Source organism: Candidatus Ozemobacteraceae bacterium, from assembly GCA_035373905.1.
In the GTDB taxonomy this organism is placed as follows: Bacteria; Muiribacteriota; Ozemobacteria; order Ozemobacterales; family Ozemobacteraceae; genus MWAR01.
Window position 1 is genome coordinate 57,672 of record DAOSOK010000009.1, and the last position, 57,671, is coordinate 115,342.

At 62.3% G+C, this 57,671-nt stretch carries 42 protein-coding genes and 1 riboswitch (2 of these 43 cut by a window edge); of the genes, 28 read left to right on the plus strand and 14 right to left on the minus strand.

The genetic code is table 11. The annotated features are described in order from the left end of the window. Positions 1–3,343: the 5' portion of a hypothetical protein gene (locus PLU72_06155; protein HOT27751.1), read on the minus strand. 1,172 nt of this gene lie to the left of the window's left edge; the window shows 3,343 of its 4,515 coding nt (coding positions 1–3,343); it begins with the start codon at positions 3,341–3,343; the stop codon falls past the left edge of the window. A 147-nt stretch (positions 3,344–3,490) separates the two neighbouring features. Between PLU72_06155 and PLU72_06160 the strand changes: the two genes are divergently transcribed. The 6 genes from PLU72_06160 (at position 3,491) to PLU72_06185 (ending at position 14,831) form a co-directional block, all read left to right on the plus strand. Next, positions 3,491–8,617 (plus strand): protein kinase, encoded by a 5,127-nt coding sequence (locus tag PLU72_06160; GenBank protein ID HOT27752.1) that lies wholly within the window; start codon positions 3,491–3,493, stop codon positions 8,615–8,617. 22 nt (positions 8,618–8,639) lie between these two features. Next, a complete protein-coding gene (locus PLU72_06165; protein ID HOT27753.1) occupies positions 8,640–9,974 on the plus strand; it encodes a tetratricopeptide repeat protein in 1,335 nt (444 codons plus the stop codon). Positions 9,975–10,069: 95 nt separating this feature from the next. Beyond that, positions 10,070–10,208, plus strand: a riboswitch (cyclic di-AMP (ydaO/yuaA leader). Positions 10,209–10,251: 43 nt separating this feature from the next. Further along, entirely contained in the window at positions 10,252–11,976 is a 1,725-nt protein-coding gene (locus PLU72_06170) for a TrkH family potassium uptake protein (GenBank protein HOT27754.1), read from the plus strand. A 15-nt stretch (positions 11,977–11,991) separates the two neighbouring features. Further along, the gene (locus PLU72_06175) at positions 11,992–12,696 is read left to right on the plus strand and encodes a TrkA family potassium uptake protein (GenBank protein ID HOT27755.1); all 705 of its coding nucleotides are present in this window, start codon (positions 11,992–11,994) and stop codon (positions 12,694–12,696) included. Next, on the plus strand, positions 12,693–13,967 hold the full coding sequence (locus PLU72_06180) for a hypothetical protein (GenBank protein HOT27756.1): 1,275 nt from the start codon (positions 12,693–12,695) through the stop codon (positions 13,965–13,967). The genes PLU72_06175 and PLU72_06180 overlap by 4 nt, the downstream gene beginning before the upstream one ends. A 6-nt stretch (positions 13,968–13,973) precedes the next feature. Beyond that, positions 13,974–14,831, plus strand: a complete 858-nt coding sequence (locus tag PLU72_06185; protein ID HOT27757.1) for an alpha/beta fold hydrolase — start codon at positions 13,974–13,976, stop codon at positions 14,829–14,831. Positions 14,832–14,857: 26 nt separating this feature from the next. Here PLU72_06185 and PLU72_06190 read toward each other — a convergent pair whose 3' ends face one another. Together PLU72_06190 and trkA are read right to left on the minus strand one after the other, a co-directional pair. Beyond that, positions 14,858–16,333 (minus strand): TrkH family potassium uptake protein, encoded by a 1,476-nt coding sequence (locus tag PLU72_06190; GenBank protein HOT27758.1) that lies wholly within the window; start codon positions 16,331–16,333, stop codon positions 14,858–14,860. Next, entirely contained in the window at positions 16,330–17,691 is a 1,362-nt protein-coding gene (trkA, locus tag PLU72_06195; GenBank protein ID HOT27759.1) for a Trk system potassium transporter TrkA, read from the minus strand. The genes PLU72_06190 and trkA overlap by 4 nt, the downstream gene beginning before the upstream one ends. 262 nt (positions 17,692–17,953) lie before the next feature. Here trkA and PLU72_06200 point away from each other — a divergent pair, with 262 nt between their 5' ends. The 9 genes from PLU72_06200 to PLU72_06240 all read left to right on the plus strand — a co-directional run bounded on the left by PLU72_06200 (position 17,954) and on the right by PLU72_06240 (position 29,157). Further along, complete coding sequence (locus tag PLU72_06200) at positions 17,954–19,132, plus strand: BMP family ABC transporter substrate-binding protein (GenBank protein ID HOT27760.1); 1,179 nt, start codon at positions 17,954–17,956, stop codon at positions 19,130–19,132. Then, complete coding sequence (locus tag PLU72_06205; protein ID HOT27761.1) at positions 19,129–20,661, plus strand: ABC transporter ATP-binding protein; 1,533 nt, start codon at positions 19,129–19,131, stop codon at positions 20,659–20,661. Before PLU72_06200 ends, PLU72_06205 begins: the two co-directional genes overlap by 4 nt. Before the next feature lie 2 nt (positions 20,662–20,663). Continuing rightward, the gene (locus PLU72_06210) at positions 20,664–21,752 is read left to right on the plus strand and encodes an ABC transporter permease (GenBank protein HOT27762.1); all 1,089 of its coding nucleotides are present in this window, start codon (positions 20,664–20,666) and stop codon (positions 21,750–21,752) included. Next, positions 21,749–22,672: an ABC transporter permease gene (locus PLU72_06215; GenBank protein HOT27763.1), complete on the plus strand. Its 924-nt coding sequence runs from the start codon at positions 21,749–21,751 to the stop codon at positions 22,670–22,672. Before PLU72_06210 ends, PLU72_06215 begins: the two co-directional genes overlap by 4 nt. Before the next feature lie 222 nt (positions 22,673–22,894). Continuing rightward, entirely contained in the window at positions 22,895–24,919 is a 2,025-nt protein-coding gene (locus PLU72_06220; GenBank protein ID HOT27764.1) for a sodium:calcium symporter, read from the plus strand. A gap of 20 nt (positions 24,920–24,939) precedes the next feature. Continuing rightward, positions 24,940–25,383: a hypothetical protein gene (locus tag PLU72_06225; protein HOT27765.1), complete on the plus strand. Its 444-nt coding sequence runs from the start codon at positions 24,940–24,942 to the stop codon at positions 25,381–25,383. Between the two features lie 200 nt (positions 25,384–25,583). Beyond that, positions 25,584–27,065 (plus strand): SpoIID/LytB domain-containing protein, encoded by a 1,482-nt coding sequence (locus PLU72_06230; protein ID HOT27766.1) that lies wholly within the window; start codon positions 25,584–25,586, stop codon positions 27,063–27,065. Continuing rightward, on the plus strand, positions 27,062–28,762 hold the full coding sequence (gene recN / locus PLU72_06235) for a DNA repair protein RecN (protein HOT27767.1): 1,701 nt from the start codon (positions 27,062–27,064) through the stop codon (positions 28,760–28,762). The genes PLU72_06230 and recN overlap by 4 nt, the downstream gene beginning before the upstream one ends. A gap of 113 nt (positions 28,763–28,875) precedes the next feature. After that, a complete protein-coding gene (locus PLU72_06240; protein HOT27768.1) occupies positions 28,876–29,157 on the plus strand; it encodes an HU family DNA-binding protein in 282 nt (93 codons plus the stop codon). Between the two features lie 55 nt (positions 29,158–29,212). Here the strand turns inward: PLU72_06240 and PLU72_06245 are convergent, their stop codons facing one another. The 7 genes from PLU72_06245 to PLU72_06275 all read right to left on the minus strand — a co-directional run bounded on the left by PLU72_06245 (position 29,213) and on the right by PLU72_06275 (position 36,457). Then, on the minus strand, positions 29,213–29,608 hold the full coding sequence (locus tag PLU72_06245; protein HOT27769.1) for a type II secretion system protein: 396 nt from the start codon (positions 29,606–29,608) through the stop codon (positions 29,213–29,215). Next, complete coding sequence (locus tag PLU72_06250) at positions 29,595–29,981, minus strand: prepilin-type N-terminal cleavage/methylation domain-containing protein (protein HOT27770.1); 387 nt, start codon at positions 29,979–29,981, stop codon at positions 29,595–29,597. Before PLU72_06250 ends, PLU72_06245 begins: the two co-directional genes overlap by 14 nt. Continuing rightward, a complete protein-coding gene (locus PLU72_06255; protein ID HOT27771.1) occupies positions 29,978–31,018 on the minus strand; it encodes an ATPase, T2SS/T4P/T4SS family in 1,041 nt (346 codons plus the stop codon). The genes PLU72_06250 and PLU72_06255 overlap by 4 nt, the downstream gene beginning before the upstream one ends. Positions 31,019–31,025: 7 nt before the next feature. Continuing rightward, on the minus strand, positions 31,026–32,087 hold the full coding sequence (locus PLU72_06260; GenBank protein HOT27772.1) for an ATPase, T2SS/T4P/T4SS family: 1,062 nt from the start codon (positions 32,085–32,087) through the stop codon (positions 31,026–31,028). Between the two features lie 84 nt (positions 32,088–32,171). Further along, a complete protein-coding gene (locus tag PLU72_06265) occupies positions 32,172–34,346 on the minus strand; it encodes a HEAT repeat domain-containing protein (protein ID HOT27773.1) in 2,175 nt (724 codons plus the stop codon). After that, positions 34,343–35,380 (minus strand): PilT/PilU family type 4a pilus ATPase, encoded by a 1,038-nt coding sequence (locus tag PLU72_06270; GenBank protein HOT27774.1) that lies wholly within the window; start codon positions 35,378–35,380, stop codon positions 34,343–34,345. The genes PLU72_06265 and PLU72_06270 overlap by 4 nt, the downstream gene beginning before the upstream one ends. Before the next feature lie 6 nt (positions 35,381–35,386). Further along, complete coding sequence (locus PLU72_06275; protein HOT27775.1) at positions 35,387–36,457, minus strand: PilT/PilU family type 4a pilus ATPase; 1,071 nt, start codon at positions 36,455–36,457, stop codon at positions 35,387–35,389. 103 nt (positions 36,458–36,560) lie between these two features. On the opposite strand from PLU72_06275, the gene PLU72_06280 reads away from it, so the two are divergent. Genes PLU72_06280 through rsmD form a run of 4 tightly spaced genes read left to right on the plus strand, consistent with a single transcriptional unit; the run spans position 36,561 to position 41,792 of the window. Further along, a complete protein-coding gene (locus PLU72_06280; protein ID HOT27776.1) occupies positions 36,561–38,888 on the plus strand; it encodes a HEAT repeat domain-containing protein in 2,328 nt (775 codons plus the stop codon). A 21-nt stretch (positions 38,889–38,909) separates the two neighbouring features. After that, positions 38,910–39,092, plus strand: coding sequence for a hypothetical protein (locus tag PLU72_06285; GenBank protein HOT27777.1), 183 nt, complete (start codon positions 38,910–38,912; stop codon positions 39,090–39,092). Positions 39,093–39,116: 24 nt separating this feature from the next. Further along, the gene (locus tag PLU72_06290) at positions 39,117–41,225 is read left to right on the plus strand and encodes an ATP-dependent DNA helicase RecG (protein ID HOT27778.1); all 2,109 of its coding nucleotides are present in this window, start codon (positions 39,117–39,119) and stop codon (positions 41,223–41,225) included. A 6-nt stretch (positions 41,226–41,231) separates the two neighbouring features. After that, positions 41,232–41,792: a 16S rRNA (guanine(966)-N(2))-methyltransferase RsmD gene (rsmD, locus tag PLU72_06295; GenBank protein HOT27779.1), complete on the plus strand. Its 561-nt coding sequence runs from the start codon at positions 41,232–41,234 to the stop codon at positions 41,790–41,792. Between the two features lie 211 nt (positions 41,793–42,003). Here the strand turns inward: rsmD and PLU72_06300 are convergent, their stop codons facing one another. Further along, entirely contained in the window at positions 42,004–42,867 is an 864-nt protein-coding gene (locus tag PLU72_06300; GenBank protein HOT27780.1) for a hypothetical protein, read from the minus strand. 395 nt (positions 42,868–43,262) lie between these two features. Here PLU72_06300 and PLU72_06305 point away from each other — a divergent pair, with 395 nt between their 5' ends. Beyond that, entirely contained in the window at positions 43,263–43,790 is a 528-nt protein-coding gene (locus PLU72_06305) for a hypothetical protein (protein ID HOT27781.1), read from the plus strand. On the opposite strand, the gene PLU72_06310 is transcribed toward PLU72_06305, so the two are convergent. Next, positions 43,743–46,049, minus strand: a complete 2,307-nt coding sequence (locus tag PLU72_06310) for an ATP-dependent RecD-like DNA helicase (protein ID HOT27782.1) — start codon at positions 46,047–46,049, stop codon at positions 43,743–43,745. The genes PLU72_06305 and PLU72_06310 overlap by 48 nt on opposite strands. 197 nt (positions 46,050–46,246) lie before the next feature. On the opposite strand from PLU72_06310, the gene PLU72_06315 reads away from it, so the two are divergent. The 6 genes from PLU72_06315 (at position 46,247) to PLU72_06340 (ending at position 54,294) form a co-directional block, all read left to right on the plus strand. Continuing rightward, the gene (locus PLU72_06315; GenBank protein HOT27783.1) at positions 46,247–49,021 is read left to right on the plus strand and encodes a hypothetical protein; all 2,775 of its coding nucleotides are present in this window, start codon (positions 46,247–46,249) and stop codon (positions 49,019–49,021) included. A 37-nt stretch (positions 49,022–49,058) separates the two neighbouring features. Next, entirely contained in the window at positions 49,059–50,276 is a 1,218-nt protein-coding gene (locus tag PLU72_06320; protein HOT27784.1) for a molybdopterin molybdotransferase MoeA, read from the plus strand. 11 nt (positions 50,277–50,287) lie between these two features. After that, entirely contained in the window at positions 50,288–51,373 is a 1,086-nt protein-coding gene (locus PLU72_06325; GenBank protein ID HOT27785.1) for a DUF1786 family protein, read from the plus strand. A gap of 101 nt (positions 51,374–51,474) precedes the next feature. Next, entirely contained in the window at positions 51,475–52,191 is a 717-nt protein-coding gene (locus tag PLU72_06330) for a hypothetical protein (protein HOT27786.1), read from the plus strand. Positions 52,192–52,230: 39 nt separating this feature from the next. Next, a complete protein-coding gene (locus tag PLU72_06335) occupies positions 52,231–53,385 on the plus strand; it encodes a permease (GenBank protein HOT27787.1) in 1,155 nt (384 codons plus the stop codon). 183 nt (positions 53,386–53,568) lie between these two features. Next, the gene (locus PLU72_06340; protein ID HOT27788.1) at positions 53,569–54,294 is read left to right on the plus strand and encodes a tetratricopeptide repeat protein; all 726 of its coding nucleotides are present in this window, start codon (positions 53,569–53,571) and stop codon (positions 54,292–54,294) included. 199 nt (positions 54,295–54,493) lie between these two features. Here the strand turns inward: PLU72_06340 and PLU72_06345 are convergent, their stop codons facing one another. Together PLU72_06345 and PLU72_06350 are read right to left on the minus strand one after the other, a co-directional pair. Beyond that, positions 54,494–54,775 (minus strand): hypothetical protein, encoded by a 282-nt coding sequence (locus PLU72_06345; protein ID HOT27789.1) that lies wholly within the window; start codon positions 54,773–54,775, stop codon positions 54,494–54,496. A gap of 81 nt (positions 54,776–54,856) precedes the next feature. Beyond that, positions 54,857–55,426, minus strand: coding sequence for a hypothetical protein (locus PLU72_06350; protein HOT27790.1), 570 nt, complete (start codon positions 55,424–55,426; stop codon positions 54,857–54,859). Between the two features lie 282 nt (positions 55,427–55,708). Between PLU72_06350 and PLU72_06355 the strand changes: the two genes are divergently transcribed. Beyond that, positions 55,709–57,028 (plus strand): tetratricopeptide repeat protein, encoded by a 1,320-nt coding sequence (locus PLU72_06355; protein HOT27791.1) that lies wholly within the window; start codon positions 55,709–55,711, stop codon positions 57,026–57,028. Positions 57,029–57,226: 198 nt separating this feature from the next. After that, positions 57,227–57,671: the start of a sodium:alanine symporter family protein gene (locus PLU72_06360; protein HOT27792.1), read on the plus strand. It continues 1,238 nt past the right edge of the window; only the first 445 of its 1,683 coding nucleotides appear in the window; it begins with the start codon at positions 57,227–57,229; its stop codon lies off the right edge, out of view.

Consider the following 57,671-nt stretch of genomic DNA (forward strand, 5'->3'; position numbering starts at 1 on the left):
TCGCATCGAGCGCGCTGACCGGCTCGGGAATGCCGGTCCATCTGAAACCGCCTCCCTCGATCCTGACCTCGCCCTCGCCGCCGTACCGATTTCGCCCTCCGCTCAGGTTCAGCTTCCCGCCGATTTTTCCGGTCACGTTCGTCAGTTTTCCGGCGACGCCGGCCGGAAGGAAGCCGCCGTTCAGGATATCCATGAGCCGCGCGGCATCACCTTCTGTCAGAGAGGCCGTCAAATCGTCGATCATCGGCACGAGCCGCTTTCCATCGCGTTCCAGAGACGCCCTTCCGGACAATTCGAGCGCTCCGCCGACGGCCCGGGCCTTCCCGTTCGTGATCGCGCCGGCGAATCTTCCGGGCGCCGTCTGAGCGAACTCCAGATGAGCGGAAATGCCGCTCACGTCTACGGGCAAAATCTTGCCGGCCCCGATCTGCAGCGGGATCCGAAGATCGAGACCGTCGACGTCGGCGGCGGCTTTCGCCGTAAGCGCCTCGAACGTTCCCGACGCGACAAAATCGACGGTAACCGGGCCATCGACGGCAAACGGCAGGTTGAACTTTCCGATCCGGGCGACTTCGCCCATCAGCGTCTGCAGGCGCCTGCTCCCCCCCTTCATTCTGAGATTCCTGATGCGTCGCGAGGAAGGTTCTATCGCCGCCTCGAGGTCGAGGATCGTATCGAACACTCTGGTGTTCCCGTTCAATTTCAGCGTCTGGGCCCTGGCTCCCCTGGGTCGTCCCCAGGTCAGACGGCTGTGCAGGCCGTCCAGAACGAAATCGACGCCTCCGGTCGAGATTTTCGCATTTTTTGTGGAAACGTCGCCTCGATATTCCCCGTCCTCGCCCATGTTCAGCGCCAGGTCGAACGGCATGGCTGCTGAAACGCCGCCGGCTTTCACGTCCAGCCGCGGACAGGAGATCGACCCGGCAAGGGACGGGCGATTGAGCCGGCCATTGCCCTTGAGGTTCAGGGTGAACGCGCCCCCGATCACGATCCCGAGCTTTTTCACCGCCGCATCGACGTCGGGGTGTTCGCGCAAGGCAGTCAGGAGCGGGCCGAAGTCGTCGCCTCTCCATACGATCGCCAGATCGTCGATCTTCGGTTCGGCGAGATTCATCACGGCTCGCGCAGTCCCGGGGAAGCCGAACAGTTTCAGCGTCGCATCGGCCGCGAGTCGCGAGGGCCTGCCCCGCGATCGGTCGAGGGGTTCATCGGTCTCGAGCCTGAGTTCGACGTCGTCGAGCCACCAGGATTTCTTCGCGCGCCGAAGGCGGAACTTCTTTATATGCATAGATATATTCTGGGTGCCCGTCGCCGACGTGAGATGGGCCTCGAGGACCTTGTCGCCCTCGACGTCGAGGGAATCGAACCGTGGAGTTCCCTTCAGGCCGAGACTGTTCCAGAATTTACCGCCAGAGATGACGAACGGCTTCCCTCCGTCGAGCCGTGAAACGACGGCGATTGTATACGAATCGATTTTTTTCCCCCCCGCCTGAACGGCGATGCGCCCGGACGACTCGGTAACGAGCGAGTCAATGCTCGCGGAAACGCTGGCAAGGTCGATCGTCCCTCTCGAGAGCATCAGGACACCACCAAGGCGGAGCCTGTCTTCGGGATGTTCCCGGCTGACGAGGCAGGCACCGCTGAGATCGACGACAGCGCGCCCCTGGTCGATACGCTCGGGGGCGGGCAGTTCGGCCTCGATCCGAAGAGGGCCCACCAGATCGACGCGGGAAAAGTATTCCGACAGTTTTCCGGCAGCGGTCCGGGGAAGCAGCTTGAGAGGGACGATATCCCACAGGCTTCCGCCCTCTCTGATGCCAGCATCGAGCCTCACATCGCCGTAGGCGATCATGCCGCGCTCGCGAAGCCGCTCGAGGCGAATGCCAGCATGGCCAGCGTTCCGACTGACACGCGCCTGGAGGGTGGTCCGCATCTCGCTCTCGGATTTCCATCGTCCCTCGATCGTCATCCGCTCTCCGCCGAGATCCGAAGCAAAGCTGGCGACGGCGTTTCCGGGGGGGGTAAAGTCGATGCCGCCGACGTGCGATGTCGGCATGCTCGCGATGAAGCCGTCGCAGCGCGTGATGAGCGCCTGACGGTTTTGAAGACGCGCATTGACGTTCAACCGCTCGAGGGGAACAATCCCTGGAAGCAGGAGATCGAAGCTCGCGACGCCGATTTCAATGCAGGACTCGACGAGCGGCGCGCCTTCCGTCGACGACGCCATCATCGTCACCGCGCCGCCGATCTTCGCCCCTTCCGGCAGGAGGGCTTGAAGCGGGGACAGGTCACCGAAATCGAGGACGCCGGAAAGACCCCGCACGCGCTCAATGAAAGTTTCCCCAGCCTTCGCGACGATGAATCGCACATTCATCCGCTCTTTCTTTCTCCGATCGAACAAACTTACGAAGCGCCCCCGCTCTCCGATGTTTCTGATCAGGAGATCGACTCCCTGCTTCAGGACATCCATGGATGCGGTGACATCGCCGGAGGCGCGCGTGCGGCTGACCTGCATCGTCAGCCAGGCGGGGTCATCGGCGGTCGACAGCCGAAGCACGTGGGAAATGAAGTCGGGATGGGGATATTTTCGCAGCAGGAGATTCACGCCCGCGATCTGGAGATTCCCGGGCGGTATCCGCAGAAGCTTCACCAGCGTCTGGTCCGGGAACAGGTCGCGCGGCTTGGGGATCAGGAGGCTGACGTTTTTCAGCTCGATATGTTGAAGATACCTGTCGGCAATCTGCTCCGTGAGATCCTCTTCACTCGCCGTTTCTGATCCGGTTGCCGTACCGGGCTCCGGCGGAAGGGCGGCCGCAGTCGCCACGACCGGCGGTTCTTTCTGGGGGCGGGGAGCTGAAAAGTCCCAGTTGGCCCTCCCCTCGCCGTCACGGGCAAGGACGATGGACGGATCTGTCACGATGAGCCTCTCGAGAACGATGCGCCCGAGGAAGACATCCCAAAGCGAGTACCGGAGAGTGATCCGCGGGATCGTGAGGAGCAGGCCCCCGGCTTTGACATGAGGATTCTGAACGACGAGATCCTGGATCTCGATGCCAGAAATGAGGTCGCCGGAAATTCTCCTGACGGTGAACGGCGCCTTGTCCCGGGCGAGCTCCATCAGGCCCTGTTTGACATGCCCCTCGATCACGTTGCTGTTGAGGCGGAAGAAGTTGAAGATGAAAATGCCGGCCAGCGTCGCCAGCACGAAAGCGCAGAACATCAGGAGCCGTCGCAGGATAACGCGGCGACGTCTGACCTGAATATGCCCGGCCAACCGCTCGGCGCGCCGGCGTTCGAGCTCTTGCGCGATGTCGTCAAGTTGCGTTCGTTTCGGGTCTTCCATGGAGGGAATCCGTGGTTCGTCCTCTCGGGGCTGCAATCATCTGCCGACCACAAGCCCGCTTCTCCACGTTAGCACAAACGCCCCGTTTTTTCCCCGTCTTCTCTCCGGGCTTGACTCGGCCCTCTTCTGTCGGTACATTACCTACGCATGATCAAGCCCGACCAGATAATCGGAAGACACTACAGAATCATCGCTCAACTGGGCGTCGGCGGCATGGGGCAGGTGTACAAGGCCCTAGACGTCAATCTCGGTCGGGAAGTCGCCATCAAGTTTCTTCTCGAGGCTGACTCGAACGAGGAGATTCGCCAGCGGTTCATCAACGAAGGCCGCGTTCTCGCTACGATCAACCACCGCGCCGTCATCTCGGTATACGCCTCGGATATTGACGAAGGCCTGAACGTACCCTTCCTGGTCATGGAGTTCGTCGACGGAAAGCCGATCGACCGGTTTCGCGACCAGTATCTCGAGAACCAGACGCTCCTGTTCGAACATTTCGTCGAGCTTCTCGACGGCATATCCGCCTGCCATCAGAAGGGTATTATACATAGAGATATAAAACCAGCAAATATCCTTGCGAACCGCGAAGGTCAGCTGAAGATCCTCGACTTCGGCATCGCCAAGACGGCGAAAAAGCAGACCAAGACGGGGGTCGCACTCGGCACGCCGCACTACATGGCACCCGAACAGTGTCTCGGAAAGGCCGACGTCACCCACAAGGTCGATATCTACGCCATCGGCGTCATGCTCTGGGAATTCCTCACCGGCAAGCTTCCTTTCGACGCGGGTGATTCAGCCGCTGACCCGGCCCTCGCCATCGCGCTGATGCACCTGAACGAGCCTCCGCCCCTAGAAGTCTTCACGTCGAATCCCGCCATCAGCAGGTTCGCCGATCTTCTGGGCCGCATGCTTGCAAAAAAGCCGGATGACCGGCCCGAAGTGAGCGAGGTCATGGAGACGCTCCGCAAGGAGCTCGTCTGCACGATTCCGTCCGCTGCAACCGGGCCGATCCCCGCCGTCTCTTCCGCCGTCTCCGGCCGGAGAGGCGCGATCAGGCTCATCGGTGATATTTACCAGATCCAGCGCGAACTGGGAAGCGGGGGCATGGGAACGGTTTATCTCGCCCTCGACACGTCCCTGAACCGCCAGGTCGCAATCAAGCTCATGAACGAGTCGAACGCCCGGGACACCGCCCTGGTCGAACGGTTCATTCGCGAAGGTCAGTTGCTCGCCACGGTCGGCCATCCGAATATCATGAACATCTACGCGTCGGCGATCGACCCCGAATCGGGCCGGCCGTTCCTCGTGATGGAGTATATCGACGGCGTTTCTCTTGCATCGCTGAAGCGCAACCTTCTCAAGGACCGCCGGAACGTTCCCGCCCTCATGCTCCAGTTGTTCGAGGGAATCGCGGCCTGCCACGCCCACGGCATCATCCACCGCGATCTGAAGCCGTCGAACATCATGGTTACGCGATCCGGCATACTGAAAGTGCTCGATTTCGGCATCGCCAAGACCTCGTCGAATATCACGCAAATGGGCATCACGATGGGAACGCCCGAATACATGTCTCCCGAGCAATGCATGGGCGTCAGGGACCTCACGCCTGCATCCGACGTCTACACGATGGGCGTCATTTTCTGGGAACTCATCTACGGCGACACGCCCTTCAAACCCGACACCGCCGAGAACCCCGAGTTGTCGATCGCGATGAAGCACGTTCATGCGACTCTGCCGGCCGGCGTGCTGATTCCCGACGAGTCGTTTGCCCCCCTTCTCCCCCTCGTCAGGAAGATGCTCGACAAATCCCCCGCCGCACGGCCACGGCTCGACGAACTCATCCAGGCGCTCGATGCTTATGTCGAGGCGCATCTCAGCACGGGCCAGGCCCTGCCGGCGACGCGACGGAAATCCCGCAGCATGCGCGCAAGCGGCCTGCAGGAGCTCCTTTCGGGTGAGGCGGAGGCGTCGGCCGGCCCCTTCCTGAAACGCCGGTCCACCTGGCTTGGCGCCGGCGCGATCGCCGTCGCAGCCGCCCTCACCTACGCATTTTTCCTCGGCAAGCCCGACAACACAAAACTGCTGACCCTGCTCAAAGCCCAGCTCGAACAGCAACTCACCGCGGGCCAACTCCAGGAGGCAGTTCGAACTCTCGCCGATCTCGAGTCCGAACCCGGGGGCTCCGAAGCCGCCGCCCCCTTCCGGGGAAGATTGGCCGAACTGCTCTCCGCGAAAGCCCGGTCAAGCGCCTCGGCTGGCGATGCTTCACCCGCTCTGAGCCTCTACGATCTCGCTCGGCAGATCGACCCCGGAAATGCGACCGCGACCAGCGGTTTCGAAAGCGTCAAGGCGTCGATCGACGCATTGATCGCGGCCGAAGCGAACCGCGCGCGGCTCCTGAATCGGTCGCGGGAACTGTTGCCTCTCATCCTCCCGGGATCGGGAACGGAGGAACTGGCGGGAATCATCGGCGGGCTTCGTCAGGTGGGGCTGGCAACCGAAGCGGCATCGATCGAGTCCGTTTGGATCGACACGTTCCTCGCCTCGGGCGATGCCGCCCTGGCAAGCGATCCGACCAGGGCCCTGGAGTATTTCGACGAGATACGGAAGCGGTTCTCCGAAACGAAAGGCATCGACGACCGGATCGCCGCGGCCCGCAGGCGGCAGGAGGAGGAACAGGCGCGTCTTCGCAAGTCCCGTGAAACGGCCGATCTGATCGCCCAACTCGACGATGCGTCCAGGTCATTCACCCCCGAATCAGATCCCGCGGCCTTCATTGCGCTCTGCGACACGCTCGCGCAGATGGGCGAACGCGCAACCGCCGACACATACCGCCGCACGGCCGCGGCCCGGTTGTTCGAAACCGCGGAAACCCTCCTCGCCTCCGGGAAGAAAACCGAGGCCGTCCAGGCGATGAAACGCGCTTCGGACATTTTTTCCGGCCTTCCCGGCCTCGGCGACCGCCTCAAGCAGACGGAGGATCTCATTGCGGCCGAGCGCGCAGCAGCCGAGCGGGCCGCGGCTCTCGGAAAACGTCTCTCCGATATATCGACAGAGATACAATCGCTCCGGCCTCCGGCTCCGGTCGATGAACTTCTGTCGAAGATCGGCGAAGTCGAAACGGCGTTCGCCGCAGCTTCCGCAGCCGCCGATCTCAGACGCGCAATTTTCGACAGGTATCTTTCCGCCGCTCGAAGCGTCCGGGACACCGACCCCGGTACAGCGATGGCCGTTCTTGCGGAATGCGGGAAAATCGGGCTGAGCGCCGATCTCGTCGCCTCCGAAACGAGGTTCGCCAAACAGCTCATCGCCGCCCGCGACGCCGCGGATGCGGAACGCAAGCGCGCCGCCGAACTCGAAAGACAGGTCGGCATCCTGGCTGCCGAGATCCGGTCGGTCGCCCCTCCTGCCCCCGTCGCCCCCCTGATGATGCGGATCGGTGATGTGGAAACGGCGTTTGCCGCTGCCTCCGCCGCCGCGGAGCTGCGACAGGCCCTCTTCGACCGGTATCTGACTGCGGCAAGAAGCCGGAAAGACACCGATCCCGAGTCCGCCCTGGCGATCCTGGCGGAGTGCAGGAACATCGGTATCCAGCCCGATACCGTCGCGTCCGAAGCGTCGGCGCTTTCGCAGACGGTCGCGACACGCGCGGCCCAGGCGGCGAAGCAGAAGCGCGTCTCGGATTTGTCAGCCGAACTTTCGAAGCTCGTGCAGGCCCCTTTCGCAAAGGGAGGAACGGCAATCCGAGCCCTTCTCGATGAACTGTCGGCACTTGGGGAAACCGAAAAAGCCGCAACGTTCCGTTCTGAAGCCCTCGAAACCGTCAGAACGCAGGCCGGCAAGGTCCGGACCGACGAGGACGCCCAGGAGATCCGGCGCGCCATGAAAGGGCTGATCGAGACCGGCAGTCCCGAAGAACTGGCTATATCTTCCGCTATAGAGACTTCCTTGAAGGCATGGCGGGACAAGCGGACGAAGGAAATCGAGACGGCCCTCGGGAAGGCGAAACCGGCCGAGAACACGAAACAGGTGGTCGAACTTCTTCGGGAACTGGCAGCGTTCGACGACCCTGAGCGTGTGAAATCCGCGGCCCAGGCTCTCAAGAAAAAATATCTCGAAGCGGCTTCCCGCCTGAAACAGCCTGCCCAGGCAAAAAAACTCCTCTCCGCAGCCGCCGACATCCCCCAGCTCAAGGGCGACCCCGATCTCCGGTCGGCCATCACGGCCGCCGACGAAGCCATCGCCGAAGAGGCCAGGCTCGCGCATGCCGCCGAACTCGCCAGCCAGGCGGCCAAACCGCCCGTCGTCGTCAAACCGCCGCCGGTCGAGATCGCTCCCCCCGTTGCGACGGTCGCGATACAACCTCCCGTTCAACCCCCACCGGTCGTCACTCCGCCGCCGGCGCCTGCCGAGCCGGTCGTCGGCCCCGGCGGATTCAAGACACTCGCGGAAGCCGTTGCAGCCGCAGAACCCGGTCAGAAGATCCGCGTCAAGCCTGGCACATACAAAGGATCCTGCATCGTCGACAAGAACGTCACGATCCTGGGCGAAGGCAATCGCGCGTCCGTCGTTCTCGAGTCCGGCTCAGGCCCGGTTCTCACGTTGTCCGGCAACGCCACCGTCTCCGGCCTCACGATCGGGTTTACCGGCTCTTCGCAGACGGATGCGGTCAAAATCACGGGCGGATCACCCACGGTGAAGAATTGCACCGTCACCAGCACTGCCGCCGCTGCAGCGCCCTCCTGGTCGGCGTGCATCGCCGTCGATGGCGGCTCGCCGACGATCGTCGGGAACGTGACGAACGGCAGCAGGGGGATGGGCATCCTCGCCCGCGGAGGCCGGCCGCACATCTCGGGCAACACCTGTTCCGGCTGCGCGATTTACGGCGCCTGGTTCACCGACGGGGCCGGCGGAACCTTCGAAAACAACACGGTCACGCGGTCGGGCAAATCCGGCGTCGGCATCAAGAGCGGAGCATCCCCCGCCGTCCGGAACAATATAATATCGAACAATACAGAAAACGGCATCTTCGTATATCAAGGCGGGGCCGGCACCATTCAGGGGAACACCCTTTCCGACAACGGCTGGTCAGGCGTCCAGGTCGGCATGGCGGGAAAAGCCGAGCTCATCGCCGACAACCGTATCAGCGGCAATCGCAGGCACGGCATCCATGTAACGGGCAATGGCAGCACGGCAGTGATCGGAAGCAACACCCTTTCAGGCAACGGGAAAGACGGCGAAAAAGCCGATGAAGGCGGGCAGATCTCCCGCCGGTAAGATACGTTCGAGGAGGATTTTCATGTCACCCACATCGTCGAGAGGTCGGTTCCTCACATGCGTCATCCTGGCATTCCTGCTGGGCTTCACCGTCCTATCTGTGTCACATGCCGCAGGAGATGCCGGAAAGAGCGCCACCCTTGCAACCGTGACGCGCATGCTCGGGTTCGAGCCCCATCCCTCGACCATCGACGTGCCCGGCCCGCTCATGCTCCAGGGCAAGCCGTTCACCGCCGCGATCGAACTGCTCGAAACGTGGGATGCCGATCGGGCCGTTCCTGTCATCCGAAAGCTCGGATTCAAGCTCAAGCTGTTCTCGAACGGCAGCGAGGCGGAGGTTGTCGAACTTCCGGCTCAGCCGATCGAGGCGAAGAGCCTCAAAAAAGGCACCGTATTCGCCTCCGGGACCGGCAAGGCCGTCGGCCTGAAGGTCACGACCCTCGAATCGACCGGAAAAGGCAAGAACATTTCCGCCATCACCCTCGATTTCGCCGTCACCTCGACCGGCGAGGAATCGCAACAGGCCTCCGCACCTTCCGCTTTGCCGGCAACGGATGCCGCAGCCGTCCCGATCGAGACACCGGTTCCCACGGGCGATGACGCGACCGTCGTCCGCATGGCCAGAACCTTCGTCGCCCGCGCCGATGCCATGCCCGCAGCCGCCGTCTCCGGAAAGGCGCTGCTGTATCGCAAAGCTCTTTCCACGCTTCCGACCGAGTTGGACTCGACGGATGTCGCCCTTCTGAGGGCCGAAATCAACGGGAAACTCGAAGCCCTTCGGCCCGCCGGGGCCCCGGCGACAGCCCCCTCTCTTTCTGCGGCAACAGAGACCGACGCGACGGTTTCGGCGCCGAGCCTGTCCTCTCCGATCACCCGGGAGCGGCATGAACCGTCCGCCGAGGCGAAGAGCCTGTTCGAGCAGGCGCAGAAAGCCTTCGACCGACAGGAGGAGCCGGCGGCCCGCGATTTTCTGCGACGGGCGACCGAGAAAGACCCCGCCTACTTCGAAGCCTGGCTGCTGCTCGGCAAAAACGCCGTCGGCAACTCGAAATACGCCCGCGCGAAGGAGGCCCTCGAAAAGGCGCTTTCCCTGCGGCCGGACGATGCTGAGGCTGGCGCCCTGCACTTCAAGGCCTGCTACTATCTCGGCGAAGGGGAAACGGGCATCGAAAAACTCTTCGGCATGGTCGGCCGAAAACCCGACCTCCTCGCCCCCCGCATGGCCCTCGCCGATGCCTATTACCAGATGGGCGATCTTCCCCTCTGCGAAGAGCAGTGCCTCGCCATTCTCGACCGTTTCCCCGGCAACGATCGAGCCCGCGATCTGCTCGCCAAAGCGCGCGCGCGAATGAAATAGGCTCCCATATCATCTGTTTCCGCATGTTTCAGGCGCGGAGGATTCATCCGCGCCTGAAACGGGAACGGCTTGACAGGGAATATCCGCGGGTGTATACACGTCTCATGCTGAGTCCCGGCAATAGCCGGGAGCGGGGGACCCAATTCATCCGGGGTGAATCTCCTGACCGACAGGAGTAGGCGACCTCCCAACGCCGAACCCGACAGCTAACCTCGCAAGCAGATGGAAGGAGCAGTGCGGTTCGCCCGGTCTTCCGCCGGGCGGCCCGCGAGTGTTTATGCTTGAGGTGCATCACCCCTCGCCGGCGACGGAAACCCGTCTCGACGAGTATTTCAGGGCCGCGCGAAGGACGATGAACGCCTTCGCCGTTCTCGGCCTCCTGTTTCTCGCCCTAGACCCAAGCTTCGGCCGAGCCACGTGGTATGCCGCTCTGAAAGCGTTCCTGGTTCTGCCGATCGACGCCCTTTTCGTCCTTCATCTCGGACTGGGTTATCTCCGATCGAAGTCGAGCCTCGCATTCATCAGGGATTTTCCCCTCGACATCATCTTCTTCCTTCCCCTATTCACCCTGACATTCGGCGGAGTCCACCCGTCCCATATCATCGCCGTGCGCCAGTTCGTGCATTATTTCAATCGCTATCTCGAACGCAGCATGCTCCAGAATCTGGCTCAGAATATCTCCGAACGCCCCGCGCGACTCATCGCGATGAGTTTTGCAGGAGTCATCCTGATCGGGACTTTTCTTCTGATTCTTCCCGTTTCCGTTTCGCCCGGATCCAAACCGTCGTTCCTGACGGCCTTGTTCACGGCGACGTCGGCCGTGTGCGTGACCGGCCTGAATGTCATCGACCCTTCGCACTACTTCACCCTGTTCGGCCAGATCGTGATCGTCTTCCTCATCCAGATCGGCGGTCTCGGCATCATGACCATGTCTGCCGGCGTCTCGCTTCTCATCGGCAAGCGGTTCGGAATGAGCCAGCGGTCGCTCATGCAGAACGTTCTCGACCAATCGGATCTCGCCGGTCTTCGAAATATACTGATTGACATATTGAGACTGACATTCATCGCCGAAGCCATGGGAGCGTTGATCCTGGGAGCCCGTTTTTACGTCGCAACCGACTGCTCGTTCAGGCGCGCGGCCTATCTCGGGGTCTTTCACGCGATATCGGCGTTCTGCAACGCTGGCTTTTCCCTGTTTTCCGACAGCCTCTGCGGCTTCGCCTGGGATCCGATCATCTGCTTCACCGTGATGGGGCTCATCGTTTCGGGCGGCCTCGGATTCGCCGTTCTCGGGGTCATCAACGGCTGGATTCTCGGAAGCCGGCGGGGCCCGGCCGACGTCCATACGCGCCTCGTCGTCCTGACGACTCTCGTCCTCATCCTCGTCGGCGCCGTTTTCATCTACGTTCTCGAGTTCAACGGTCCAGCCATGCTGCATCTGAACGGGCCCGAGAAACTGATGGCCGCCCTCTTCCAAAGCGTCACCACGAGAACCGCCGGTTTCAACACGATCGATATCGCCCAGATGCGATCATCGAGCCTGTTCCTGATGATACTCTTCATGTTCATCGGCGCCTCCCCTTCGTCCACGGGCGGCGGCATCAAGACGACGACGCTCGCCGTCATGCTGCTCGCCCTCGACGCCCATATGCAGGGGAAGAACGAGGTGACGGCCTACGAGCGCGTGATTCCTGGCGACGTCGTGCTCAGGTCGTTCCTGATCACCGCGATCTCCGCGACCCTGGTTGCCTCGTACACGTTCCTGCTGACCCTGACGGAAAACCAGGACCTGATTCGGCTCATGTTCGAAACGGCTTCGGCCTTCGGAACGGTCGGCCTGTCGGCAAACCTGACGCCAGACCTTTCCCCGCTCGGGCAGTTCCTCATCATATCCCTGATGTTCATCGGCCGCATCGGCCCGCTGACGCTCGCGCTCTCCGTGAGAGCCCCCGTCAAGCGTGGCGACGTGCGGTATCCAACGACCCGCGTTCTGGTCGGATAGCTCCCGGAGGATCACATGCAGTATGCCGTCTTAGGACTCGGACGATTCGGTTCGAAGCTTGCCACGTCGCTGTTCTCTCGGGGAGGCGAAGTGCTCGCCATCGACAGCGACCCAGACGCCGTCGAGCGGATCAAGGACCACGTCTCCCACGTCGCGATCGCCGACGTCACGGACGAGCTGTCCCTGCGCAGCCTCGGCCTGCCGGACATGGACGTGGCCGTGGTCGCCATCGGCGAAATGATCGAGACGAGCATTCTGGCGACGGCGCTCCTGAAGCGGCTCGGTGTGCGCCGTATCCTTTCGCGCGCCGTCAACAAGTCCCAGGCTCAGATTCTCACCGAGGTCGGCGCAACCGAGGTCTTCTCTCTCGAAGATCAGATGGGCGACCAGATTGCCAGCCGGCTCATCGCGCCGCACATTCTCGAAAGCATCACCCTCAGTTCCGGACACTCGCTCGTCGAAATCCTTCCGTTGAAGTCGTTCATCGGAAAAACCCTGAAAGACCTGAATCTCCGCGCGAAAGCCGGCATCAACGTGATCGCGATCAAGCGCAAGGTGCCTTCGATCAACGAACGGGGGGAAAACACCATCAAGGTGGTCCTCAACGATCTTCCCTCGCCGGATGAAAAAATCACCGACGACGACATCCTGGTCGTCGTCGGACAGGACGAACGCATCTCGGCCCTTTCGCGTTCGTTCGAAGAGGAGGAGCAGGTATGATCCGCATGTCCATGGCGTCTCGATTCAGGCTGGGCGCCGGATTTTCAATAGCAATCGTTATATTTCTTGGTCTTTTTTCGATATACCACTTGCACTATCTGAACGAGGAGATCCAGACGCAGCTGACCGACGACTTCGCCCTGATCCGATTCGCCGAGGCCGCGGGCTCGCTGTGCAACGACGTTCAGTTCCGTATCACGACGGCGTTTCAGGCGTCTTCGCCGCATCGCCTCGGCGAGATTGCCGCCACGCTGGAAAAGGCGCGGCGGCATCTCGAAACGGGTTTTCTCATGTCCCCGGCCCGGCAGGCGAGCGCGGCAACGCTTCTCGCCGACCTCGACGAGTACGCCGGAAAAATTCTGGAAACGTCTTCGCGCACGGTGTCTCCCCTTCCCGATTCGATCGTCGTCCTTCACACCCTGCACCAGCGGTTCCTGGAAAAACTCAACACGTTCGTTTCGGCAAATCTCGACGTCCTGACCTCGAGACAAAGCAATCTCGCCGCCATCAGCAAATCGTTCCAGACACGTATGGGGGTCATTGCCATTCTGACCGTCACCCTCGCGGTCTTCATGTCCGTCTTTTTCTCCCAGCAGATATCCCTGCCCATTCGACGCCTGCGCGACATCATCCATACGATCCGCGACGGGAATTACGGGATCATCGTCGGTGCACGCAGTGCCGGAGACGACGTCAGCCAGGTTTTCACGTCCCTCTCACACATGGCAGAGCACATCGCGATCCGCGACCGGCTCAAACTCGAAAAAATCGATCTCGAAAAGCGCCGGTTCGCGATGCTTGCGAACTATATCGGGCATCCCCTGCTCCTGATCAATGCCGAGAACAAGATCGCCTATGCCAACAACGAGTTTCTGGGTATGTTCAAACTCGCCTGGGACGACGTGTATGAAGTCGATCTCTCCGTTGCCCCTCTTCACCCCCAATTGAAGGAGAAGATCCATCACGCCCTGTCCCGCCGTGAATGGCCCAACAACGTGCCGCTCCGTTTGTCATGCGAAACGTATTCCTACCGTACACGACTAACGCTGCTTCCCGTGAAAACGTCGAACAACGAAATGGCGTCCGTGATCTGCCTGCTCAAAAAACGTCGACACGCTTCGGAGAAAGCGAATCTGAAGCTTCGCCACAAACACGAAACCCCTCTTCCGGCGCCCACAGAAGAGGGAACTCAGGCGACCGGAGAGGCTTCCCCCGCCCCGTCCGATGTGACGCCCCAGGTTCCCGATCCGACCTCGCAGGAGAAAAAGTGACCGGTCATGCAATCGACGCTTCTCTTCCTCATGAAACTTCTTCTGTTCGTCTTCATCGCCAGCTCCCTCCTTCAGAATTATCTCATCTTCTTTCCGGTCAGGTTGATCGCCCCACCGGGTCTGCCGAAGATCCCCGGAAGAACGTTCGTCCACGTATCGTTTTCAGCCGACGACGGGACGGTCCTCACGGGCGTCTGGATGGGAACGTCATCGCCCGCCTCGGAACTGAACGCCGGTCCCGCTTCCCGCCCGGTTCTCCTCTTTTCACACGGCAACGCGGGGCACCTGGGTTACCGTCTGGCGCGACTCGAAGCTTTCGCGAACCTGCCGGTCGACGTGTTCCTCTATGATTATCGGGGCTTCGGCCGGAGCGACGGCCGACCGAGCGTTTCCGGCGTCAAGAAAGACGCCCAGGCAGCCTTGGCATACCTGCTGAACGAGCGAAAGATTCCTATCGAACGAGTGATTCTGTACGGCGAATCGATCGGCGGAGGAGTCGCGACATGGCTTGCGGGCGATCACCTCGCCGACATCGGCGGCGTCGTCGTGGAGTCCGGCTTCCGCTCGCTGAAATTCCGTGCCGCCAGCCGGTTCCCGATCATCGGCCCGCTCGTTCTATCGGACGATCTTCCCAGCGAGACGATCCTCGCGAAATACACTGGCCCCCTGCTCGTGATTCACTCGCGCGACGACCGTATCATCCCGTTCGAAGACGGCAAGACTCTTTTCGACGTCTGCCCATCGAAAAAGAAACGCCTGTGCGAACTTACGGGAGCCGGTCACAACGACCCCGTGTGGGCAAGGCAGGATTACATGACCGTCTGGCGTGACTTCCTGGCAGAGACGTTTCCGGAAGCACGCTGATCGCACGGCACCTCCCGGTCAGGAGGTCAGGACGTTCTCGACGGCAGCGCGTTCCGCCAGAGGCGGCTATCGAACAGGACGAGCAGGGTGATGACCTCCAGCCGACCCGCCCACATGAGGAAAAAATAGATCGCCTTGGTCGCCGTCGTCAGGCCGGCGAACGAGCCCATCGGGCCGATCGCCCCGAATCCGGGCCCGATGTTTCCGAGGGTGACGATGGCGCCGAAAAATCCGATGTTGAGATCGTTTTCGAAGATGGAAGCAAGGACTCCCCCGATCAGGAACAGGGTGAAATAGGTCGCGATAAAGCCGATGATCGGCTGGAACTCCGCCTCCGAAAAGACCCTGCGGCCGAGCCGGATCGGCACCACGGCCTTGAGATGGATGGCACGGGTGAACTGCCGCAGAAGGAAACGCCCCAGGAAGAGAGCGCGGATGACCTTGATTCCGCCGCCCGCCGACCCGGAACAGCCGCCGACGAGCATGAGGAAGACCAGCACGACTTTCGACCGGTCAGCCCAGAGGCTGAAGTCGGCTGAGGCGAACCCGGTCGTGGTCATGATGCTGAGGTTCTGGAAGAGAGCGGTCCGGAGGGAAACCAGCGACCATTCCCCGACGGCGGGGTCGAAGCCGAGAAAGACAAACAGGACGAGCGTCGTTGCCGCCGTGATCGCCACGTATCCGCGGAGTTCGACGTCCTCCCAGAGGGCTCGGACATTTCCGCGCAGCGCGCGCACCTGCAGGGTGAAGTTGGCGCCCGCGAGAAACATGAACACGATGATGATCCACTCGGCCGGCGGGCTTTTGTATCCCATGATGCTCTGCGCATGGGGAGAAAAGCCGCCTGCGGCGAGCGTCGCCATCGAGTTGCAGAAGGCATCGTTGGCGGGCATCCCATAATATATCAAAAGAATTGTTTCGAGGAGGGTCAGAAACACGTACCACCCCCAGAGGTGCCTGGCGGTGTCCCGAACGCGAGGGGTGAGCTTTTCCTTCGATGCAGCCGAGGTTTCGGCGAAAAACAACTGGCGGCCGGCAACCGAAAAATGCGGCAGGACGGCCACGAACAGGACCAGAATTCCCATGCCGCCGACCCAGTGGGTGAATCCGCGGAAGAAAAACAGCGACTGGCTGAAGCCGGAAAAATCGGTGAAAATCGTGGCCCCCGTCGTCGTGAAGCCGCTCATCGACTCGAAGAGGCTGTCGATCAGGGACAGGCGGCAGCACAGGTAGGGAATGGCGCCGCAGACGGCGACGGCGAACCATCCCAGTCCCACCACGGCCATGCCCTCGAGACGATCCAGATCGTCGAAACTCCGGCTGGAAACCAGCCTGCCGCACCGGTCGCCGGCCCACCACGACAGGGCGGAGGTGAGGGTGAAGTGGGCCACCGACGCCCATTCCCGGTAGATCAGAGCCATCCCCAGGGGGAGAATCATCAGAATGCCGAACGCCCGGACGATGAGCCCGATCATGGCGAAGACAAGGCGCCAGCGGATCATGCGGTCGCGGTTTTCGCGGCAGATGCCGGCGCATCGCTCAGCAACTGCCGCAATTCGTTGTCGTGTCCGGCTTTACAGAAGGCCCTCAGAAAGTCTCCGGCCTTGACCTCGTCGTCGCCGTGCGGAACGACGACATGTGCGCCACGTCTGATGGCGCCGATAATGACGCCCTCCGGCAGTTTCATGTCCTTGAGGAGGCAAGTCGTGAACCCGGGGGGCACCTGGATTTCGAGAACCTCGGCCTTTCCGCCCTCGATCACGTTGAGGACGTTCATCCCCTGGCTGTTGATCATCAGCACGATGATGCGGATCGCGGCCAGTCGCGACGTGAGGGCGACATCCACCCCGACCCGCTCGAACAGAGGTTGGTTCCGCGGGCTGGCGACGCGGGTGATGATCTTACGGGCCTTGAGTTGCCTTGCCATGAGGGAGAGCAGGAGATTGCGCTCGTCCCCGGTCGCCAGGGAAATCAGGCAGTCGCACTCATGCAACTGCTGTGTTGCAAGAAAATCGAGATCCGTCGCATCGGCGTTCAACACCATGGTCTTGGAAAGGCGGGCTGCGAGATTTTGAGCCCGTTCGGGAGAAACTTCGATCAGCCGAACTTCGACATTGTCCATGTCTTCCAGGTTTTCCGCAAGAAGCGTCCCGACGTTTCCTCCTCCGACGATGATCACTTCCTGTTTACCCCGGCGGGGCGGGTCGTATCGGTTGACAAGCTGGCGCATGCCGTTCTCGGTTCCGAAGAAAACCACTTTATCCCAGGCGGCCAGTTGTGTTGCCCCGCTCGGGATAAAGACTTCATGTTCACGAACGAGAGCGACCATCAGGGTGCCTTTCGGGAGATCGAGCTCGCGAAGAGGTTTTCCCACGTCTGGATGGTTGTCGCCGAGCTTGAACTCGATCAACTTCAGCATATCCTTCTCGACAACTTCGACGTCTACGGCACCGGGGACGGTGATGATGCGCGCGATGTCTTCGGCGAGAAGTTTCTCGGGCCAGAGAATGCAATCGATGGTGAGGTTGGCGCCCAGGCCGCCCTTGAAGGTCTCGAAATAATGTTCTTTGTTCACGAAACAGACCGTGCGGGCTTTCCCGAGCTGTTTCGCCGCAAGGCAGCTGATGATGTTGACCTCGTCGGAATGGGCGCACCCGATGAAGAAGTCGGCTTTCGCCACCTCGGCCTGCTGCAGGATATCGAGGTTGGTGGCGACTCCCCGGACGACCTGGACGTCCAGTTCCTGGAACCGCTCGCACAGCAGGGGATCAGGCTCGATCACGAACAGGTCGTGCTGCGCGGAAAGCTCGCGGGTGAGGAGAAAACTGATTTCCCCGCCGCCGGAAAGGACGATTCTCATTGCCGGTGACTCCTCGGGCGCCTCATGCCAGCGCGTTCTGCCGACTGCAACCGCACGCCCGTATCGAACTTCGGGGGGGCATTATACCCTATCCGGTGGCCGGAGAGAACAACAATAATCAAGCCCGCCACCACCCTGGGCGCATCGCGATGCGCCCCCACACACCGTTTCACCGGTCACATTTCGCAGATGCGGGGTTGCATTTTGTCTTTTCGTGCGTGAGAATACCTGCGCAAACAGATATTGCACGGAGGATACCCACATGCGTCCCATACTTCGCTTCGTTGCTGCACTGGCCCTGTTCTGTCTCGTCGTCCCCGCGGCCATGGCCCAGGATTCCCAGGCTCCGCAGGCCGCCGGGAAGAAGATCAAGGCCGGCTTCGTCTACGTCGGGCCGGTCGGCGATTTCGGCTGGACGAACGCCCATGATATCGCCCGACAGCAGATGCTGAAGATCTTCCCCTGGCTCGAGACGACGTTCGTCGAATCCGTCGCCGAAGCCGACTCGGCGCGCGTGATCGACCGTCTCGTCAACGAGGAGAAGTGCGACGTCATCTTCACCACCAGTTTCGGCTACATGAACGACACCGCCGCGGCCGCCGCGCGGTATCCGGACCGCACGTTCATGCACTGCTCGGGCTACAAGCGCGGCCCGAACCTCGGAACGTATTTTGCTGAATTATATCAGGCGTATTATTTGAACGGTCTCATGGCCGGCGCTCTCACGAAGAGCGGCAAGCTCGGCTACGTCGCGGCGCACCCCATTCCCGAGGTCGTCCGGCACATCAACGCCTTCGCTCTCGGCGCGCGCGAGGCGAATCCCAACGCCCGCGTCCAGGTGAAGTGGCTGTTTTCCTGGTATGATCCGGCCAAGGCCCGCGAGGCGGCGGAAGCTCTCGTGGCGGAAGGCTGCGACGCGCTCGCCTTTTCCGAAGACTCGCCGGCGGTCATCCAGGTGGGCGAAGAGCACACCCAGAAGGGAAAGCCCGTCTTCACGTTCTCCCATTACAGCCCGATGCAGAAGTTCGGCGAGCATTCGGTCGTCTCCGGCCAGCTCGTCGACTGGAGCGTGATGTACGAGACGATTCTCAGCTCGATGTATACCGGCACCTGGAAGCCGAACGATCTCTGGTGGCTTCTGAAAGAAGGCGCCTGCAAGATCGGCGGCGCGGAAGGCGTGCAGGTGAACCCCGCGTTCGTCGAACCGCTCAAGGCGGTCGCGATCACCGACCCGGTGATCGGCGCCACAAATATATATGACCTTGTATTGAAAAGAATCGCCCAGATGAGCGAGCCGACGGTGCTGTTCGACCCCTTCACCGGCCCGATCAAGGACCAGGCCGGAACCCTCCGGATCAAAGCCGGCGAGCGGGCGTCGCACGACACCCTCTGGGCCATCGACTGGTTCGTCGAAGGCGTCGACGCGACCCTGCCGAAGTGAGCGCCTCCCACCAGCGCCTCGAGATGCTCGGCATCTCGAAGCGCTTCGGTTCGACCCAGGCGAATTATCTCGTCAACCTCTCCGTCTCGGCGGGCGAGGTCGTCGGTCTGCTCGGCGAGAACGGCGCCGGCAAGAGCACCCTGATGAACATCCTGTATGGCCTTCACCGGCCTGACGCGGGGGCCATCTTCCTCGACGGGGTCCAGATCGACGTCTCCTCTCCGGCCGCCGCGCGGGCGTTCGGCATCGGCATGGTCCATCAGCATTTCATGCTCGTCCAGAACCATACCGTCGCGGAAAACATCGCGCTCGCCCTCTCCGAAGCCCCCGCCTGGAACCCCGTTCCCTACGCCCGCGCGAAGATCGAGGAGTTCGGCGGCCGGTACGGCCTGAAGATCGATCCCGGCGCGAGGGTCAGCGACCTTTCCGCCGGCGAGCAGCAGCGCGTCGAACTGCTCAAGGCGCTGATGAGCGGAGCGAAATGGCTCGTTCTCGACGAACCGACCTCGGTCCTCACCCCCCGCGAAGCAGACGAGCTGTTCGTGCTCCTGAAGCGGATGACGGGCGAAGGCCACGGGATCATCTTCATCAGCCACAAGCTCGACGAGGTGCTCGCGATCACCGACCGGGTCGTCGTCCTGCGCCACGGCCGGCCGGCCGGCGAGTGCCGGACGAAAGACGCCGACCAGGCATCCCTCGCCCGGCTGATGATCGGCCGCCAGATCGACAAACCGTCGATCTCGAACCTGACGGTACCAGGAGAAGCGGTTCTCGACGTCAGGAGGCTGAGCGCGGCTGGCAGTCGCGGCCCCCTCACGGTAAACGATGCGAGCTTTGTCGTGCGCGGCGGCGAGATCATCGGCATCGCGGGGATATCAGGAAACGGCCAGCGCGAACTTCTCGAGACGATCGCCGGGATGAGGCCCGCGACCGCGGGAACGGTCAGCCTCTGCGGCGTCGATATCACCGACCACGATGTCCGCACCAGGACGGCCGCGGGCCTTGCGTTCGTTCCCGAAGACCGGCTTCACACCGGGACGGTTCCCTCATTCAGTCTCACCGACAATGCGATTCTCCGGGACGCTCACCGGGATCTGTTTTCCCGGAACGGCTTCCTCGATACCGCCAAAGCTCGCGAGCGTTCGGAGAGGCTCATCTCCGAATACGAGGTGGCGGCTCCCGGCCCCGACACGCCGTTGCGAAACCTTTCGGGCGGCAATATCCAGAAGTTCCTTCTCGGCCGCGAGTTGGACGCATCGCCCAAGCTCCTGCTGGCGGCACATCCGACGTACGGCGTGGATATCGCTGCGGCGGCCGTCATCCATCGCGTCATACTCGAGCGAAAAGCCGCCGGCGCCGCGATCCTCCTCGTGTCCGAAGATCTCGACGAACTCCTGGCCCTCTCCGACAAAATCGGCGTGATGTTCCGCGGTGAGCTTCGCGCCATGTTCCCCCGCGAGAAGGCAACGCGCGAGCGTATCGGCCTTCTCATGGGCGGCGCGCCTGCCACACCGGAGGAAGTGCCGTGATCATGTGGAAATGGCGCCTCGAGTCGGTTTCCACCCCGTCGTCGGTGCGCGTCGGGGCGACGATGGTCCTCTCCATCCTCGCCGGCCTGTCGCTGGGCTGTCTGCTGTTCCTGGTAATGGGCGTCTCACCGCTTGCCGCCATGGTAAAAATGGCTTCCGGCTCCTTCGGAAGCTGGTATGGGTTCAAGGAAACCGTGACGAAGGCCGTCCCGCTCACCCTGATCGGCGCCGGGCTCGCGATCTGTTTCCGAGCCCGTATCTGGAACATCGGCGCCGAAGGCCAGCTTCTGTTCGGCGCGATCGCGGCCACATGGGTCGGTCTGGGGCTCGGGCATCACCTTCCCGGCTGGCTCGGCATCGCGGCGATGTTCGCGGCCGGAGCGCTCGCCGGGGGAATCTGGGCGGCGGTTCCCGCGTTCATGCGCGTCAGGTGGGGAGTGAACGAGGCGGTCAGCTCGCTGTTGCTCAATTACGTCGCCGCCGAGTTCGTCCAGTTCCTCATCTACGGGCCCTGGAAAGGCAAGACCCAGTTCGGGTTCCCCTACTCCGACGACCTGCCGAACGCGCTCTGGCTGCCGACGTTTTACGGTTCCCGCCTGTCGTGGCTCCCGCTCGTTCTCGCCGGGGCGGTCGTGGTCCTTCTCACCGTTCTCTCGGCGAAGACCCGATTCGGATACGACGTTCGCGTCGTCGGCGAAAATCCGGAAGCGGCCGCCTATGCCGGGATTCCCTTCGGGCGGACGGTGTTTGCGATCATGGTCCTGAGCGGCGCGCTCGCCGGCATCGCCGGTGCGACCGAGATCGCCGGCGTCCATCACCATCTGACGTACCCATGGTCCATTTCCTCCGGCTACGGCTTCACGGCTATCCTGACGGCGTTCCTCGCCCGCCTGAATCCAGCATGGACCTGGCTTTCCGCCATTCTCTTCGGCGGTCTGCTCGTGGGCGGCGACGTCATCCAGACGTCTCTCGGCCTCCCTTTCGCCACCGTGAACATTTTCAACGGCCTCGTCCTGATCGCCATCCTGGCCGGAGAGTTCATGATCGGCCACCGATTCGTCCGCATCCAGCACACCGGAGACTCCCGATGACGGAACTCATCGCATCGATCGTCAGTCGCAGCATCGCCGCGAGCACCCCTCTGCTGATCGGCACCCTGGGCGAGATCCTCGCCGAGCGCGCCGGCGTCATGAATCTCGGCGTCGAAGGAATGATGGCCTTCGGCGCCGTCGCGGGCTTCGCCGTCGCCCTCCATACGAAAAGCGCCTGGCTCGGCCTGCTCGCCGCCATTCTTGCGGGAGCTCTTCTGGCACTCATCCACGCGATCCTCACGGTGAAACTGCGGGCGAACCAGGTCGTTTCCGGCCTCGCGCTGACGACGCTCGGTCTCGGCCTCAGCGGCCTGATCGGCCGAAAACTCATCGGGAAACCGCTTCAAGCCAAGTTTTCCGCTCTCGACATTCCGTTGCTCAGCGACCTTCCCGTCGTCGGGAAGGCGTTGTTCGGCCACGACATCCTCGTCTACGCCACGCTCCTCGCGACGATTCTTCTCTGGTTTTTCCTTTATCGCACGAAATACGGTCTCGCCGTCCGCTCGGCGGGCGAAAATCCCCTTGCAACCGAAACGATGAGCATCGACGTCGTTCTGCTTCGCATCCTGTTCGTCGTCATCGGCGGGGCGTTCGCCGGAGCGGCGGGCGGGTATCTCTCGCTCGCCTACATCCCGGCCTGGATCGAAGGGATGACGGCCGGCCGCGGCTGGATCGTCATCGCCCTGACGATGTTCTCCCTGTGGGACCCGATCCGGGCGCTCGCCGGTTCGCTGCTGTTCGGCGGCCTTTTCGTCGGCCAGTATTTCCTGCAGCCGTACGGCATCTCGCCGAACCTCCTGATGATGCTTCCTTACCTGGCGACCCTCGCGGCTCTCGTCCAGGGCGCGACCGCGTCGAAAACCCGGGGCCGCTCTGCCCCGGCCTCGCTCGGCGTTCCCTACGAGCGGGGGGAACGGTAAAAACGGCCGGGAGGGTTGCGCGTCGCCGGGAAGTTGTGTAGGATTCCTGCGCGCAGGGTTCACGTACACCAGAAGCGGATGGTTCCGGTTTGAGAGGACGCGCTCGCGCGGCTCGTTGTCGGACATCCCTCGTATGAGGACTCACCCGAACGCGGTCGGTACACCGAGCGGTTCGGTCTGTGCGCCCAGAGATTTTCATCCGACGACAGGAGCCTCAGGACAATGCCGCAGAGAGAAAAATCGAAACAACCGCCTGCCGACCATCTCAGAACCGAGGGCGGAGAAAAACAACCCCATCGCGAACACTGGGGGTCGAGAGTCGGTCTGATTCTCGCGATGGCGGGAAACGCCGTCGGTCTCGGCAACTTCCTCCGGTTCCCCGCCAAGGCGGCGGCAAACGGCGGCGGCGCGTTCATGATTCCCTACTTCATCGCGTTCCTGATTCTCGGCATTCCCCTGATGTGGGTCGAGTGGGGCATCGGCCGCTACGGCGGCTCGATCGGCCACGGCACGATGCCCGGCGTCATGCATCGCATCGTGAAAAAGCCTCTCGCCAAGTATCTCGGCGTGCTCAGCATCATTCTCGGCCTTCTGACGGCCGTCTATTACTGCTATATCGAGTCTTGGACGCTGTCGTTCAGCTACTTTTCCGTGGCAGGCCGGTATAACGACATCCCAGGCGCCGACATGTCGGAAAAACGCGTCGAAATGGGTCGCTTTTTCAAGGAGTATCTCGGCATCCAGGAAAAGGTGAAGTTGTCGACGACCGCCACGTCCCGCGACATCGCCGCGGTGACGGAGTGCATGAACGCCTCCGAGGTAACGTCGGAGCTGAAATACGATCCCAAGCGGGACGGCGAGTGGAACGCCTTCGACCCGACCCTCGATCGTTCGAAACGGCCCTTCGTCGAGGCGACGCTCAAAAACAAGTATTTCACGAATGGTAGTACAGCATATATATTTTTCATCATAACGATCCTGATTAATTTCTATTTCCTGTATCGAGGGCTGTCCGGTGGTATCGAGCGGCTCGGAAAGATCGGCATGCCGATCCTGTTCGTCTTCGCGATCATTCTCGCCATGCGCGTTCTGACGATGGGGCGGCCGGAGGGATGCAACTGGAGCGTCCTCGACGGGATGAACTTTCTCTGGGTGCCGAAGTTCGACCAACTCGGCCAGGCATCCGTCTGGCTCGCCGCCGCCGGGCAGATCTTCTTCACGCTGTCGCTCGGCCAGGGCGCGATCCAGGCCTACGCCAGCTACCTGTCGAACAAAGACGACGTCGTCCTGACCGGCCTTTCGACGGCCTCGCTCAACGAGTTCGCCGAGGTCGTCCTGGGCGGTTCGATCGCGATTCCGGCCGCCGTCGCGTTCTTCGGCCCCGCCGTCACGACCGACATCGCCCGTTCCGGCGCGTTCGATCTCGGCTTCCAGTGCATGCCGCTGATCTTCACGAAGATCACGATGGGCTGGTTCTTCGGCGCCCTCTGGTTCGGGCTTCTCTTCATCGCCGGCATCACCTCCTCCGTCGCTCTGCTGACGCCGCCGATCACCTTCCTGAAGGACGAGATGAAATTTTCGCATCCGAAGGCCGTCGTCACGGTCACGGCCCTCACCGTCACCTTCGCGCACGCCTGCGTCTTCTTCTTCGACAGGGGCCTCGTCGACGAACTCGACTACTGGGTGGGCACGCTCGGCCTCGTCGTCTACGCACTGCTCGAGATCATCGTCTTCCTGTGGATCTTCGGCGGCGAGAACGCCTGGAAGGAAATCCACAAGGGCTGCGACATGAAGATCCCGCGGATATTCTATTATATCATGCGTTATATCACTCCGCTGTACATCGGCGCGCTCCTGTTCGTCTGGGGCATACAGGACGGATGGGGCATCCTGGTGATGCAGAACGTCCCTGTCGAGAACCGCCCGTATATCTGGGCCTGCCGGGTCGGCATGCTGGCCGTCACGGCGTTCTTCCTCCACCTGATCTGGAAGAGGTTCAGGGACGAGGACAACGACTCGTATTGGCTGCCCACAGCGATCTGGGGCTATCCGCTCCTCGTGCTGATCGCCACGTATCCCGGCCTGCTCGGCATCGACACGAACGGCCTCCTCCTGCTTGTCATTTCATGGACAGCCGTTCTGAGCCTCAGCGTCTACACCATCTACCGGATGTGCACCGTTCCGCCGAAGCGCAACGACGATTTTCCGGATGATGTCGATGCCGTGGCCGACAAGACCGCGGGCTGATCTCCCGAAGCGACGATTTCATGCCCTTCTCGAAAGCCGACCGGGAGAAACTGCTTGCCCTCTTCGAAAGCGAGGAGGGCCGGCAGGACACCCAGCTTCTCCTGCAGAACGCCGGGAAGATTCTCGGTGACGACGCATTCGTGACCGAACTCCTGCTCACGACCTGGCAGGAGCGACTCATGAGCGAGATCGCGAATGCCCAGGAGACCTGGTTCTCCGCTCTGGGCTGGTGGCTCGCGCGCGTCCTCATCTGGACGTCGCTCGCCGCCGCCCTGATCGGCGTCTACATCGGTGGCTCACGCGTCGCTGACCCGCTCACGTGGGCGCTGCTCGGGGCGGCCGGGTATTACGCCGCCGTCCAGCTCCTCGCCCCCTTCCGCCTCCGCAAGGAGCGGCGGCATCTCGAAGCGGCTCTCGCAGCCCGCCGCGAAGCCCTCGCTGAGATCATTCAGAAATATCGGTGACGACGCCGGGACGGGGTTCGGATTCTTCTGCCTTTTCTGGCCGGTATTTCCGCGGCGGTCGCCCTCGCAGCTGAGCGCGCCTGATCCGGTATCCAACGTTCGACGTGCAGAGGCGGTTGAAAACCTGAAAACCGGCGAGCTTGCCCTGCTGCACGGAATGGGGTATTGACCCCGGGAATGCGCTGCGGTACACTGGATTCATGCGTGTTTTCCGTTTCGCCTCTTTTCTCCTGGCGGTCATTCTCTTCGCCTCCCTTGCACATCCCGTCGAGGCGGCCACGCCGTGGAAGCGCCAGATGCGGATCGGCCTGTATCACCTGGGCGTGCCGCGCCAGTTCCAGGTGACCTCGGCCGACGGCCCGCTCGAGGTCTACGACCCGTTCAGCCGGACCGTTCTTCTCGCTGGTCCCGCATCGTCGGCGACCGTCATCTGCCTGAACGGCCACATGCAGGTCTCGATGCCCATGCACGGCAGCGTCGCCGCCCCGTATCCCCTCGTGTTTTCCTCCCTCGGCCGCCGGAAGCCGGCCCTTCATATCTCCACGCCGCCGTATCGCGGAGAAACCTACCGGGGTTCGCTCGCCGTGGCCCCCTGGCGCGACCGCCTGTTCGCCGTCAACCTCGTCGATCTCGAAGAGTATCTCCGCTCCGTCGTCCCGGCCGAAATCGGCGGAAAGGCCCCGACGTCAGCGCTCGAAGCCCAGGCCGTCGCGGCCCGCTCGTATGCCCTCCGGAACCACCGCCGGCACGCCCCCAACGGCTTCGACCTCTGCGACGAGGTCCACTGCCAGGTCTACCGCGGCCTGCGCACCGAATCCGTTCCGTCGGGCCAGGCCGTCCAGCGAACGGCCGGCTGGGTACTCACCCACGGAGCCTACCTCGCCAACACCGTGTATCACGCGAACTGCGGCGGCCACCTTGCCTCATCGCAGGACGTCTGGAAAGGCGCCCCCGTTCCCTATCTCACCGGACATCCCGACCGCATCGGCAGTCACGGGTTCTTCTGCGCTCCAGAGGAACAGAAGTCCGCCCCCGATTCGAAATCCCCCGCTGCAAAACCGGGCAAGACCGCCCCTGCAGCGGCTTCGAGCCACACCAGGAACCCGACGGAAAAGGCCGTTCGCCTCTCAACCGCAATGACCGGCCATCTCGCGCGCCACCCGAGCCGCGGTCACCGTGTCGGCCTTTGCCAGGACGGTGCGATCGGCATGGCAAAGGCCGGCTACAACGGCGCCGCCATCCTGAACTTTTACTACCCCGGGACGAACCTCTGCGTGATCTCGTCCAATCTCCAGCTCGCGCAGATGACGACAACCCCCTCTGCCCCATCCGCTCCTCCCGCCGCTCCCAGGTTCGGCTCGGGGGAAACACGGTCGACAACGGCTGTCCGCAGGGCCACGCCGGCCAGGCACCAGCCCACGGAGCGCATCGCCAGGACCCCGGCGGCATCTTCCGAACCGAACGCCTTTTCCCTGAATCTCCGGAAGTGGTTCTGGACAGCATTGTCGCCCCACGCTTCGCCCTCCGACACGAAGATCGCCTCTGCCCCTCTCCCGAAAGCCGACCGGAAGAAAATCTCCGGCGAACCGAAGAAAAAAATCCTCCTCTCCTCGGCCATCCGCACCCCGAAAGGCGGCGGCAGGAGCTCGAGCAAATCCACACGCAGGAACGCACGCCGATGATCTCCGAACTCCAACTCGAACACTTCCTCTTCATGCCGGACGCCCATATCGAGTTCACGCCCGGCCTCAACGTCATCACCGGCGAAACGGGCGCCGGCAAGAGCATCCTGCTCGAAGCCGTCAAGCTCATCCTCGGGAAAAAAGCCCGCAGCGGCCTTGTCCTTCCCGGCAGGCCGTCCGCCCGCCTTCAGGCCCGCTTCGACCTGTCCGGCGAGCCGGCCCTCAAGAGCCGGCTCGCCGACGCCGGGCTTCTGAACGACGACGATCCCGACACGCTGCTGATCTCACGCACCTTCAAGGCGGAGGGCAGCGACAAGCTCCTGATCAACGGCATCATGACGACGTCGGCGGCCCTGCGCGACCTGGGCGGTCTGTTGATGGAGATCCACGGCCAGAACGAGCACCAGACCCTGCTCGTCCCCGAGGTCCAGCGGCACCTGCTCGACCGGATGGGCGGCGACGCGCATCAGAAGCTGCTGACCGTCCTCTCCTCGGCATATACCGAGCACGAGCGCATCCGACGCGAGCTCGAGCATCTCGAGCAGCGTCTGGAATCTGGCGCCGCGAGGCTCGACCAGGTGAACGCCGCCCTCCAGGACCTCGAGGCTCTCCGGCTGACCGACCCGGCCGAAGAGGAGCAGCTCAAGGAGGAGTGTCACAAGCTCGCGCACGCCGAACAGCTGTCTGAATCTATAGCTGACGTTATCCATGCTCTCGAGGGCGACGACGAGGAGAGTGGCGCGCTCAGGAGCCTCCATCGGGCCCGGGAAGCCGCCGTGAAGGCGGGAGGAATCGATCCCCGGCTCATGCCCTTCGCCGAGAGGCTCGAAGCCCTGTATTATGAAGCAAGTGATATAGAAAGCAGTTTCCGTCGCGAAGCGGACGTCGAATACGATCCGAAGCGACTCTCCCTCGTTCAATCCCGCCTCTCCGCCTTCCAGCAGGCGTGCCGTCGTCACCGCACAGATTTCACAGGGCTATTCGGCCTGATCGAGAGCATGAAACGCGAAGTCGCCGAACTCACCGCGCCGGACTCGACCCGGAACAGGCTGAAGCATGCCCTCACAGAGGCCGCGACCCACTTGGCGAAAGCCGCCGGCGATGTGACGAAAGCCCGGAAAGCGATTGCCGCCCGTCTCGAAAAGCAGGTTTCAACGGTCATGGAGCAGCTCGGGTTCAATGCCGCCCGCTTTACCATCGAGATGAAGCCCGTTCAGATCGGGCCGGCCGGCCAGGAGAGCATCGAGTTTCTCGTCGCGCTCAATCCAGGCGCTCCAGGCGGCCCGCTCCGCAAGATCGCCTCTGGGGGCGAGTTGTCCCGCGTCGCGCTCGCGCTCAAGCAGGTCCTCGCCGAAGGCGACGACCTGCCGACCCTGTTGTTCGACGAGATCGACGCAGGGATCGGCGGCACAACGGCAGAAGCGGTCGCCGAAAGTCTCGAGCGGCTTTCGCGAAAGAAGCAGGTGGTGCTGGTGACGCACCTTCACCAGATCGCCAAGGAGGCGGACAGGCACTTCACGGTCACCAAGCAGGTGGTCGGAGGCGAGACCGTCGTCAGGATCGGGGAGGTTCGCAAATCCGAGCGCGAGGCAGAGATCGCCCGAATGCTCGGCCGCACGGGAGCCGAAGGCCTAGCCTTCGCGAAGGCCCTTTTGCGCCGAGAACAGGCTCCCAAAGCGGATGCGCGGGCCTCATAGCGGGGAAAAGGTGAATTTTCCTCATTTTTTTTTGCCGTACCCCTTGCGCATACCGTAAAAAATATGTTACAAGATTAGCACCATCACATCATTCTGATCGAGGAGGTTCCCCCGTGAACAAGCAGGATCTCTTGAAGACCGTCGCTAAGAAGGCCGCCATCACCAACGTCGAATCCGAAGCCGTCCTGAAGGCTTTTGTTGATTCCGTCAAAGACACCCTGAAGAAGGGTGACAAGGTTCAGCTGGTCGGCTTCGGTTCCTTCGTGACCGTGAAGCGCGCGGCTCGCAAGGGTGTCAACCCCAAGACCAAGAAGGCCATCAATATCCCGGCCAAGCCCGTTGCCAAGTTCGTCCCCGGCAAGGAGCTGAAGGACCAGGTCAACAAGGGTAAATAATCACCTTTATAAAAACAGGGCACCGTTCCGGTGCCCTGTTTTTATATTTCGCGAATTATTTGAATCGTTCGTATGGAATTCCGCCCACAGACGTGCCACGACTCGACGAGCGGACCTCGAATAGGCCGTCGCGACTCAGCACCGTCCAGTCGGCGTTTCCCGTCATGGGATCTCTGTAGATCCGCCGCAGAAACCGCCGCCCTTCCCCGTCGCGGCATAGTTCGTCGAGGGTAAGCGGTTGGCGGCCGTTCGCCGCCGCGAAGCGTTCCGCCGCACGGCGGAACTCCCCGAGGGCGAACCGCAGTTCATCCTCTTTTGCCCGCCGAGCCTCGTTGTTCGCCCGAGGCAAAATGAGCGACAGGGAAAAACCCAGGATGAGAAGGACGACGGTCAGCGACAGCAAGGCGACGCCCCGCCTTTCCCCCTTCCCGCGCAGGTCACCACGCGGCATAGGCGCTCCCGTCGCTCGATGCCCCGGTCGCGCCGGAGCGGATGTCGAACACGTCGGCAAGGCCGTCTTCGGAGGGGATCGTTTTCCACGTATCGGTCTTTCCCGTGATGGGATCGGCGGGGATCGAGCGAATGTATCCATCCCGGACGAGGGCGTCGAGACCTTCCGGCCAGGCGCCGCGGTCGCGATAATACTGGTCGAGCACCTTGCGCATGACGTGCAGATCCTCTTTCAGCGCGATCTCGCGGGTTTTCTGGATCGTCGAGCCGTACATGGGGGCAACGGTGAAATACAGAATGCCGATGATGGCGACGACCACGCTCATCTCGATGAGCGTGAAACCGCGCGCCCGCTTTCTCAGACAGCATCTCATGCGCTCTTCACCCCGCGGTACATCGCCATGAACGCTTCGATGACCTCCTTGGGCATGCCGTCCCGAACGAGACCCCCGGCGCTCTGCTCGAACGTGATGCTGCCTTCTCCGGCACTTCGCATGTTCGGTTCAATCTGATTGACGCGCCCCTTCTGGAGAATGCCGCTGATGGTGGAGTTCGACACGAGCAATTCGTGAATCGGCTTGAGTTGTTTCTGCCCTGGATGCAGAAGAAGCGCCTGGGAACAGACGCCGAGCAGCCCGTTGGCCAGAACGTTGCCGATATAGGAACGATCGCTTTCCGGGAAGGCAAACAGAATTTTTTCGAGCGTGTTCTGGACGCCGAGCGTCTGCATCGACAGAATGACCAGGTGCCCCCCCGCGAGATAGTCCAAAATGCCGCGGTACGGCAGTTCGCGCTTGAGATCGCCGATCACGAGGGCATCCACATCCATCCGCTTGGCGAAGGTGAGGCCGGATTCGATGGACTGGAGATCCTTTCCAAACTGTCGCTGGGTGATGCGGGCCTTCTTCGACTCGAACGAAAACTCGATGGGATCTTCGATCAGCAGGATATGCGCGGGTCGCGTCTGATTGATTCTTTCGACGAACGCCCCGAGCGAGGTCGAGATCCCGGATCGGCATGGCCCCGCGAAGATGAACAGTCCCGCTTTCGCCTGGGTCAACGGTTCGAGAGCCGCCGGAATGCCTATGTCGGCGAAACTCGGAACGGCTTTCCGGATGAGCTTGACGATCGCCATCGTTTCCGACTGCGCCTGGAAGAGAATCAAACGGTAGTTGCAGGGCGGGTTTCCGAAGAAGTTGCCTTCGAATGAGCGCTGCTGAGCGAACTTCGTCTGATCGGCGGGCGTCAGACATTCCTTCACGATGCCGTTGATGTCCGCGCTCTGAACGGCAGGCATCGAGAGTTTGCGGAGAAACTTGTTCTGTCTGAAGAGCGGAGGGGAGCCGACTTTCAGATGAATCTCGGTTCCGCCCTGTTCCATGACCGTTGTCATCAGCTGTTTCAGTTCCATGACACCCTCACTTCCGCGTGAACCGGCCCGTCATCTCGTGCGGATCGTCTGCGTAGGCGATCGCCGTCTGGGGCGTTATCAGGTTTTTCTGGACCATCGAGGCCAGGTGGCGGTCGAAGGTCTGCATGCCGGAAGCGTTGTCCTGTTCCTGGATCGTCCGGAGCATGACGAGATTTTCGTTTCTGATCAGGGTCTTGACCTGGGGAGTGTTCACGAGAATGTCGAAGGCGGCGGTTCGTCCGTGGTTATCGAACTTCGGCACCAGCTTTTGGCCGATGACCATGGAAACGTGCGTCGCCAGCTTTCCCTTGAGACCATCCCGCTCGGCCGCCTGCCGCGAATAGATGATCCGCTCGAGAATCTGCGAACAGCTCCCGCCGTCGGTCGCACCGATGACCATGCAGCCCGACTCGCACAGGAACAGGGCCTCGTCGAGCGCGTCGCTGTAGTTGAGCGAATCGGTGACCACCACGTCGGGATCGAGCCGGTATGCGGCGGACAGCCCGCTGTAAAAGTTCGGCACGTCGAGCGGGATCGCGCGCTGAATGAAGGTGGACCGGTCATCCTTGAACTTGATCTCGACCGGGTTCTCGACGGTGATGATGTTCTTTTCGAAGTGCGTGTTGATGAAATCGAGAAGCGAGGCGATCGTCGTCGTCTTTCCGTGCCCCGACGGACTTCCGACGATGACGAGACCGGACGTCTTTGCCAGCGATTTCTTGATCGGATCCGGCAGTCCGAGTTCGGCGAATTTCGGCGGCGTCATGGGGATGACGCGAATGGAGAGGGCGAACTTGCCGCGGTCGAAAAAGACGGAAAAACGGTATCTGCCTTCGGTGCCGCGCTCCCATGCGTAGTTCACCTGACGATGCTTCCCGAGGATCTCCCGGGCGCGCGGAGAACTGGTGGCGAGGATGATCTTCTTCACGTCGTCTTCGGAAAATTCCGTGCCGACCATCTTCTGCAGAACGCCGTTCACCCGGATAAAGGGATTTTCACCGGGGTAGATGTGGAGATCGGACGCCTTGCTCGCGGCGATCTCGTTCAGGATCCTGTATAACGTTTCCATTCCAGAGACCTCTCTCGGTCGAATGTCGGATCAGTCGTTCTCCCCTATCGGCAGGAAGCGACGAAACGTACACGGTCCTTCCGGTCAATCTTCGAGTTTCTGCAGAAGCTCTTCGACGTTGCGGAATACGCGGCTGTCGGGGGGAAGGCTTTTCTTCAGCTCCTTGAGGAGCCTGAGCGCAGAGGCGTGCTCCCTGACCGCGTAATACGAGAGGGCAAGGTGGTAGCAGGACGACAGGTCGCGGGCGTTCTCGCGGATCGCCAGGTTCAGCGACTCGATCGCCTTCTGGTATTTCTTGAGGTGGAAGTAGGCAAGGCCCAGCGCGCCGTGAACCTGGCCAAGGGTTTTCCGGTCCTCGGCGGGGATGTGCTTGCGGATGCGCTCGTAGAGTTCGAGCAGGGGCGTCCACTGCTTCTTCCGGAAATAAATCTGTCCGAGCATCAGGGCCCCGGCGACATGGGACGGCGTTTTCTCCATGAGCGTCGTCAGGCAGGGCAACGCCTTGTCGGGCTCGTTCCGCTTGAAATGCACCTGCGCCAGGTTGTAGAGGGCTTCAGGATGCTGAGGGAAGGCGGCGGCGAACCGCTCGAAGAACGCCAGCGCATCGCCAAGCCGGCCGCTTTCCATGAGGGCAACGCCCTGGGAAAGAGAATCTAAACTTATCGATATATTCTGAGGCGCGCCGGGGGGCATGCCGAGGCCGGCGACGCCTTCCATATCTTTCGCGACTTCGACGGCGAGCGACTCGCGCAGGCGCGTCGAGTATTCGTCGACGTTCTTGATGAACGCTCCGATGTCTCCCGAGACGCGGATGAGGGGAAGGAGCTCGTCATCTCTCGTCTTCTCGCCAAGAAGGGACGCCAGCTCGGCGAAGACGGACAGGTCGCCATGGAGCAGCAGGGCGATGTAGAATTCGCGCATGTTTTCTTCGCTCGCGGCGCCGACGAACCGCTTGGCTTCGGCGATGGCCTCGCGGGCGTCGAGGTGGCCGAGGGCGGAGATCAGGCGCGGCAGGCCTTCCTCCGGCTCGGATTTGATCTTCTGCAAGATCAGCGGGACGCACGCGTTCGCATGACGCTCGACGAAGAAGGCGAGCATGCTTTCCCAGACCGGGGGGGCGGATTCGTCCTTGAACGCATCGAGCACCTGCTGAACGGGAAAGCCGGGCACCTTGCGGGCACAGTCGACGGCCTCGCGCCGCACCCACTGGTTCGGATCGCGAAGCAGAGGAACGATGCGGCTCTGGCCGACTTCGGTCTCAAGCGCGAGTACCGCCTTCAGGGCCATCTTGCGAACGACGTAGGCTTCGTCGGCAAGCAGGCGGTCGATGAGAGCGTCGCGGCCCTTGATGTGGACCCGTGACAGCACGTAAGCCGCCGAACGCCTGGTCGGGATGTCGGTGCTCGCGAGCATCGCATCCACTTCCTCGATCACTTTCGTCTCGTCGGCCTTTGCGAGCGCGATGCAGACGTTGGCGCGGACGCGGTTGTTCGGATGGGAAAAGAACTTTTTCAGCTTGCGACGCATTTCGAGCGCGGGAATCTTCAGCATCGCGATGGCCTCAACCGCATTCGCCTGGATGCGCGGATCGAACGACTCGAGGCCCTTCTCGAAGATGTGGAGCAGTTGCGGCTCCGCGAACGTGGCGAGGGAGGAGATCATGATGGCTTTCAGCCGCGGATCTCGGGCGATCTCGAACTGGCCGACCAGGGCCGGGATCGCTTCGGCTTCCTTGAGTCGCGACAGGATCTCGAGGACGTTGATGACGATCCATTCGTCGGGGTCGGAAAGAAGCCTGCAGAGGCTCTGCGCCACGTCTCGGCCGCCGATGCGGTAGAGCGCCCAGGCGGCCTCGTAGCGAACCATGCGGTCCTCGTCGCGGAGAAGTTCCATGAGCTTCTTGCCGGCCATGGGATCGCCGATCACGCCGAGCACGCGGACGATCTCCTCTTTGAAGGGGTGTTCGGGATCGTCGAGAAGTTCGAGGAGGCGCTGAACCGGCGTGCTGTCGCGCAGGTGGCCGAGGGCCGTGATCGGCTCGATCCGTTCGGGCCAGCCGTCGAGGGCGTTGCACATGACGTCGAGAACGGCCGGGTCGCCGATCTTGCCGAGCGCAAGAAGCGCCTCGGTCTTCAGCTCTTCGGCGGCGCCGGGACTCAGTACGGTCGCCGAGAGCCGCTCGGTCACGGGGCGAAACAGTCGTCGGGCGGCCTTGATGAAGCGGAAGGGTTCGATCTCGTGAAGGTCGGCCCCGGTCATTCCACGATCTCCTTGAGAATGGTGTTGATGATTTTCCCATCGACCCGTTCGTCGCGCATCAACTCGGCCAGGTTGTCGCGAAGGGTGACGCAGCCCTCCTTGCGGGCAAGCATCAGGGCCGAACGGAGCTGATTCGTCTTTTTTTCGCGGATCAGGTTGCGCATCGCCGAGTTGAGGATCATCAGTTCGTAGGCCATAATGCGCTCGTTCTTCGACCGGCCCGGGATCAGGATCTGGGAGATCGTGCCGAGCAGGGACATCGAGAGCTGGGTCCTGATTTCCTCGTGCCGGTGGCCCGGGAAGACGTTGATGATGCGGTCGACCGTCTGGACGGCGCCGACGGTGTGCAGGGTCGCGAGAACGAGGTGGCCGGTTTCTGCGGCGGTCAGCACCATCTCGATCGTGTCGATGTCGCGCATCTCGCCGACGAGAATGACGTCGGGATCCTCGCGGAGCGCATGCATCAGGGCGACCTGGTATCCTGACGTCATCGAGCCGATTTCGCGCTGGGTGAAGATCGAGCGCTTCGGCGCATGGATGAACTCGATCGGGTCCTCGATCGTGATGATGTGCCGCGAGCTGGCCTTGTTGATCTCATGCACGATCGCGGCGAGGGTGTGGGTCTTTCCCGAGTTGGCCGGGCCGGTGACGATGAACAGGCCGCGGGGCCGCTGGGCGATTTCCTTGAGCCGCACCGGCAGTTTGAGTCCGTCGATGCTCGGAACGCGGGTCGGAATGAACCGGAACGCCGCCGAGAGACAGCCGCGTTGCCGGAAGACGCAGACGCGCACTCTGACGCGGTCGCGGTACGCGATCATGAAGTTGGCTTCCATCGTCTCGCGCAGAAACTCCTGTTGGCGCGTATCCATCAACGGGAGAACGAGGTTCGGCATTTCCTGGTGCGCGAGGGGTTCCTCCGAGAGCGGCACGAGCCGGCCGCCGATGCGCAGCACGGGGGGGCTGCCGGCCTTGAGGTGCAGGTCGGAGGCCTTGCGCGCGAGAGCCGTGTCGAAATATCGGTGAATACGCAACATCCGGCTCTACTCCTTTCCGCCAAGCAGTTTGCGCAGGGCGGCGGGGTTGGGCGCCGCGGCCAGCGCGTCCTCGGCACGGACCTTGTTTTGCCTGACGAGCGAGGCGAGCGACATTTCCAGCGTCGTCATGCCGAACTCCGAACCGGTTTCGAGGAACGACGGGATCAGGTGGATCTTGCCCTCGCCGATCAGCGACCGGATCGCCGAGGTGTTGATCAGCACCTCGAACGCGGCGACCCGCCCGCCGTCGATCTTCGGCAGCAGCGTTTGGGAGACGACGCCGCGCAGGACCGTCGCGAGCTGGTGCAGGATCTGCCGTTGCTGGTTCTCGGGGAACACGTTGACGATGCGCTCGGCCGTCAGCACCGCCGACGTGGTGTGAAGCGTGGCCAGCACGAGTTTGCCGGTTTCGGCCGCGTTCAGGGTCAGCGCGATGGTTTTCGGTTCGCGCATCTCGCCGACGACAACGATGTCGGGATCCTGGCGGAGGACGGTCAGCAGGCCCTCGTAAAAGCCCAGGCAGTCGCTTCCGACCTGGCGCTGGTTGAAGATCGAGAGGCCGTCTTCGAACTGGTATTCGATCGGATCCTCTATGGTGACGATGTGCCGGCGCGCCTGGGCGTTCACGTAGCTGAGGTAGCTGGCCAGGGTGGAGGTCTTGCCGGCACCGGTCGGGCCGGTGATGAGAATCAGGCCGTTGGGCTGTTCGATGAGCTTCTGTGCCGCCAGCGGCAGGCCGATCTCGTCGAAGCTCATCACCTTGAAGGGAATCACGCGAAACACGGCGCCGACGCCGTTGATGTCGCGATAGAGATTCACCCGGAACCGGCAGACGCCTTCGAGGGAGTAGGCGAAATCCAGTTCGTTCGTTTCGGCGAACTGCTTCGCCTGCGCTTCCGTCAGGATCGCCTCAAGAACCCGGGCGAACTCGTTCTTGGTAAACCTCGCAGCGGCGAGATGCTCGATGACCCCGTCGACGCGGATGGCGGGCGCCTGACCGACCTTCAGGTGCAGATCCGAACCCCGGCGCTCGAACGTCAGTTTCAACAGTTCATACAGACTTGTTCCGGCACTCATATCCGAAGTATAGCACGAGTATCTCCGCGACTATGCAGGAAACGACCGCCATGATAAACTTTGCTCCGGTCGATCCCAAACCATTCATACCAGGACAAATCCGATGGCGAAGATCCAGCTCGAACAACTGCTCACCAGGCTCCGTCCCCTTCTCGCCACTCTGATCACCGGCTTCAAAACCGGCGAATACCGGCTTCGCAGGGAAGCGGCGATCGCGCTTTCCAAGTTCAAGTGCGAGCGCGCGACGAACTTTCTGCTCGAGAATTTCGAGAGCGACAACATCCAGGACTTCATGGCGCTCGCTCTCGGAAACATCGAAAGCTCCCGGGCCATCTCCCTGCTGATGCAGGCGCTCAACGACTCACAGCAGGAAGTCCGTTTCAACGCCGCCCAGGCGCTCGGCATGATCAAGAGCCCGGAAGCCTTCAACGTGCTGATGGAGTCCCTGAACGAGTACGCCGACACCAATATCTCCGGCGGCGCGGCCACGAGCGGCGGCGGGAAGATTTTCTTCGAAGAGGAAGCCATCATCTCAGCCATCAACGCTTTGGGCAAGATCAAGAACAATCTATCGACACCGCTCCTGAAACGCATTCTCGCCCAGGACAAGAGCCCCCGCATTCGCGCCTCGATCATCATGGCCCTCGGCATGATGTCGAACGAACGCATGCTCCCGATCTTTCAGGCGGCCCTCCGCGACGAGGATTCGCGGGTGCGGGCGAATGCGATCGAAGCAATCGAAGGTCTCAAATCGAGTTCTATTGTTGGAATTATACAACCATACCTCGACGACCCGAACAACCGCGTGCGGGCGAACGTGGCGAAGGCCATCTGGAAGTTCGGCGACTTCGACGTTTCCGACACCCTCATCCAGATGCTGACGCACGCCGACAAGCTGTATCGCGCCTCGGCCGCGTATGCGCTCGGCGAGATCCGCGACGTCCGCTTCATCCCGAAACTGGCCATGGCGCTTCGCGACGACGACGCCGACGTCCGGCGGAACGCGGCGAACGCCCTCAAGAAACTCCAGTCTCCCGACGCCGTCAAGTTGCTCACGCCGCTCCTGGACGACCCCAACTACGACGTGCGCGTACAGGTCGTCCAGGCGATCGTCCGCTGCTCCCCGTCGTCGATTCCCGAACTGCTCGTCCCGCGCCTCGAGAGCGAAGAGAACCCGATCGTCAAGGCGACTCTCATCAGCTGTATCGCGGAAACCTCCGATCAGCAGTATACCGAACTGCTGTTCAAGTTTCTCGAAGACCCCGACAGCCGCGTCGTCTCCAACACGATCGAGGCCCTTCAGAAACTCAATAAATCGGCCCCGCCCCAGAAGCTCACCACCCTTCTCAAGCGCCTGCTGTCTCACGAGGACAACCGCATCAAGACGAACGCCATCCGCGCCCTCTGGAGCTGGAACGAGTACAGCGTCCTCGACAACCTGCACCAGCTTCTGAACCACTCGGAACTCCGGCACCGCCAGTCGGCCATGTATGTCCTCGGCGAAATCGGAACGGCCCTCAGCAACGACCCGTCCGTCACCACATCGGCGAACACGCTCATCGCGGAGCTTCTGGAGCCGGGGGCCGCGGAATCGGCCGCCGCCGTTCCGGCCCAGCTCGCCGACCCCCCCGCGCCGGAAGCCCCGCCGACCGTTCAGCCGCAGGCAAAACCGGCGCCGGCAGCGGAGCCGGCCCCTGCCCCACCCCAGACGGAGACTCCGGTTTCCGAACCGCCCGCCGAAACCTTCGACCAGGAGCTGGAGCAGGCTGCGAACGCCGTCAATGCCCGCGAATTCGAACAGGCGCTGGCAATTTACACTTCGATCATCGAGGCCCAGCCCGACAACTTCAAGGCGATTCTCGGCCTGGCGAACCTGCAGTACATCCGGAAAAACTTTGCCGACGCCGCGCCCCTGTATGAAAAAGCGCTGGCCCAGCAGCCCAACCTGGTCAAGGCGCATTACAACCTCGGAACGATCGCCTACTTCCAGAAGGACTTCCAGAAGGCCCGCGATCATCTCGTCAAGGCCCTGACCCTGTATCCGAAACTCCTCGGCGCCTATCTGATCCTCGCCCAGATCTTCCAGTTCGGCGGCCGCACCGAAGAGAGCATCAAGCTCCTGACCAAGGCCGTCGAACTCTCGCCCCGCAACCCCGTGCTGTTCCAGAAGCTCGCGATGCTCCACCTTCACGCGCGCAACTTCGACCAGGCCACGGAAGTCCTCACCCGCGCGATCTCGCTTTCCCCGCTCGACATCGAGTCGAACCTGCTTCTCGCCTACTGTCTGCAGGCGACGTCACGGTCGGCCGAGGCGTTCAAGGCCTTCGACGCGACGCTCAAAGCCTGCGCCCAGTCGCCGAACCAGGACGAATCGCTCAAGGCTCTCATGCAGAGTTACCTGTTCGTGAAATCAACGCTCAAAGAGTCCTGACCATCCTCAAGGAGAGATCCCATGCAACTCGTCAAAGCAAACCGGTTCTGGAACTACAAAACCTACGACCTGACCAAAATGAGAGGAGACGATTTCCTCGACAAACTCGGCGAACTTCTCGACGACGCCGGCCGCAACGGTTGGGAACTCGCCTATATGTGCGAGAATTATATGATTCTCAAACAGTTATTCGAACAGAAATAATTCGGCGGGGCCGGCCGCAGGCAGATGCCTTCGAAGAATCGTATACAGGATACAATCACCCTCGATACGGACATCAGTCTCCTGCGCGGGATCGGGCCCAAACGCGGGGAAACCCTGCGCGCCGCCGGCATTCGCACCGTCGCCGACCTTCTTCGCCTCCAGCCGCGCCGTTACGAGGACCGCACCCGCATCCGCCCGCTCCGTGAACTTCGCGTGGAACGTCTCCTGCAGGGCCCGTTCAGGGCCGAGGTGAAATCCTTCCGCGGAAGCAGGCCGCGCGCGGGCCTCTCGATCGTGTGGGCCGAGTTCGACGACGGAACGGCCGTCGTGCGGGCCCGGTGGTTCAACCGCCCGTATCTCGTCAAGACGCTCGTCGTCGGCAAAGCCTACTTTCTGTACGGCACCGCCGTCGAGATGAAGGGCGTCCCGATCCTCGACAATCCCGAGCTCGAGCTCGAGGACCCCGCGGAAACCGCGCCCGTTCCCGGCGCCCTCACTCCCGTCTATTCCGCCGGAAAAGCGTTTGCCGAGGCGAAGCTGTCGGGAAGGCAGATCCGCCAGCTGATCGCGCGCACCCTCACAACGATCGACTGGGCCGCGAGTTTCCCGAACCTGCTCGAGTCCGGTCCCTTCCCGCGGCTCCGGCGCGCCTTTTTCGATTTTCACTGGCCCCGCACGCAGGAGGCCGCCGATCACGCTCGCCACACGGCGGCCTTCTTCGACCAGGTCCTGTTCCAGATGGCTGTCTGGCAGAGGCGCAAACGCATCACCGGCATCCTCGGCCCTGATCCGGCCTCTGCCGTCGCACCGCCGGCCGCCGAACCCGGGTATCCCATCCCGTTCCGGCTGACGCGGGACCAAAGCCTGGTTCTCGGAAAGATGCTCGCCGGACTTCGACGGGGGGCCGACGGCCCTCCTCTCAATCTGCTCCTCCAGGGTGACGTCGGCTCGGGAAAGACGCTGGTGGCCTTTCTCGCCATGCGGCATCACGCCGAGCGCCACGAACCCGGCGCCACCTGCGTGTTCATGGCCCCGACCGAAATCCTGGCGAGACAGCACCTGGAGCGGTTCCAATCGTTCTTTCCCGACGCCGCGGCCGGCTCCGATCTTCTCATCGGCGCCCTCCGGCCGCAGGACCGGCGGAACCTGCTCTCAAAGCTCTCAAATGGGAAACTCCGCTACCTGTTCGGCACCCATGCGCTGTTCCAGGACGCCGTCATCGTCCCGAATCTCGCCTTCTGCGTCATCGACGAGCAGCAGCGGTTCGGGGTCGATCACCGTCGCGCGCTCACGGCCAAGGCGGGCTCGCGGACGCCGCACCTGCTGCTCATGTCGGCGACGCCAATTCCCCGCACCCTCTCGCTGACGATCTACGGCGATCTCGATGTCGGCATCATCCGTGAGATGCCGCCGGGCAGAAAACCGGTCACAACCACCCTGCTCAGCTCGCCGGAGGACGCCTTCCCGTACATCCGGGAAGCGGTGTCGCGCCGGGAGCAGGTGTATTACGTCTGCCCGCTCATCGAGACATCGAAGAAGCTTGCCGCAACATCGGTTCGCGAAGCCGTCGAGCGGCTTCGCTCCGCGTTTCCCAACGCCACCGTCGCCGCGGTAACCGGCGACCTGGCTTCGGACCGCCGCCAGGCCGCAATGGAGGCGTTTCATGCCGGAAACATCGACGTTCTTGTTGCCACGACGGTCATCGAGGTCGGGGTGGACGCGCCGGCGGCGACGCTGATGGTGGTCGAGAACGCCGAGCGGTTCGGGCTTTCGCAGCTGCACCAGCTTCGAGGCCGGGTCGGCCGGGGCGACCGCTCGTCGAGCTGTCTGCTGATAAGCGCCGACGGCGAGGCGAACGAGCGGCTCCGGCTGGTTGCAGGCACGACCGACGGTTTCGAACTCGCCGCCGAGGATTTGCGTCTGCGAGGCCCGGGCGATCTGGCCGGAACGCGTCAGAGCGGCATCGCCCACCCCGCTTTTTCGCACCGCATGACCCCGGAGCTGATCGAGAAGGCGCGAAACCGCGCCCTCGAGCTGCTCACCGTCGAGCCCGACGAGACGCGCGCCTGGTTTGCCGCCCGCATGCGCGAGAGTTTCGGCGACCGGCTCGAAACATTCATGGAAGGGGGCTGACCGCAGATGCGCGTCATTTCAGGATCGGCCAAAGGCCGTCAACTCAAGATGCCCAAGGGGGGAAAAACCCGCCCGGCGATGGACCGCGTGAAGAGCTCGCTGTTCTCGATTCTTGCCGCCCGCATTCCCGACTGCCGGTTTCTCGACCTGTTCGCAGGTTCGGGAAGTCTCGGCATCGAGGCGCTTTCGCGCGGCGCGGCGTTCGCCGCGTTCGTCGACATGTCGAACGACTGCATCACGGCAATTCGCGAGAATCTCGAGATGACCAGGCTCGCCGACCGGGGAAAACCCTTCCGGATGGACTGCCTCTCGTTCCTGCGCGGCCGGCCGCTCGAACCTTTCGATATCGTCTGCATCGACCCGCCCTACCTGAAGGGCCTGCTCGAGCCGATCCTGAACGAGCTTCCGGTCTGCCCTCTCTTCAACGAACGCACGATCTTCATCATCGAGCGACAAAAGAAAGACGACCTGGGCCTCGACAAGAAGCCGGCCCTCGAACAGACCGACGAGCGCCTGTTCGGCGACACCGTTCTGACGTTCTTCCGGCTGAAGAAGACCGCATCTTGAGGCTGCCGCCCCTCCCCCGCCCGAACAGTGATTTTCTGGTCGTGCGTACAAGAACGGACATGGCTCTCAGAGATACGCCGGTACAACATGCTCGGTGTTCCAAGACGCAACCGAATCATCAGCGTCATCTGCGGATTGGTTCTCGAGAAAGCAAAAAGAGACCGGCGCCCCGGAAATCCGGGGCGCCGGCTTGTTGTATTCGGGAGGGGGATTACTTGAGATTCTGGGTCTGCTTGAGCTGGATGTATTCCTGGTAGGCCGCGCGATACTCGGCGAGTGCCGCCTTCACTTCGGCCGCGGAGCCGCCGGCGGTGGTGACCAGCTGCGTGTATTTGTTATACGCCGCGATATAGCGGGCGTGGGCATCGGTCACAGAAGTGTTCGACACGGACGTGCTCGTGGGCGTCGTGGTAGTCGTCGTGGTCGGAGCGGCCGCAGTCGAGTCGACAGCGGGGGCGGCGACGGTCACGTCGGTGACGGGGGCCGTATCGGACACGTGGGCGTCCGAGCCGGAGATCACGACGGCATCCTGGTCGCCGATGGTGACCGGGCCGGTCTGGTTCATGGACGGGATGACCGTGCTCATGTCGTAGTCGGACGGAGTGACCATGATTTCATCGCTGCCAGCGAGGACTTCCTGGCTGCTGGTCTTCTTCTTGTGGCGGCGATACAGATAGATGCCGACCGCGACGGCGGCGATGATGATCAGCGCCGGAATGAACAGAGGGCTCGCGATGATGCCGGCGACCCAACCAGCCACGGCACCGACGCCGGCCGCAATGGCCCCGCCGATCGCGCCAAGAGCGCCGAGGAGACCACCACCAACGGCCGCGACACCGCCGACGACCGCGGTTCCGATTCCGGCGATGCCGCCGGCTGCGCCGACCGCACCGGCAACGGCGGGGGCGGCGAGAACGACGCCGGCTCCGACGACCGCACCGGCCGCGGCACCGACAACGACGCTCTTCTTGTCGAGCGCATGGGCGGGCGCGGGCTGGAAGACGGTGAAGTCGACGACCATAAGCAGAGACAGGACGATGCAGATCACCGAACTGAACGATTTACTCTTTCTCATACGTAACCCCCTGATAATCGCGTTACGAACGGTACACCGATTAGATAATTCAAGTGTAATGATGCAACGGGGGGGCGTCAAGGTGTCTGCCCCAAATTTGAAAATTTTCATTCAAAAAGAGAATGCGGGCGGATCACGATCCTCCCTTGAACCGGACGACCGGCAATCTCGAAGCCACGTTCGCATTCCAGCCTGCCGAAGCTCGAGAGGCTCTCGCCCTTCGAGAGGCTCAGGGCGAACGGAAGACAATCATTCTGGAGGTCACGAAAAACGAGTGGAACGAGTGGAATGATGTGCTCGCCCGGAGATACGGTCTCTCTTGTCCCGGGGTTACCCCTGTCGTATGATGTACACAGATTCGAGGTGTTACCTTACCTTCATGACCGGAGGCAATCATGTATCTTGACAAGCGGAACCAGGTCGAAGTCGGCATCGCCGATCAGATCGAGATCTCGTTTCATATTCTCAACTATAATCAAAGCCTCGTGCAGTTCGCAGACAGCAAGGCGAACGCCCTTCTCCTGATCAACTCGATTTTCATTGCCGCCCTGACGCCGTTCATCGAGAGGCTGAGCCACAATTCGTTCGCCTCGGCGATCGCCGTGGGATTTTTCATCTTCAGCATCATCTCGATCCTGATGTCCCTCGGGGTCATCATGACCCGCAGCGCCGGCATCGTCGAGAACCGCACGAAGACTCTCGCATTCTACGGCCACATCATCGAAAACAATTCGGCCGAGGGGTACATTCACGAGGTTTCGTCGTGCGAGGCGAAGAAGTTCAATGAATCAATTCTTACAAATATATATACCGTCTCGAAGATCGCGGGCGCAAAGTTCTCGATCTACAACCACGGGCAGACGATGACATTGATCTCATCCCTGCTCTGGATCGTGACCATTCTGTTCATTCCGTTCATTTGATACCGCGACTTTCGCCCGTTCCGGATAGGTTTCCCTGAGCAGGTCGGCAAGCAGGGTCCAGCGCGCCTGGACCCTGTCGTTTTTCACGGCGATCCAGACGGCGCGTTTACTTCCCATCAGCACGAGGGTTCTGCGAGCCCGCGTCATGCCAGTATAGAGCAGGTTCCGTTGGAGCATCACGTAGTGCTGGGTCGTCGCGACGAGCACCACGGCCGGGTATTCGCTTCCCTGGGACTTGTGAACGGTGATCGCGAACGCGTGGGAGAGGTCGAGCAGATCGGCGGCCTGGTATACCCGTTCCCCCTGAGGGAACTCGACGACGATCTCCTGATCTTCGGTCTCGACATTTCGGACAATGCCGATGTCGCCGTTGAACACGTCGAGGTCGTAATTGTTTTTGAGCTGGATCACCTTGTCGCCGACGCGAAAGACCCGGTGCATGTGCGTCAGCTCGGGTTTTTCGGGGGAAGCGGGATTCAGCGCCTCCTGCAGTTCCCTGTTGAGGTTCGCGGCGCCGAGCGTGCCGCGGTTCATTGGGGTGAGCACTTGGATGTCCTCGATCGGATGGTATCCGAACCGTTTCGTCAGACTCAGCGACACCACGTTCCGGAGCAGGGGAAGCGCCTTGTCGGGCTCGCCCGCGTCGAGGAAGTAGCAGTCGGTGCGCGTTTTCCCGTCGGGGGAAACGAGGATCGGCATCGCGCCGCCGTGGACGCGATAGGCATTGCGGATGATCAGCGACTCCTCCGCCTGCCGGAAAACGATGTTCAGCCTCACGACGGGCGCGACGCCGGATTCGATCAACTGGCGCAGCAGCAGGCCTGGGCCGACGGACGGCAACTGGTCGGCGTCGCCGACGAGCACGCAGGTGGCGCCCGGCGGGACAGCCTTGATCAGCGCGTGAAACAGGTTCATGTCGATCATCGAGGCCTCGTCGACGACGAGGGTGTCGCAGGCGAGCGGCTTCGACTGGTTGTAGCGGAAGCCGCCCTCCTGGGGCGAGTATTCGAGCAGGCGGTGGATCGTTTTCGCCTCCCGACCGCTCACTTCGGCGAGGCGTTTCGCGGCCCGGCCGGTCGGGCTCGCGAGCAGGACCCGGCGGCCCATCAGCGTATGCGCCTCGACGAGCGTTTTCAGGGTCGTCGTCTTGCCGGTGCCCGGACCGCCGGTGATGACAAGAAATCGCTCGCGCAGCGACTTTTCGACGGCGACGGCCTGGATCTCGGTGAGCGTGATACCCGCCTTCGAGGTCGCCCCCTCGAGCGCTGCAAGCAGCTTCCCCCGGTCGGGGCCGCCTGGACCGCGCCATCCTGGCGCCGGCGGCCCACTTCCCCTGTCGTGGGAGGCGTGGTCAGGCGCGTCCTGCAACAAGGGGGCGAGGCGCTCAACGACGCCGATCTCGTCACGCCAGGCGAACGAGAGATACACGCAGGCGATGTCGCCGTGGTCGCGAATGACGATGCGCCGGTCTTTCGTCTGGGCGTCGATCGCTCCTTCGACGGCCGCCACATCCTCGACCTGGAGGATCTCGACGCTTCGCTTCACCAGCTCGGGGCGCGGCAGGAACATGTGGCCTTCGTCGAGAGCGGCGTTCAGGACGAACAGCAGGCCGGCCTCGAGTCGGCGCGGGTCGGCACCGGTGATGTTGAACTCAGCGGCGATCTTGTCGGCCGTCTTGAACCCGATGCCCCGGATCTCGTAGGCAAGCATGTAGGGGTTGGCCGCCACCTTCGCGATGGCGTCCTGGCCGAGATTTTTGAAGATGCGCACAGCGTAGGCCGTCGAGATGCCGTGTCCCTGCAGGAAGATCATCACGTCCTGGATCGCCTTCTGCTGCTTCCACCCCTCGATGATGCGCGCGCTGCGCACGGGACCGATGCCGTCGCAGTCGGCGAGCCGGTCGGGCCGGCTTTCGATCACATCGAGCGTCTCGGTTCCGAACGCGGCCACGAGGCGCTTCGCCGTCACCGGGCCGACCCCCTTGATCAGGCCCGAGCCGAGATATTTCTCGATGCCCCGCACCGTCGCCGGTTTCATCGTCGTGTATTTGAACGCGTGAAACTGCGGCCCGAACTGGGGATGGCAGGTCCAGGTGCCGTAGACGCGCAGCTCCTCGCCCGGATGGATCGCCGAAAAACTGCCGACGACGGTGACGCCGTCAGCCCGGCCCTTGACGCTCGTCCTGAGCACGGAGTAGCCGTTCTGCGGGTTCGTATATGTGATGCGTTCGACGACGACGGTCAGGCACTCGTTTTCCACGCCATCATTCTACCAGAAGACCCCGGAAAAGCGCCCGCACTTTCTGGCTGATACCTCCCCTGGAGAGCGCGGGCGGATCACGGATCCGGCCCGACGCCGCGCGCTTGTTCACCAACCTACGGCGACCGTGAACCGGATGCGCACGCCCTGATGTCCGCATTGACAGCGGCGCGAGGCAATGATAGGGTGGAACCTGCATGAATTCTTCATTTCCTGCGTTGCAACAACGCCTGCCGGCCTTGCTCGCAGGCGCGTTCCTCTTCGTGCTTTTCGCCGTCTGGACGGCTTCGCTGATTCTCGAGAACGATCCCCAGCCCAACATCGACATCGTGTTGTCGCCTTCCGCACGTCTCGCCCCCGGCGACACGACCGAAGTCGCGCTGTATGCTCTCGGCCGCGACAAACCGTATCCCGTCCAAAGTCTCAAACTCGAGGCGCACCTTCGCTCCGCCGGGCGGTCCGTTCCGCTCGTACCCCCCTTTACGGCCGTCGAGAAACGCCCGGGGGTGTATGCCGCCAAAATCTCCCTTCCAGATTCGTTCAACGACGGCATGTATGAACTCGCCGTCTTCCGCTCGAACGCTCGCCGACAACCGCTCGCCGTGTTCAGCATCCAGGCGGGAACGAACTACTCGTTCGCCGCCACTCCGCCCGGCCTCCCTCTTCGCACAGGCGGTTCCTACCGGTTCGATCTCGCCGCCATCGATCCCGCAACCTCCCGTCCGCTCCCGCGCCTTCCCGTCAGATGCAGGATCACAACCCCGGACGGCTTCACCACGACGAACAGGGTCGCGTTCACCACCCGTCAGGGAACGGGCGATTTCACCTTTTCCCTGCATCCGGAAAGCCCGACCGGGGAGTATCTCTTCGACTTCTCGTGCGGGAACCGGTCGCTCCAGTTCCGCGTTCCGGTTCTGCCGGCGCTCCCCCCCCTCGTTTTCCTGAGGAGTTTTCTGACCCGCGCCGCTTCGAATCTTCCGACGCCCGTTTCCGGATTGATACCCGTTTTCCCGGTTCGCCCGGAGAGCCAGGCGCGCTGGAGCCTTCACCATGGAAAAGAGCCACATTCGCCGATCCGGTGGGCGAAAGCGGGCGGCAGAGGCGTTCGGGTGAATTTCGATCTCGGCACGCGTCGATTCGCCGTAATTGAGCTCTGGCAGCGCAACAGGCTGCTACATTCGTCGCTTTGTCCCCAGGCTTCGGGCACCGTCAAAATAACCTTTCGCAACAGGCTTCCCCTCACGGCACCGATCAAGGTGAGGCTGTGGCAGAAGAAGCGCCGCCAGGTCTGGTCAGACGAGTATGTCATTCCGACGCTTTCCGGAGCTGACGAAGCAACTCGCAGGTTTCGGCGCCTGGCCGAAGACTGCGAGCCGCCTGCCGACCGCACCCTCGCCCGTCTGCTGACGCCGGCGGCCGCTTCCGTGCAGGTCGGAAGCGGCTATCAGCGAACCGACGGTCTCACGCTCGCGACCGGTTTTCTGTCCGAGGTCTGCCGACTCTCCCTTCCCTGGATTCTTCTCGTCGCCATGATCCTGCCGTTCGCCGGCACCATCTGCAGCGATGCCGGGAAGAACGGGTGCCAAAGCGTCTCCGCTTTTCTCCTCCCTGTGACGGCAGCCATGATGGTCTTTTTTTTCCTGGCCCGATCCGGTTTCGCGGAGCCTCCCGGCCCGATCCTGCTGTTCGTGGGTTTCCTCGCCGCAGCTCTGATGCTCAACGCCGGCCGGTATTCATCGGCAGGCGAATCCCTCATCCGCACCCCGCCCAAATCGGTCCCGCAAGCCGTTCGTCAGCCCCCCATCCGGGCTATCGAGGCGTTCGTTCTCCTCGGAGTCATCCTCTCCGGGTCCCTTCTTGGAAAGATGCTTACCGGCGACCTGGCTTTTCAGGCGTCGCAGGCTACGTTTCTGGCGTTCATCGCCGCCGTATCGGGGCTCATGACCGCGATATGCATGCTGGGAACGGGTTCGCTGAGTCTGAGCAGACCCGATCCGTCCCTGTTCGCGGCGGTTTCCGACCTTCTGTCGCGATTCACCTCCGGTCTCGCAAAAGGCGGATGGAAAGTCGCTCTCCTGCTCACGCTTCTCATGGCGGGGCTTTTCGCAGGAATCCTGCGTCTTCACACGCTGTTTCATCCCCCGTCCTCAGAGATGTCCGGACCGGCTGTCCGCCGCGCCTGGAGACAGAAGAATGCTTTCGCTCTTCGGTCGCAGCAGCTCCAGTTCGTTCCCACGGAGTCTGCGGCTGCAGAGAGCGGCGGCCTCGAAACGGCGACGGGACCCTCCGACGCGCAGCGCGCCATACAATCTCGGTTCCTCCTTCTGCGAGGCACAAAACACTGGACCGGTCGAAAAATTCAGAGAATCAACGTCTTCACGAAACCCAGGGATTTTCTCGATCGGTGGGTCCGCTCTCTCGCATCCCTCCGTCCTACCCTCTGGACGATCTGCCTTGAACTCAATGCCAGGGCCACGCGCTTCCAACTCCTCGACCCGTCCGAGCGACGCGAAGAGCGGGAACGCCTGGAAGCCTGCCTGACCGTCTTTGGAAACATGCTATCCCGCGAGGTCCAGGGAGGAAAAACCATTTCTCCGGCCCGCAAGCAGTTCCTTGCCGACACCCTGACGAGCCTCTCCGGGGCGGTTTCAACCGATGCGGCCTTCAGGCAGGCGCTTCAGGCGCTTCCCGTCGTTCCGGCAACCGGCGAAGAGGTCGATCCGGCCGTCGGTCTGATCGAGTATCCGACCGCGACGCCGCCGGTCGAGATTCCAGCTCTCGTCGCCCCGGCCTTTCGGCCGGGTGGGGCGCTCCGGCTCGGAAACGAAAGCGGTGTCTCGGTTTCGTTCCCCATCCGCCCCGAAATGACGCCCCTCGTGCGCGGAACATCCTTCCGTGACACGTTCGAAATCACCCGTCTCGAAACTCTCCGCGAGAGACCGCTTCTTCTCGAGCTGGTTTTCATCCCCTGAAGGTGATTTCTCCCGCCGACTGAGCTACAATGAAGAGATGAAAACCTTCGACGAAGCCTATGCCACGATCATGGAAGTCGCCGCCGGCTCCGTGCCCGAAAGCGAGCCTGTTCCGCTCGATGCGGTCCCCGGCCGCATTCTCGCCGAGAACCTCGCGGCGCCGGAGGATCTGCCCATGGCCGACAACTCGGCGATGGACGGGTACTGTTTCAGACGCTCTGACGCCGTTGCCGCGTCATCCGGAACCCCGGTTTCCCTCCCGCTCGCGTCCGGGATCGACGCCGGCCATCCTCTCGAGGCGCTCCCCGAGGGTCATGCAGCGTATATCGCGACCGGCGGCATTCTCCCGGTCGGCGCCGACACGATCGTCAGGATCGAGGACGCCGAACTCCCCGCACCCGGCACGCACCTCCTGGTTCGCAGTCTCCCTCCCGAAGGCGCCTACATCCGGCGTCGCGGCCGAGACCGACGTTCGGGCGATCTCGTGCTGGCCGCGGGCGTGCGGCTCACTCCCTATGCCGTCGGCGTCGCGGCGTCGCTCGGTCGGACCGTCGTCCGCGCGGCGCGACGGCCGCGGGTCTGCATTCTCGTCTCCGGAGACGAGCTCGTCATGCCGTTCGAACACCCCCGGCCCTGGCAGGTCCGCAACACCAACACCCCGATTCTGAAAGCGCTCATCCGCTCGGCCGGCGGAGAGCCGATCGATCTCGGCATCGTCCGCGACGACCCCGGCTCCGCCGAAGCCGCCCTTCGGCGGGCCGCGGAACTGGGCGACGTCGTCGTCTCCTCCGGCGGCATCTCGATGGGCCGGAAAGACCCTTTTGTCACGGCGCTGGACGCCATCGGAGCCGCGATATCCGTCAGAGGCGTCGCGATGAGGCCGGGCAAGCCCATCACGTTCGGACGCATCGGCAACACCCCGTATTTCGGGCTTCCCGGCAACCAGGCGTCTTCCGCCGTGACGGCCGAACTGTTCCTGCGCCCGTTCCTGGCGCGTCTGCAGGGAAGCGCGGATCCGGACCACCGTCGCGTCCTGCTCCCCCTGGCGAAAGATGTGACGAACCGCACCGGCCGCGATGATTTCCAGCGGGGGCGGCTTGTCAGCACGGCATCGGGACCCGTCGCCGAAACGCTGGAAAAGCAGGATTCCCATTTTCTCTCGTCTCTTCTCGGAGCGGACCTCCTCGTCAGAATTCCTGGCGACAGGCCGCAGATCAGAGCCGGTGAGCTCGTCGAGTGCCGGTTCATCGGCTGAGGAACCTCATCATGCTGTCACCGTTCGAAATTCCCGACACCCTGGCGATGGACATCGGAACCGGCACCAAGGATGTGATGCACTTTTCTGCCCGTCACACGCTCGAAAACAACGTCAAGCTCGTCGTGCCGACGCCGGCGCTCGTGATGGCCGACCGGCTGGAGCGTCACGAGGGGGAGTTGCGCATTTCCGGTTACACGATGGGCGGCGGATATCTCGCGAAGGTCATCAAGCGGCACCGGGCCTGCGGCAGGCGCGTCGTCATGGAGGAAATGCCCGCTTTCACGGTCCGCAACAACATCGAAGAGATCGAAGCCGCGGGTATCGAGATCGTCGAGCGGGTCGAGGAGCCCACCCACGTTTTCGACGAGATCGAACTGCCGCTCTATTACGAGCTGCTCGGCCGGTTCGGCATCGACACGAAAAAGATCAGAATCATCGGCATCTCGGCCCAGGACCACGGCTACAACACGAGCGAGGAGTCTTCTCGGCGGAACCGGTTCAAGTATTTCCTCGACCATCTCGCCGGCGAACGCTCCCCCCGCTCGCTGGTCTTCACCGACACCGATCTTCCCGACGTCTTCGGCCGTCTCTTTTCGGGCGCACGGTGTGTGAAGCATTTCGATCATACGCTCCGCGCCGTGCTGATCGACACCTCGTTCTCCGCCATTCTTGGCTGTGGTCTCGACCCGAGAGTCGCCGCCCTGCGCGGCCCGGTGCTGTACATCAATTACGGGAACGGGCACACGATGGCCTGCATCATGGACGGCACCCGCATTCTCTCGTTTTTCGAGCACCACACCCGCGTCCTCAAGACGAAACCCGAGGTCATGGCCGGCTTCATGAGCCGGCTCGCCGAAGGGAAGCTTTCGACCGACGAAGTGTTCGACGACGATGGGAACGGCTGCGTGACGTTCGAGCCCATCGCTTTTTCCGAACTCGCCGGCGTCGTCGTGACCGGCCCTCAACGCCATCTGATCGAACAGAGCGGCCTCGGTCCGTTCGTCGAGGCGGCGCCCGGGGGCGACATGATGATGACCGGACCGCTCGGCCTGCTGCGGGGCGTCACCATGCGGAGGCATGAGTTGTGCGGCTGATCAAGTTTTATAGTTGCTTATACATATTTTTCATTTTGCTCGTTTTGTTGTTCGCATCCGTTTTGCCCGCCGGCGCCTGCGACGACACGCTGATTTCCCTGATGACGGCGAACGATCCCAACAGCGCGTTCAGCCTGGGGATCAAGGAGTTCAACCGCTCGCTCAACCTCCTCGGAACGGCGCTGAGATACAATGAACTCGATGCCGTCCCCGGCCACCTGGTGAAAGTCATGGAGGCCTGGCTGGCCTTTTCCAACAAGTTCAACGTCAACCCGCCCGAAGCGGCGCGCGAGGACATAGCCTGGGCCGCCAAGATGAGCGAGACGGCGGAACGGATCGGCCGGATACGCAGGCTCATCGAAGAGAAGAAACACGTCGAGGCGCACGACGCCGTGCTCGCCCTGAGCGGCCGGCTGGGGATCTTTTTCGAGGCCGTCGGCATGAGCCCGATCAAGCGCAGGTTCCTCATCGGATCGGAACTGCTGATCCGCCTCGAGCAGGACCGCGTCGGGAGCAGATTCGAAAATATGAAATCGACCTGCGCCTCGTTCACGGCGTGGCTGACCGAGTTCCGTCCGACGCTCGCATCGGACGCCCTCGCTCCCTATGACCGCATCATCGATGCCGCCGGGCGGCTCGACATTATGCTCGACGGCGATCCGGCCAGTTCCTCGCGGCAGATCGAGGCGCTCGTGAAACTCATCGAAGCCAGCGTGCTGGACCTTCGCGCGCGCGTCCTCATGCGCGAGTGGTTCCCGCCGGCGCCCGATGCCGACGTTCAGAGAACGGCCCCGGACGCGGCCGGTGCCCCCCGCTGATCGTCTGACAGCCACTTCGATGGCAGGAACATCCGAACCATGTATCGCCACCACTTTCCCCTGATGAACGAGCTTTTTGGCTGGCTCCGAACGACCTGGGCTTGGCCTGGCCTCGAAGAGGTCGGCCGGTTTCTCGGCACTCATCTCATTTCCGGCATGATTCCGGCGTTCTTCATCGCCGGCGCGATCGCCGTCTTTCTGGACAAGCAGCGCATCACCAGGCTCATGGGGCCGCAAGCCCCCGCCTGGGTCTCCTATCCCATCGCCTCGTTCGCCGGGGCGATCCTCACCGTCTGCTCATGCGGCGTCATCCCTATATTTACAGGTATCCTTCAGCAGGGCGCGGGCATCGGCCCGGCGTTCACGTTCCTGTTCTCGTCTCCGGCGGTCAACCTCATCGCCCTGACCTACACGACCACCTTTCTGGGTCTCGGCTTCACCGCCGCCCGCATCGTCGCGGTCATCGCCTCGTCCATCGCGATCGGGCTTGTGATGCGACTTCTGTTCAGAGAGCCTCCGCCGCTGGCCGTTCCCACCCTGGCGATGGCCGAAGAGGAAAGCGACCGCACCGACGGCCAGACGCTCATCGTCTTCCTCCTGCTCCTCCTGATCATGCTCACTTCGACGGGCATCTTCGACCGGCATCTCCGGCCCGACCCCGTCGCCATCAACTCTCCCATGCTGACGTCCAGCATGATCAGAGCCCTCGATTTCCTGCTGTCGAAACTCCTGGTGATTTTCTTCGAGATCGCGATTCTTGCCGGCGCCCTGTGGAAATGGTTCAGACCCGACGAGGTGAAACAGTGGCTGAAAAAGTCCTGGAGCCTCTTCGTGATGATATTTCCAACGGTTCTGCTGGGTATTTTCATTTCGGGACTGCTCGCCGCTCTCGTCCCGCTGACCCGGTATATGTCGCTCTTCTCCGTCAATTCGATCGAGTCGAACCTGCTGGCAAGTCTGATCGGCTCACTGATGTATTTCGGGACGATCGTCGGCGTGAATATCGTAGCGACCCTCGTCCATTTCGGCATGCACACCGGCCCGGCCCTGACGCTCATCCTTTCCGGCCCGGCCGTGAGTCTCCCGAGCGTTCTCGCCCTCCAGGCCGTCGTCGGCAGAAAGAAGGCCGTTGTCTTTCTTCTGCTCGTCATGCTCTTTACCGCGCTGAGCGGGTATCTATACGGCATGCTGTAATATTCGTCCGCAACCGCCGCCCCGGATCCCTGCCGTTCAAACTCGGTTTGCTCTCTCCGGTTACCTCCGGGGTGACGGTAAGGGGGGGAGTGTGGTATAACGAAGTCGGTGCCGCCGGGTGACGAAAAAATTCGCTCAGGGGCGCGGAATGGTTGTCGCACAGTAATTCGAAAGGACCGTGTCATGTCGAAGAAGACCGCTGCTGACCTCAATCCCATCCAGGACTTGATGAAGGAAGGGAAGTATGACGAGGCCCGGCCTCTGCTCCAGGACTACCTGAAGCACAAGCCGGATGATCCACTGGCACTGCGCCTGTACGGCAACACGTATGCCTACACCGGCTTTCTCGGCAAGGCCAAGAAAATCTGGAAGGACGCCATCCGGAAATTCCCGGACAACATCGATCTGCTGTACAATTACGCTCTCGCCTTCTACCTCCAGGGCGACCTGGAGACGGCCTACCGATACTGGAAACGGGCTCTGGCCCTGAACGGAAAGGATTCAGAAATTCTGTTCAGCCTGGGCCAGGTCGCGCGCGATCGCGGGATGCTCCGCCGGGCGGTATCATGGTGGAAGAAAGCTCTCCAGATCGACCCCTCCAACGTCGAAACGATGAACAACATCGGCACCGCCTTCGCCTCGCTCGGCATGTTCGGAAAAGCGGCGCTCTGGTATGAAAAAGCTCTCGCCGAAGATCCGGACTACGCTCTCGCCCACTTGAACCTCGCCAACGCGAAGTTCGAACTCCACCAGTTCGACGAGGCCTCGGCACATGCCGAAAAGGCCGCTCAACTCGATCCCTCGAGCCACCTCGAGGCATCGGAAACCCTCATCCGAAAAGTGAAGGCGGCCCGCCCGCCGGCCCCGGCCCCAAAACCGGAGGCGCCGAAAGCCGAAGCGCCGAAGTAACCTCCTCCGTTCCGCTCACGAACGCAGCCCCGGGTCAGGACGGCCCGGGGCTGCATTTTTATATACAGACATCTATATATTACTGCACGGCGAAAACCTGTTCGTGTTCCTCTTCGCGCCGCGCCCTTCGACACGCTCAGGGCGAACGGGGGATCTCATTCGACGGGGCTCGAAAACCCGGTGTCCGGCGGTGGTTCGCTCAGTTCAGGGCTTCGACGGCAGGGGGATCGCCGTCGGTGCACAGGCCCGCGACGAGAACCCGGCGGTTGGATCGCAACATTTCGTTTTCCCTCGACAACCGCTCGTTTTCAGTCTTCGCGCAGTTCAGCTGACGGGTCATTTCGGCGTATTTCTCGGCCATTTCGGCCAGCACGCACTGAAGTTCACGCATCTCCGACGCGATCGAGTCGAGAAAGGAGCACAACGCGGGCGAATCGATTTCCCCGTGCGTCTCCGTGACCGAGTGTTCAAGCTGCGGCATATGACCCTCCGATGAAGTCGAACACATGTTCCACAACCTTCATCGGCCAACCCGGCCGCCGGGCTTAGCGGTTGATGAAAATCAGTCCGCCAGACCGTGGGGGTCGGAGCCGACGCACATGAGCCCGTAGGGTCCCGATCCGGCAGTCGCCTTGAAAAAATACTGGTACCGGTTTCCCCTGATGGGACACTGCGGCGGGGAATGGAGATATCCGGCCTTCCAGAGCACGTTCGCCGGATCGCTGGCGAGCTCTCGTGTGAACCTGTTCTCCTGGCAGTATACCTCGATCGCGTCCCTGATCAGCCTGTTGTTGGCGTAGCATGCCCGTTGCCTCGCCATGGGGCCGATCGGAAGCCAGGTCGGCGACACTTCGCGGATGAGGATGACCAGCAGCAGCATCGCGCCTACCCCCATGACGATGCCGACCACCAGCATGCTCAGAGATGCCTGGAAACTCCTCAGCACGAGCCATGTGTCGTACAACCAGCTTTTCCCGCTCCTCGGCTGCGCGTCGATGGTCCGGATCTCGTCCTGTTTCGGCCGGGCCAGCCAGAACGCGCATTTCCGGCAGAACCGCTGACTCGGCAAAACGTCCTCTTCGCACCTGGGACAGCTGCGATAGGAATGATGCCTCTCGATCGTCGATCTCATCGAATCTCTCCCATGCCGGCTTTTGCTTACTATACTCCCCCCCGGGCGCCAAGGGAAGAAGCTGTTCATACCACCGATGAACGACATTCGAGGGATCAGCTGGCAGATTTTCAACCCGCATGCCCGATTTTCGTCATTTTCCTCACTCTGAAGCCCGGAAATGACGATGATCGTTACAAAGTCGTCATGGCATTCATTTTGCTCAATCAAAACAGCCCCGTTTTGCCCGATACCGGCAGCGGGGTTCGCGTGAAGATGTTTCACCGAAGAAAGGTTTTCAAGATGAGAAGATCGTATCCTTGGCTCGCCATCATGCTGATACTCGTCGTCTGCGCGGCGGCACATGCGGCGTACCCCGATCCGCCCTCACTGCCTCCTACCCCGCCTTTACCCCAACTTCCGCCGATCGGCGGGAACCCCGGAACCCCAACGGCTCCGGACAATCCAGGCTCTCCGCCGACTCCGAACCACCCGTCGCCCCAGCCGCCTCCGGGGGCGCCGACAACGCCGGGATACCCCGGCCATCCCCAGCCTCCCCAATATCCCGGATACGAGTCGGCCGAATCGCTGTATCGCAACGGAATGGAAGCCGCTTCCCGCGGCGATTATCGCCGGGCAATCTACAATTTCCGCCGGCTTCTCGAACGGTATCCGTACGATTTCCGCGCTCCCGAGGCTGCGTTCCAGGCCGCCGAATGCTCCTGCAAGACCGGTGAATTCGACCGCGCCATTGAGTATTACAGGCGCGTCGTCACCTCATACCCGCGCTCCGCCCGGTGCGAGGAGTCGATGTTTCTGATCGGCCGGTGCATGAGCACTCTCGGCGAACATCGCAACGCCCTCGACCAGTTCATCGCCTTCATCCGGAAATACCCGAACGGCCGGCTGACCGACGACGCCTGGTTCTTTCTCGGCCAGAGCTACGAGCGGCTGAACGACCCGGCCGACGCCATTACCTGCTACCGCGAACTGATCAACCGCTTCCCCGGTTCGGACTATTACTCCCAGGCCCGGGCGCGGCTTCGCGAGCTCGAACAGGTCGGGTATCCTCCGACCTATCCCCCGACATACCCGCCCGGCAACGGGTATCCGTCTTTCACCGACCGAAAGTTGTACGACATGGGGCACACGGCCCTGTTGAACCGGGACTACAACGGCGCCCGCAGCCGCTTCGACGAACTGCTCCGCAGGTATCCCGATTCGGCGTGGGCCGACGACGCCCTCCTCTGGACAGGCAAGAGCTACGCCGAAGAGCGCAATTGGAAAGCCGCTTCGAAAGCGTTCTCGGACCTTCTGTTCCGGTATGCCGATTCCGAACTCCGCCCCGACGCCCATTACAGTTACGCATGGAGCTTGTATCAGCAGGCCATCGCGGAAACCGGCCGCCGGCTGTTCGAGCAGGCAGCGACCGAGTTTTCAAGTTTCGGGTACACGTTTTCGACTCATTCCTGGGCGCCCGAAGCCGTCTATCTTGCCGGCGACTGCTACGACCGCATCGGGAACACGACCACGGCCCGCCGGTATTTCCAGGAGACGATCACCCGGTATCCCGGCTCGACGGCCGCGCAGAAAGCCAGAGAACGACTCGACGGCACCTTCTGAATCATCCGTCCGTCATCTTCCGGCCGGGTCATCGACCCGGCCGGTTTTGTCGTTTCCGGACATGCGGGTTTGCCAGAGTGCGGGTGCGTGTGATACTCATGAGCGGTCGCGCCTTCCGGGGCAGAAAAGACGATCCCACGAGACGACACGAAGAGGCAACGAATCGACATGGACCAATCAACGACCATACACGGCTGGCTGGATGCGCTGGGCTCCTTCATGAGCGATCTCAGCGGCTGGGTCTGGGGCCTTCCCCTTCTCGTGCTGCTGTTCGGCACGCACCTGTATCTCACGTTCAGGCTCCGCTTCATCCAGAGATATATATTTACAGCGATAAAACTTTCGGTGAAGCGTGAAAAAGAGGGCACGGGCGACGTTTCCCAGTTCGGCGCTCTGACGACCGCGCTCGCGGCGACGATCGGCACCGGCAACATCGTCGGCGTCGCGACGGCCGTCGCGGCCGGCGGCCCCGGCGCCGTCCTCTGGATGTGGCTGACCGGCGTTTTCGGCATCGCAACCAAGTATTCCGAGGCGTTGCTTGCCGTGCGGTTCCGCGTCGTGACCCCCGACGGCCAGATGGCGGGCGGCCCAATGTATGCGCTCGAGCGCGGTCTGAAGGCGCGCTGGGGGTGGCTGGCCTCGG

Bases quoted from the DNA above. Each gene is read 5' to 3' on its own strand.
- PLU72_06270 (HOT27774.1), bottom strand. From the start codon at position 35,380: ATGTTGCGTATTCACCGATATTTCGACACGGCTCTCGCGCGCAAGGCC.
- PLU72_06285 (HOT27777.1), top strand. From the start codon at position 38,910: ATGCAACTCGTCAAAGCAAACCGGTTCTGGAACTACAAAACCTACGAC.
- PLU72_06330 (HOT27786.1), top strand. From the start codon at position 51,475: ATGACGGCGAACGATCCCAACAGCGCGTTCAGCCTGGGGATCAAGGAG.
- PLU72_06225 (HOT27765.1), top strand. From the start codon at position 24,940: ATGCCCTTCTCGAAAGCCGACCGGGAGAAACTGCTTGCCCTCTTCGAA.
- PLU72_06180 (HOT27756.1), top strand. From the start codon at position 12,693: ATGATCCGCATGTCCATGGCGTCTCGATTCAGGCTGGGCGCCGGATTT.
- PLU72_06280 (HOT27776.1), top strand. From the start codon at position 36,561: ATGGCGAAGATCCAGCTCGAACAACTGCTCACCAGGCTCCGTCCCCTT.
- PLU72_06300 (HOT27780.1), bottom strand. From the start codon at position 42,867: ATGAGAAAGAGTAAATCGTTCAGTTCGGTGATCTGCATCGTCCTGTCT.
- trkA (HOT27759.1), bottom strand. From the start codon at position 17,691: ATGAGAATCGTCCTTTCCGGCGGCGGGGAAATCAGTTTTCTCCTCACC.
- PLU72_06320 (HOT27784.1), top strand. From the start codon at position 49,059: ATGAAAACCTTCGACGAAGCCTATGCCACGATCATGGAAGTCGCCGCC.
- PLU72_06350 (HOT27790.1), bottom strand. From the start codon at position 55,426: ATGAGATCGACGATCGAGAGGCATCATTCCTATCGCAGCTGTCCCAGG.
- PLU72_06305 (HOT27781.1), top strand. From the start codon at position 43,263: ATGTATCTTGACAAGCGGAACCAGGTCGAAGTCGGCATCGCCGATCAG.
- PLU72_06210 (HOT27762.1), top strand. From the start codon at position 20,664: ATGTGGAAATGGCGCCTCGAGTCGGTTTCCACCCCGTCGTCGGTGCGC.
- PLU72_06220 (HOT27764.1), top strand. From the start codon at position 22,895: ATGCCGCAGAGAGAAAAATCGAAACAACCGCCTGCCGACCATCTCAGA.
- PLU72_06230 (HOT27766.1), top strand. From the start codon at position 25,584: ATGCGTGTTTTCCGTTTCGCCTCTTTTCTCCTGGCGGTCATTCTCTTC.
- PLU72_06185 (HOT27757.1), top strand. From the start codon at position 13,974: ATGCAATCGACGCTTCTCTTCCTCATGAAACTTCTTCTGTTCGTCTTC.
- PLU72_06255 (HOT27771.1), bottom strand. From the start codon at position 31,018: ATGGAACTGAAACAGCTGATGACAACGGTCATGGAACAGGGCGGAACC.
- PLU72_06165 (HOT27753.1), top strand. From the start codon at position 8,640: ATGTCACCCACATCGTCGAGAGGTCGGTTCCTCACATGCGTCATCCTG.
- PLU72_06355 (HOT27791.1), top strand. From the start codon at position 55,709: ATGAGAAGATCGTATCCTTGGCTCGCCATCATGCTGATACTCGTCGTC.
- PLU72_06215 (HOT27763.1), top strand. From the start codon at position 21,749: ATGACGGAACTCATCGCATCGATCGTCAGTCGCAGCATCGCCGCGAGC.
- PLU72_06340 (HOT27788.1), top strand. From the start codon at position 53,569: ATGTCGAAGAAGACCGCTGCTGACCTCAATCCCATCCAGGACTTGATG.
- PLU72_06265 (HOT27773.1), bottom strand. From the start codon at position 34,346: ATGACCGGGGCCGACCTTCACGAGATCGAACCCTTCCGCTTCATCAAG.
- PLU72_06260 (HOT27772.1), bottom strand. From the start codon at position 32,087: ATGGAAACGTTATACAGGATCCTGAACGAGATCGCCGCGAGCAAGGCG.
- PLU72_06175 (HOT27755.1), top strand. From the start codon at position 11,992: ATGCAGTATGCCGTCTTAGGACTCGGACGATTCGGTTCGAAGCTTGCC.
- recN (HOT27767.1), top strand. From the start codon at position 27,062: ATGATCTCCGAACTCCAACTCGAACACTTCCTCTTCATGCCGGACGCC.
- PLU72_06345 (HOT27789.1), bottom strand. From the start codon at position 54,775: ATGCCGCAGCTTGAACACTCGGTCACGGAGACGCACGGGGAAATCGAT.
- PLU72_06245 (HOT27769.1), bottom strand. From the start codon at position 29,608: ATGCCGCGTGGTGACCTGCGCGGGAAGGGGGAAAGGCGGGGCGTCGCC.
- rsmD (HOT27779.1), top strand. From the start codon at position 41,232: ATGCGCGTCATTTCAGGATCGGCCAAAGGCCGTCAACTCAAGATGCCC.
- PLU72_06160 (HOT27752.1), top strand. From the start codon at position 3,491: ATGATCAAGCCCGACCAGATAATCGGAAGACACTACAGAATCATCGCT.
- PLU72_06290 (HOT27778.1), top strand. From the start codon at position 39,117: ATGCCTTCGAAGAATCGTATACAGGATACAATCACCCTCGATACGGAC.
- PLU72_06170 (HOT27754.1), top strand. From the start codon at position 10,252: ATGCTTGAGGTGCATCACCCCTCGCCGGCGACGGAAACCCGTCTCGAC.
- PLU72_06275 (HOT27775.1), bottom strand. From the start codon at position 36,457: ATGAGTGCCGGAACAAGTCTGTATGAACTGTTGAAACTGACGTTCGAG.
- PLU72_06315 (HOT27783.1), top strand. From the start codon at position 46,247: ATGAATTCTTCATTTCCTGCGTTGCAACAACGCCTGCCGGCCTTGCTC.
- PLU72_06190 (HOT27758.1), bottom strand. From the start codon at position 16,333: ATGATCCGCTGGCGCCTTGTCTTCGCCATGATCGGGCTCATCGTCCGG.
- PLU72_06250 (HOT27770.1), bottom strand. From the start codon at position 29,981: ATGAGATGCTGTCTGAGAAAGCGGGCGCGCGGTTTCACGCTCATCGAG.
- PLU72_06325 (HOT27785.1), top strand. From the start codon at position 50,288: ATGCTGTCACCGTTCGAAATTCCCGACACCCTGGCGATGGACATCGGA.
- PLU72_06200 (HOT27760.1), top strand. From the start codon at position 17,954: ATGCGTCCCATACTTCGCTTCGTTGCTGCACTGGCCCTGTTCTGTCTC.
- PLU72_06335 (HOT27787.1), top strand. From the start codon at position 52,231: ATGTATCGCCACCACTTTCCCCTGATGAACGAGCTTTTTGGCTGGCTC.